Annotated in this window: 62 protein-coding genes, 1 pseudogene and 2 riboswitches (1 of these 65 cut by a window edge); of the genes and pseudogenes, 23 read left to right on the plus strand and 40 right to left on the minus strand. The window is 41.1% G+C overall.

Annotated elements, in window-relative coordinates; genetic code table 11:
• Positions 1-91: 91 nt before the first annotated feature.
• Positions 92-523, minus strand: a complete 432-nt coding sequence (locus HDC33_RS10100) for a YkvA family protein (RefSeq protein ID WP_255457331.1) — start codon at positions 521-523, stop codon at positions 92-94.
• A 450-nt stretch (positions 524-973) separates the two neighbouring features.
• Between HDC33_RS10100 and HDC33_RS16835 the strand changes: the two genes are divergently transcribed.
• Complete coding sequence (locus HDC33_RS16835; RefSeq protein WP_179392313.1) at positions 974-1,585, plus strand: DUF3298 and DUF4163 domain-containing protein; 612 nt, start codon at positions 974-976, stop codon at positions 1,583-1,585.
• Positions 1,586-1,705: 120 nt separating this feature from the next.
• On the opposite strand, the gene HDC33_RS10110 is transcribed toward HDC33_RS16835, so the two are convergent.
• Positions 1,706-2,380, minus strand: coding sequence for an SOS response-associated peptidase (locus HDC33_RS10110; protein WP_179392314.1), 675 nt, complete (start codon positions 2,378-2,380; stop codon positions 1,706-1,708).
• A 111-nt stretch (positions 2,381-2,491) separates the two neighbouring features.
• On the opposite strand from HDC33_RS10110, the gene HDC33_RS10115 reads away from it, so the two are divergent.
• Complete coding sequence (locus HDC33_RS10115; RefSeq protein ID WP_370457433.1) at positions 2,492-2,914, plus strand: protein-tyrosine phosphatase family protein; 423 nt, start codon at positions 2,492-2,494, stop codon at positions 2,912-2,914.
• Between the two features lie 61 nt (positions 2,915-2,975).
• On the opposite strand, the gene HDC33_RS10120 is transcribed toward HDC33_RS10115, so the two are convergent.
• The 5 genes from HDC33_RS10120 to HDC33_RS10140 form a co-directional block, all read right to left on the minus strand.
• Complete coding sequence (locus tag HDC33_RS10120) at positions 2,976-4,577, minus strand: BCCT family transporter (protein ID WP_179392315.1); 1,602 nt, start codon at positions 4,575-4,577, stop codon at positions 2,976-2,978.
• 188 nt (positions 4,578-4,765) lie between these two features.
• Positions 4,766-5,965: an MFS transporter gene (locus tag HDC33_RS10125; protein WP_370457463.1), complete on the minus strand. Its 1,200-nt coding sequence runs from the start codon at positions 5,963-5,965 to the stop codon at positions 4,766-4,768.
• A gap of 19 nt (positions 5,966-5,984) precedes the next feature.
• Positions 5,985-6,380, minus strand: a complete 396-nt coding sequence (locus tag HDC33_RS10130; protein ID WP_179392317.1) for a MarR family winged helix-turn-helix transcriptional regulator — start codon at positions 6,378-6,380, stop codon at positions 5,985-5,987.
• Between the two features lie 133 nt (positions 6,381-6,513).
• A complete protein-coding gene (locus HDC33_RS10135; RefSeq protein WP_179392318.1) occupies positions 6,514-7,677 on the minus strand; it encodes an MFS transporter in 1,164 nt (387 codons plus the stop codon).
• A 130-nt stretch (positions 7,678-7,807) separates the two neighbouring features.
• Complete coding sequence (locus HDC33_RS10140; protein ID WP_179392319.1) at positions 7,808-9,028, minus strand: MFS transporter; 1,221 nt, start codon at positions 9,026-9,028, stop codon at positions 7,808-7,810.
• 303 nt (positions 9,029-9,331) lie between these two features.
• Between HDC33_RS10140 and HDC33_RS10145 the strand changes: the two genes are divergently transcribed.
• The 3 genes from HDC33_RS10145 (at position 9,332) to HDC33_RS10155 (ending at position 11,192) form a co-directional block, all read left to right on the plus strand.
• Entirely contained in the window at positions 9,332-9,664 is a 333-nt protein-coding gene (locus tag HDC33_RS10145; protein ID WP_179392320.1) for a winged helix-turn-helix transcriptional regulator, read from the plus strand.
• 23 nt (positions 9,665-9,687) lie between these two features.
• Complete coding sequence (locus HDC33_RS10150) at positions 9,688-10,605, plus strand: DsbA family protein (RefSeq protein ID WP_179392718.1); 918 nt, start codon at positions 9,688-9,690, stop codon at positions 10,603-10,605.
• Between the two features lie 224 nt (positions 10,606-10,829).
• Complete coding sequence (locus tag HDC33_RS10155) at positions 10,830-11,192, plus strand: hypothetical protein (protein WP_179392321.1); 363 nt, start codon at positions 10,830-10,832, stop codon at positions 11,190-11,192.
• A 526-nt stretch (positions 11,193-11,718) separates the two neighbouring features.
• On the opposite strand, the gene HDC33_RS10160 is transcribed toward HDC33_RS10155, so the two are convergent.
• Entirely contained in the window at positions 11,719-12,330 is a 612-nt protein-coding gene (locus HDC33_RS10160) for a YitT family protein (protein ID WP_179392322.1), read from the minus strand.
• Between the two features lie 570 nt (positions 12,331-12,900).
• On the opposite strand from HDC33_RS10160, the gene HDC33_RS10165 reads away from it, so the two are divergent.
• Complete coding sequence (locus HDC33_RS10165; RefSeq protein WP_370457434.1) at positions 12,901-14,754, plus strand: LTA synthase family protein; 1,854 nt, start codon at positions 12,901-12,903, stop codon at positions 14,752-14,754.
• A 169-nt stretch (positions 14,755-14,923) separates the two neighbouring features.
• Here HDC33_RS10165 and HDC33_RS10170 read toward each other — a convergent pair whose 3' ends face one another.
• The 4 genes from HDC33_RS10170 to HDC33_RS10185 all read right to left on the minus strand — a co-directional run bounded on the left by HDC33_RS10170 (position 14,924) and on the right by HDC33_RS10185 (position 17,628).
• Positions 14,924-16,141 carry a dicarboxylate/amino acid:cation symporter gene (locus tag HDC33_RS10170; RefSeq protein WP_370457464.1) on the minus strand — a complete coding sequence of 406 codons (1,218 nt, stop codon included), beginning with the start codon at positions 16,139-16,141 and terminating at the stop codon, positions 14,924-14,926.
• A gap of 466 nt (positions 16,142-16,607) precedes the next feature.
• Positions 16,608-16,913: a DUF4870 domain-containing protein gene (locus tag HDC33_RS10175; protein ID WP_179392324.1), complete on the minus strand. Its 306-nt coding sequence runs from the start codon at positions 16,911-16,913 to the stop codon at positions 16,608-16,610.
• Between the two features lie 68 nt (positions 16,914-16,981).
• The gene (locus tag HDC33_RS10180) at positions 16,982-17,371 is read right to left on the minus strand and encodes a DnaJ family domain-containing protein (protein WP_179392325.1); all 390 of its coding nucleotides are present in this window, start codon (positions 17,369-17,371) and stop codon (positions 16,982-16,984) included.
• A 23-nt stretch (positions 17,372-17,394) separates the two neighbouring features.
• Positions 17,395-17,628: a hypothetical protein gene (locus HDC33_RS10185; protein ID WP_179392326.1), complete on the minus strand. Its 234-nt coding sequence runs from the start codon at positions 17,626-17,628 to the stop codon at positions 17,395-17,397.
• 116 nt (positions 17,629-17,744) lie between these two features.
• On the opposite strand from HDC33_RS10185, the gene HDC33_RS10190 reads away from it, so the two are divergent.
• Positions 17,745-19,061, plus strand: a complete 1,317-nt coding sequence (locus tag HDC33_RS10190) for an erythromycin esterase family protein (RefSeq protein WP_370457465.1) — start codon at positions 17,745-17,747, stop codon at positions 19,059-19,061.
• Between the two features lie 362 nt (positions 19,062-19,423).
• On the opposite strand, the gene HDC33_RS10195 is transcribed toward HDC33_RS10190, so the two are convergent.
• Both HDC33_RS10195 and HDC33_RS10200 read right to left on the minus strand, forming a co-directional pair.
• A complete protein-coding gene (locus HDC33_RS10195; RefSeq protein ID WP_179392327.1) occupies positions 19,424-19,912 on the minus strand; it encodes a PaaI family thioesterase in 489 nt (162 codons plus the stop codon).
• A 56-nt stretch (positions 19,913-19,968) separates the two neighbouring features.
• Positions 19,969-20,688, minus strand: a complete 720-nt coding sequence (locus tag HDC33_RS10200) for an AAA family ATPase (RefSeq protein WP_179392328.1) — start codon at positions 20,686-20,688, stop codon at positions 19,969-19,971.
• A gap of 123 nt (positions 20,689-20,811) precedes the next feature.
• Between HDC33_RS10200 and HDC33_RS10205 the strand changes: the two genes are divergently transcribed.
• The 3 genes from HDC33_RS10205 to pepF all read left to right on the plus strand — a co-directional run bounded on the left by HDC33_RS10205 (position 20,812) and on the right by pepF (position 23,761).
• Positions 20,812-21,249 (plus strand): hypothetical protein, encoded by a 438-nt coding sequence (locus HDC33_RS10205; RefSeq protein ID WP_179392329.1) that lies wholly within the window; start codon positions 20,812-20,814, stop codon positions 21,247-21,249.
• Between the two features lie 268 nt (positions 21,250-21,517).
• Positions 21,518-21,820: a hypothetical protein gene (locus HDC33_RS10210; protein ID WP_179392330.1), complete on the plus strand. Its 303-nt coding sequence runs from the start codon at positions 21,518-21,520 to the stop codon at positions 21,818-21,820.
• Between the two features lie 120 nt (positions 21,821-21,940).
• The gene (gene pepF, locus HDC33_RS10215; protein WP_370457466.1) at positions 21,941-23,761 is read left to right on the plus strand and encodes an oligoendopeptidase F; all 1,821 of its coding nucleotides are present in this window, start codon (positions 21,941-21,943) and stop codon (positions 23,759-23,761) included.
• Positions 23,762-23,813: 52 nt separating this feature from the next.
• Here pepF and HDC33_RS10220 read toward each other — a convergent pair whose 3' ends face one another.
• Genes HDC33_RS10220 through HDC33_RS10230 form a run of 3 tightly spaced genes read right to left on the minus strand, consistent with a single transcriptional unit; the run spans position 23,814 to position 26,321 of the window.
• A complete protein-coding gene (locus HDC33_RS10220; protein ID WP_179392332.1) occupies positions 23,814-24,629 on the minus strand; it encodes a MetQ/NlpA family ABC transporter substrate-binding protein in 816 nt (271 codons plus the stop codon).
• Between the two features lie 17 nt (positions 24,630-24,646).
• Positions 24,647-25,318, minus strand: a complete 672-nt coding sequence (locus HDC33_RS10225) for a methionine ABC transporter permease (protein ID WP_179392333.1) — start codon at positions 25,316-25,318, stop codon at positions 24,647-24,649.
• Positions 25,308-26,321 carry a methionine ABC transporter ATP-binding protein gene (locus HDC33_RS10230; RefSeq protein ID WP_179392334.1) on the minus strand — a complete coding sequence of 338 codons (1,014 nt, stop codon included), beginning with the start codon at positions 26,319-26,321 and terminating at the stop codon, positions 25,308-25,310. Before HDC33_RS10230 ends, HDC33_RS10225 begins: the two co-directional genes overlap by 11 nt.
• 98 nt (positions 26,322-26,419) lie before the next feature.
• Positions 26,420-26,530, minus strand: a riboswitch (SAM riboswitch).
• A gap of 748 nt (positions 26,531-27,278) precedes the next feature.
• Here HDC33_RS10230 and HDC33_RS10235 point away from each other — a divergent pair.
• A complete protein-coding gene (locus HDC33_RS10235; RefSeq protein WP_179392335.1) occupies positions 27,279-28,445 on the plus strand; it encodes a pyridoxal phosphate-dependent aminotransferase in 1,167 nt (388 codons plus the stop codon).
• A 234-nt stretch (positions 28,446-28,679) separates the two neighbouring features.
• On the opposite strand, the gene HDC33_RS10240 is transcribed toward HDC33_RS10235, so the two are convergent.
• Together HDC33_RS10240 and HDC33_RS10245 are read right to left on the minus strand one after the other, a co-directional pair.
• The gene (locus HDC33_RS10240) at positions 28,680-29,519 is read right to left on the minus strand and encodes an aldo/keto reductase (protein WP_218843191.1); all 840 of its coding nucleotides are present in this window, start codon (positions 29,517-29,519) and stop codon (positions 28,680-28,682) included.
• A gap of 69 nt (positions 29,520-29,588) precedes the next feature.
• On the minus strand, positions 29,589-30,788 hold the full coding sequence (locus tag HDC33_RS10245; RefSeq protein WP_179392336.1) for an MFS transporter: 1,200 nt from the start codon (positions 30,786-30,788) through the stop codon (positions 29,589-29,591).
• 192 nt (positions 30,789-30,980) lie between these two features.
• Here HDC33_RS10245 and HDC33_RS10250 point away from each other — a divergent pair, with 192 nt between their 5' ends.
• On the plus strand, positions 30,981-31,352 hold the full coding sequence (locus tag HDC33_RS10250) for a winged helix-turn-helix transcriptional regulator (RefSeq protein WP_179392337.1): 372 nt from the start codon (positions 30,981-30,983) through the stop codon (positions 31,350-31,352).
• A 119-nt stretch (positions 31,353-31,471) separates the two neighbouring features.
• Here HDC33_RS10250 and HDC33_RS10255 read toward each other — a convergent pair whose 3' ends face one another.
• From HDC33_RS10255 to HDC33_RS10265, 3 genes are all read right to left on the minus strand, one after another.
• Entirely contained in the window at positions 31,472-32,068 is a 597-nt protein-coding gene (locus HDC33_RS10255) for a hypothetical protein (protein WP_179392338.1), read from the minus strand.
• Between the two features lie 50 nt (positions 32,069-32,118).
• Positions 32,119-32,880, minus strand: a complete 762-nt coding sequence (locus HDC33_RS10260; protein ID WP_179392339.1) for a class I SAM-dependent methyltransferase — start codon at positions 32,878-32,880, stop codon at positions 32,119-32,121.
• 187 nt (positions 32,881-33,067) lie between these two features.
• The gene (locus HDC33_RS10265; RefSeq protein WP_179392340.1) at positions 33,068-33,919 is read right to left on the minus strand and encodes a GNAT family N-acetyltransferase; all 852 of its coding nucleotides are present in this window, start codon (positions 33,917-33,919) and stop codon (positions 33,068-33,070) included.
• A 142-nt stretch (positions 33,920-34,061) separates the two neighbouring features.
• Between HDC33_RS10265 and HDC33_RS10270 the strand changes: the two genes are divergently transcribed.
• Positions 34,062-34,649 (plus strand): uracil-DNA glycosylase, encoded by a 588-nt coding sequence (locus tag HDC33_RS10270; protein ID WP_179392341.1) that lies wholly within the window; start codon positions 34,062-34,064, stop codon positions 34,647-34,649.
• Positions 34,650-34,760: 111 nt separating this feature from the next.
• Here HDC33_RS10270 and HDC33_RS10275 read toward each other — a convergent pair whose 3' ends face one another.
• The 12 genes and pseudogenes from HDC33_RS10275 to HDC33_RS10330 all read right to left on the minus strand — a co-directional run bounded on the left by HDC33_RS10275 (position 34,761) and on the right by HDC33_RS10330 (position 45,092).
• On the minus strand, positions 34,761-35,204 hold the full coding sequence (locus HDC33_RS10275; protein WP_179392342.1) for a DUF2269 family protein: 444 nt from the start codon (positions 35,202-35,204) through the stop codon (positions 34,761-34,763).
• 8 nt (positions 35,205-35,212) lie between these two features.
• Positions 35,213-35,560 (minus strand): ASCH domain-containing protein, encoded by a 348-nt coding sequence (locus tag HDC33_RS10280; protein WP_179392343.1) that lies wholly within the window; start codon positions 35,558-35,560, stop codon positions 35,213-35,215.
• 304 nt (positions 35,561-35,864) lie between these two features.
• On the minus strand, positions 35,865-36,599 hold the full coding sequence (locus HDC33_RS10285) for an amino acid ABC transporter ATP-binding protein (protein ID WP_179392344.1): 735 nt from the start codon (positions 36,597-36,599) through the stop codon (positions 35,865-35,867).
• A 35-nt stretch (positions 36,600-36,634) separates the two neighbouring features.
• Entirely contained in the window at positions 36,635-37,336 is a 702-nt protein-coding gene (locus HDC33_RS10290) for an amino acid ABC transporter permease (protein ID WP_179392345.1), read from the minus strand.
• Positions 37,323-38,162 (minus strand): amino acid ABC transporter substrate-binding protein, encoded by an 840-nt coding sequence (locus HDC33_RS10295; protein ID WP_179392346.1) that lies wholly within the window; start codon positions 38,160-38,162, stop codon positions 37,323-37,325. Before HDC33_RS10295 ends, HDC33_RS10290 begins: the two co-directional genes overlap by 14 nt.
• 236 nt (positions 38,163-38,398) lie before the next feature.
• Complete coding sequence (gene ribH, locus HDC33_RS10300; protein WP_179392347.1) at positions 38,399-38,863, minus strand: 6,7-dimethyl-8-ribityllumazine synthase; 465 nt, start codon at positions 38,861-38,863, stop codon at positions 38,399-38,401.
• 13 nt (positions 38,864-38,876) lie between these two features.
• The gene (locus HDC33_RS10305) at positions 38,877-40,070 is read right to left on the minus strand and encodes a bifunctional 3,4-dihydroxy-2-butanone-4-phosphate synthase/GTP cyclohydrolase II (protein WP_179392348.1); all 1,194 of its coding nucleotides are present in this window, start codon (positions 40,068-40,070) and stop codon (positions 38,877-38,879) included.
• A gap of 13 nt (positions 40,071-40,083) precedes the next feature.
• On the minus strand, positions 40,084-40,734 hold the full coding sequence (gene ribE / locus HDC33_RS10310) for a riboflavin synthase (RefSeq protein WP_179392349.1): 651 nt from the start codon (positions 40,732-40,734) through the stop codon (positions 40,084-40,086).
• A 6-nt stretch (positions 40,735-40,740) separates the two neighbouring features.
• Positions 40,741-41,773: pseudogene (gene ribD, locus HDC33_RS10315) on the minus strand (bifunctional diaminohydroxyphosphoribosylaminopyrimidine deaminase/5-amino-6-(5-phosphoribosylamino)uracil reductase RibD).
• 59 nt (positions 41,774-41,832) lie between these two features.
• Positions 41,833-41,980, minus strand: a riboswitch (FMN riboswitch).
• Between the two features lie 97 nt (positions 41,981-42,077).
• Complete coding sequence (locus HDC33_RS10320; protein WP_179392350.1) at positions 42,078-42,992, minus strand: glycine betaine ABC transporter substrate-binding protein; 915 nt, start codon at positions 42,990-42,992, stop codon at positions 42,078-42,080.
• Positions 42,989-43,837, minus strand: a complete 849-nt coding sequence (locus HDC33_RS10325) for an ABC transporter permease (protein ID WP_179392351.1) — start codon at positions 43,835-43,837, stop codon at positions 42,989-42,991. The genes HDC33_RS10320 and HDC33_RS10325 overlap by 4 nt, the downstream gene beginning before the upstream one ends.
• Positions 43,830-45,092: a quaternary amine ABC transporter ATP-binding protein gene (locus HDC33_RS10330; RefSeq protein WP_218843192.1), complete on the minus strand. Its 1,263-nt coding sequence runs from the start codon at positions 45,090-45,092 to the stop codon at positions 43,830-43,832. The genes HDC33_RS10325 and HDC33_RS10330 overlap by 8 nt, the downstream gene beginning before the upstream one ends.
• A gap of 218 nt (positions 45,093-45,310) precedes the next feature.
• On the opposite strand from HDC33_RS10330, the gene HDC33_RS10335 reads away from it, so the two are divergent.
• Positions 45,311-45,874, plus strand: coding sequence for a GbsR/MarR family transcriptional regulator (locus HDC33_RS10335; protein WP_179392352.1), 564 nt, complete (start codon positions 45,311-45,313; stop codon positions 45,872-45,874).
• A gap of 51 nt (positions 45,875-45,925) precedes the next feature.
• Here the strand turns inward: HDC33_RS10335 and HDC33_RS10340 are convergent, their stop codons facing one another.
• The 3 genes from HDC33_RS10340 to HDC33_RS10350 all read right to left on the minus strand — a co-directional run bounded on the left by HDC33_RS10340 (position 45,926) and on the right by HDC33_RS10350 (position 47,641).
• Positions 45,926-46,369 (minus strand): OsmC family protein, encoded by a 444-nt coding sequence (locus HDC33_RS10340; protein WP_179392353.1) that lies wholly within the window; start codon positions 46,367-46,369, stop codon positions 45,926-45,928.
• 150 nt (positions 46,370-46,519) lie between these two features.
• Positions 46,520-46,990 (minus strand): S-ribosylhomocysteine lyase, encoded by a 471-nt coding sequence (locus tag HDC33_RS10345; protein WP_179392354.1) that lies wholly within the window; start codon positions 46,988-46,990, stop codon positions 46,520-46,522.
• A 12-nt stretch (positions 46,991-47,002) separates the two neighbouring features.
• Positions 47,003-47,641 (minus strand): class I SAM-dependent methyltransferase, encoded by a 639-nt coding sequence (locus HDC33_RS10350; protein WP_179392355.1) that lies wholly within the window; start codon positions 47,639-47,641, stop codon positions 47,003-47,005.
• A gap of 233 nt (positions 47,642-47,874) precedes the next feature.
• Here HDC33_RS10350 and HDC33_RS10355 point away from each other — a divergent pair, with 233 nt between their 5' ends.
• Positions 47,875-48,459 carry a manganese efflux pump gene (locus HDC33_RS10355; RefSeq protein ID WP_179392356.1) on the plus strand — a complete coding sequence of 195 codons (585 nt, stop codon included), beginning with the start codon at positions 47,875-47,877 and terminating at the stop codon, positions 48,457-48,459.
• Between the two features lie 58 nt (positions 48,460-48,517).
• On the opposite strand, the gene HDC33_RS10360 is transcribed toward HDC33_RS10355, so the two are convergent.
• Positions 48,518-49,264 carry a FixH family protein gene (locus HDC33_RS10360; protein ID WP_179392357.1) on the minus strand — a complete coding sequence of 249 codons (747 nt, stop codon included), beginning with the start codon at positions 49,262-49,264 and terminating at the stop codon, positions 48,518-48,520.
• 166 nt (positions 49,265-49,430) lie between these two features.
• Between HDC33_RS10360 and HDC33_RS10365 the strand changes: the two genes are divergently transcribed.
• The 3 genes from HDC33_RS10365 to HDC33_RS10375 are packed head-to-tail and all read left to right on the plus strand — an operon-like array spanning position 49,431 to position 52,094.
• On the plus strand, positions 49,431-50,105 hold the full coding sequence (locus HDC33_RS10365) for a response regulator transcription factor (protein ID WP_255457333.1): 675 nt from the start codon (positions 49,431-49,433) through the stop codon (positions 50,103-50,105).
• A 2-nt stretch (positions 50,106-50,107) separates the two neighbouring features.
• On the plus strand, positions 50,108-51,523 hold the full coding sequence (locus HDC33_RS10370; RefSeq protein ID WP_179392358.1) for a sensor histidine kinase: 1,416 nt from the start codon (positions 50,108-50,110) through the stop codon (positions 51,521-51,523).
• A 1-nt stretch (position 51,524) separates the two neighbouring features.
• Entirely contained in the window at positions 51,525-52,094 is a 570-nt protein-coding gene (locus HDC33_RS10375) for an SCO family protein (protein ID WP_179392359.1), read from the plus strand.
• 187 nt (positions 52,095-52,281) lie between these two features.
• Here HDC33_RS10375 and HDC33_RS10380 read toward each other — a convergent pair whose 3' ends face one another.
• Complete coding sequence (locus tag HDC33_RS10380) at positions 52,282-52,926, minus strand: VTT domain-containing protein (RefSeq protein WP_179392360.1); 645 nt, start codon at positions 52,924-52,926, stop codon at positions 52,282-52,284.
• Positions 52,927-53,130: 204 nt separating this feature from the next.
• Between HDC33_RS10380 and HDC33_RS10385 the strand changes: the two genes are divergently transcribed.
• Positions 53,131-53,952, plus strand: coding sequence for a GNAT family N-acetyltransferase (locus HDC33_RS10385; RefSeq protein WP_179392361.1), 822 nt, complete (start codon positions 53,131-53,133; stop codon positions 53,950-53,952).
• Between the two features lie 276 nt (positions 53,953-54,228).
• Here the strand turns inward: HDC33_RS10385 and HDC33_RS10390 are convergent, their stop codons facing one another.
• The gene (locus HDC33_RS10390) at positions 54,229-54,804 is read right to left on the minus strand and encodes a YusW family protein (protein WP_179392362.1); all 576 of its coding nucleotides are present in this window, start codon (positions 54,802-54,804) and stop codon (positions 54,229-54,231) included.
• 138 nt (positions 54,805-54,942) lie between these two features.
• On the opposite strand from HDC33_RS10390, the gene HDC33_RS10395 reads away from it, so the two are divergent.
• The 4 genes from HDC33_RS10395 to HDC33_RS10410 all read left to right on the plus strand — a co-directional run.
• A complete protein-coding gene (locus HDC33_RS10395; RefSeq protein WP_179392363.1) occupies positions 54,943-55,239 on the plus strand; it encodes a hypothetical protein in 297 nt (98 codons plus the stop codon).
• Between the two features lie 81 nt (positions 55,240-55,320).
• Positions 55,321-55,641, plus strand: a complete 321-nt coding sequence (locus tag HDC33_RS10400; protein WP_179392364.1) for a YflT domain-containing protein — start codon at positions 55,321-55,323, stop codon at positions 55,639-55,641.
• Between the two features lie 122 nt (positions 55,642-55,763).
• Positions 55,764-56,129 (plus strand): hypothetical protein, encoded by a 366-nt coding sequence (locus tag HDC33_RS10405; protein WP_179392365.1) that lies wholly within the window; start codon positions 55,764-55,766, stop codon positions 56,127-56,129.
• A gap of 157 nt (positions 56,130-56,286) precedes the next feature.
• Positions 56,287-57,671, plus strand: partial view of a tyrosine phenol-lyase gene (locus HDC33_RS10410; RefSeq protein WP_179392366.1) — the 5' portion only. The gene runs 40 nt beyond the window's last position; 1,385 of the gene's 1,425 nt are visible here — the first part of the coding sequence; its start codon is at positions 56,287-56,289; its stop codon lies off the right edge, out of view.

The raw sequence follows: 57,671 nt of genomic DNA on the forward strand, positions 1-57,671 counted from the left end.
ACGACAACCAAGCCATCCTACACGTTAAATACGGGCAACTAAACGCATATAAAAAAGCTAACGGGGATACGACTCCCCCGTTAGCTTTTTATTATAACAGCCGTTCATCAATATCTTGATCATCGGCTTTCCCGCCCAGAAGCATTTTCGCTTTCATCTTGGCCTGATTTTTAATGTCTTCATCAATATGCTGAATGATTTTATACACCGCAGCCGCTATGACGCTGGCGTCATCTGCAAGTCCTACGGCGGGTATGAAATCGGGTATGAGATCGATTGGGAATATCAGATAACTAAGTGCACCGACAATGATTAATTTCGATGACTTTGGCACTGACGGACTTTTTGCTGCATAGAAAAGTAGCAAACTATAATACACCGTCGTCTTCCCTGCCTGTTTCCCATATTTCATAACTTTGTCCCAGAATTTTTCATCGGAATAATGGATTTCCGTTTCTTGTATGCTGGTCTCCGGATCAAAATTCATTAGTTTGTCTTGATAATCCTTACGTTTTTTCATCATATCAAAACCTCTCCTATACGTGTTGAATGCTTTAATTCTACACGCTGCGACAATAAGTGTCATTCGACAAGAACGGAATGAGAAAACATAATTGTTTTAATGCTCAAATCCGCCGGGCTGTTAATTCAAAACAGGGAATATTTTTATAGGTTCCTACGCCATTCACCAAATAATATAGTCGAAAAAAATGCTCCATTGGATCCGCTACGACGCTAGAGGGATGTTTCCATGGATAAGGGTATAATTTATTTATTGGGCATGCTAAATTCATGCCGCATCCGGTTCGTAGAAGGATTTGTTCATTTGCAGTATATAGTAATTGAAAAAGGGAGTAATTCTACTAACAATAGAATTACGCTCTCTTTATTAATCCAACTCTATTAGTACGACTTTCCATACCATCCTATACATATGATGGACTACTAAAATGAAAAGGAAAGGACGTCCGCTGTGGATTTACCTGTATCAATTGCAACGAAGCGATTACCCCACGCGTCGCCGAAAGTCGAAGTGTATTATCCTGTTGTTACCCATTTGAAAAACACCAATGTTCAAAGTAAAATCAATCATGCCATCGTATCATCGTTAAATAAAATACTGATTGAGCAAAACTTTTACGCCAAAGAACTTGTGGAATTATTAGCTTCTTATGAGTTGAAGAACAACCAACGGAATATACTCAGTTTGAATCTTATCGTCTATTCGTTTACAGGCGGTGCACATGGCATGACTATCATTAAATCTCTTACATTTGATACAACAACGGGCAAAGAGTATACGTTAAAAGAGTTATTCAAAACAGACAGTCATTATGAAGAGAAGCTGTCAGATATTATTCAACAGAGAATTAAAGATTGGAAAATCGATTTGCTTGAACCTTTCAATGAAATTCGCAGTGATCAAGATTTCTATATTGCAGACACTTCTCTCGTCATCTATTTCCAACTTTATGAAATCACCCCCTATTATTGGGGGTTCCCTTATTTCCCCATTCCAATCTTAGATCTCGCGGATATTATCGAGCCCGACAGTCCGCTTGATCGCATGATGGCATTCACCTGAACATCCTTTAACTAGATTACGCCCATTGCCGAAACCGGAAATCTATTTCGACAATGGGTTTTTCCGCTTTTCATTATTCAAAAAGACTCTTCTGATAACAACTGCCGTTCGTCCCTCCACTTAACAAACCTCGACAATTAGCGATTCTTCGTTGTTTTTCGGTGAATTTACGGCTGACGAAACGATATATGCTTCCATTTGATTTTCATCGAACGGTTGCAAAAGATTCGCCAGTGAATCCACATCTTCATTTTCAGGATTGAGCCAAGTCGCCTCATCTTGCTGTCTTAGGATGACGGGCATCCGGGCATGAATTGGTTCCATTAAACTATTCGGCTTTGTTGTGATGGCTGTACACGTATAGATAACAGTACCTTCCCGCGATTTCCATGACTCCCATAAACCGGCGATAGCAAATAGTTCGTCTGATTTCAACTTGATGCGTATCGGGGCCTTTCCGTCTTCCGTTTTTTTCCACTCGTAAAAAGAGTCTGCTGGAATTAAGCATCGTCTTTTTTTAAATGCCTTCCGGAAACTAGGCTTTTCCGCAATCGTTTCCGCTCTTGCATTGATCATCTTATAGCCGATCTTTTCATCTTTTGCCCACGGCGGGATGAGCCCCCACCGCAAATGTCCAAGCCTATTTTTCGTTCCATCATTGATAACTGCAACGACTTGTTGCGAAGGCGCGATATTGTAGCTCGGTATATAATCACTTTCTTCAAATGCCGCCCCAATATCAAAGCGTTCAATTATTTCATAATATGGAGCGAATAACGTAAATCGACCACACATAGAAATTCCCCTTCCATTGGTTACTATCTGATATCCATACTGTACCATTTCTACTGAATCATTCAAAAATGATATACTGTTTACGACTACATAAAGAGGTGTTCATTACTGATGGAAAAAAATTATGGGGAATTGATTCCAAACCGAATTTTCATTGGAGGTGTGGATGCGATTGACAACCTGCTTGCGAAAGAAAAAATTGATATCATTTACGATTTACGTGCGGAGGTGAATAGTGCGCTTCCAAGCGAAAAGAGTATTCATCAGCCGATTGTTGACGATGCCGAGCAACAAGATGATTCTATTCTAGCCGCCGTAAAAAAAGTCATCGACGCGTACAACCAAGGGAAGAATATTTACTTCCATTGCAACACCGGTCGTGGCAGAGCAGGCACAATCGCAACTGCAACGCTTTTGGAATTGAGTCTGGCTAATTCCATTGAGGAAGCGGAAGAGATGGCAAAAGAAGCCCGTTCAAATATCAATATAAAGCCCCAATTCAAAGATGCACTGAAACGGATTTACGGAGAATAAGTTAATCATCAAAAATGCCAACCCCGAAATAATCTGAGCTGGCATTTTTGTTGTTTGTCAATTATTTTTTCTGTTGATTCCTTCTTTTAGATGAAGGCATAATCGGTTTATCTATTCCTGCTTTTTTCTTAACCTCACGTTCAATCCGTTCAAAACTACGTATGTCTGCCGGTCTGACCGTAATCGGTTCCTTTTTCAACAATTTACCCATTCCGAATACAAGTAAGAGAAGGAGGACTGTGAACGGCAATGCAGCCACCAGAGAAGCGGATTGCAATGCATCCAAACCACCAGCATATAACAGCACCGCCGCTATCGCCGACATCAGGAATCCCCATACCATCTTCACAATCAACGGGGGCAATAGACTGCCATTCGTTGTCATACTCGCAAGGATATACGTTGCTGAATCAGCAGATGTGACCAGGAAAGTGAAGATCAATAAGATTGCTAAACCGGACATGAGTCCAGTGAAAGGCATATGTTTAAACGTCTCAAAGATTGCAGAAGTGACGTCCGCGTCAACAGCTTCCGCTATCTTTGTACCGTTGTTCAAGTCACTGTAAACTGCTGTCCCACCCAATGTAGCAATCCACATACATGCAAACACCGGCGGAATGACCATTACTCCGACGATGAACTCCCGAATCGTTCTGCCTTTGGACACACGTGCAACGAATGCCCCGACAAATGGGGACCATGCGATTGTCCATGCCCAATAGAAAATCGTCCAATCTCGGACCCATGTCCCGCCATGATAAGGCTGTAAACGAAGACTGTATTGGATGAAATTTGTTATGTAATCACCGATTGCAAGTGTAAAGCTTTCCAGGATAAAAACCTTTGGCCCCACAATGAAAAAGAACACTAGCATCGCTATCGCCATACCTAAGTTAAAGTTCCCTAAATACCGGATTCCCCTGTTCAGCCCTGATGCTGCCGATAGCATATAACAGATGAAAACTACGATGATAATAATCAACTGTACGCTGAATGTACTTTTAATGTCAAAAACAGACTCCAATCCGCCGCCCATCTGCAAAATACCGAGGCCGAGCGAAGTGGCAATCCCCATTACCGTGGCAATGACCGCAAAAGAATCAATCCCGATTTTCATCTTTTTATTCGATCCGAGCAACGGTTCCAAAGCTGTGGAAATAAGCCCATCCTTTTTCTTTCGGAATTGTAAAAATCCGATAACTAAGCCAACGATTCCAAAGATAGCCCATTGAGAAATTCCCCAGTGGAAAAATGAATAACCCATTGCAGCCCGTGCCGCTTGCTCAGAATGTGACTCTATGCCTCCGATTGGCGATGTGAAATAGTGACTCATTGGTTCTGCCACACCCCAAAAAACGAGACCTACTCCGAAACCAGCCGAGAACAACATACCAATCCATGTGAAAAATGGATAATCCGGCCGTTCTTCATCTCCGCCAATCCTGATTGCCCCGTATTTACTTATTGCAAGACAAGCTAAAAATACCACAATAATGAATACAACAAGCAAGTAGAACCAACCAAAATTCACTGTTGTAAAGTCATATAACATATCCGCTACATTCCCGAACTTAGCCGGTAATGCCGCTCCCGCTACAACAAGAAAAAAGATAACTGTTGCTGAAATTAAGAATACCGGGTTTTTCCAAAACTTCCTATCCAAAGAAAACCGACCCCTATTAAATTATTTAATAACTATATACCCTAAACTACTTCCATTTAAATCGCAAATGAATATATTAAATAAAATTTATTAAAATCAGGACTTATTTACCCAAAACTCTGTGCTTTTCTCCTGAATACATAAAAAACATGAACCCGACTTTATGGATTCATGTTCAATCGAATAATCTATTTTAGTTCATCAATTTGCCGTTTCACTACAAATTTTTTGTGTTTCTTTTTCCATTCAATGACCGTATAGAGAATGAAAACGGCAACTACAAGAGCACCTGATACGAGGTAAACAGATTGGTAGCCATAATGGATTGCAATCAGCCCAAGCATGTAGGACCCGATCGCAAGTCCCAAATCAAAAAAGGTGAAAAATGTCGCAGTCGCATATCCGCTTCTTTCATGTTTTGTCGATTGCACGGCAAGTGCCTGAAAACTCGGCACAAGTGCACCGTAACCAAAACCGACAAGTCCGCCTGCAACCAAAAAGGACAATGCCGAATCCATGTTGGCTAATAGAATTAGACCGATGGCAAAAAATATAAACCCGGGAATTACTACATATTGTGGGCCTTTCTCATCGAAAAGCCTGCCTGTAAATGGACGCGTTACTAACATGACCGCTGCAAACACAAGAAAGAAAGTACTTGCCAATGCCAAAAAACCTTTTTCTTGAGCATAAATGGACAGGTACGATAAAACACTCGCGTACGACAACGCGATCAAACTTGCTAAGATTGCGACCGGCATAGCCCCTTTTTCAAACAGGTCTCCTATTGATAATTTACTTTTCTCGTTATTTTTTTCTAGAACAATCCCGGCCGGCGCCGATAGTGACGACAGTACACCTATTACCATTAAAATACTCATCACGATAAACAACACATCGAATGAATAGGATTGTATGATATACAGCGCGATCAACGGTCCTAGAACAACAGCTAAATTTGTCGACATCGCAAAATAACCTAGACCTGCTCCTCTTCTCGCGGTCGGTACAATATCCGCCGTAATTGAAACACCTGCCGTCGTAATAATACTAAACCATATGCCTTGTACAAAACGCAATACTAAAAGTCCTGTAAACGGCTGGATAAAATAATAGAGAACCGTACATATCAAATAGAGTATAAGACTAATCCATAACATTTTCCGTTTCCCTGCTATATCCAGTAATTTACCTGTAAACGGTCTAACAATGATAGCAGAAATTAAGAAAACCGACATCAGCAAGCCGGCTTCTTCATCTGTCCGATTCAACACGCCAATTGCATAAAGCGGCAATGTGGATACCAGACCATAAAACACGATAAAAACAGCTATATTCGTAAAAAAGAGACTTATGAACGGTTTTGTGAAAATGGGTTCTTTCTTCACCAAATTACATACTTCCTTCCTAGTTCAACTTTTTCAGCAGCGTCATAAGTAACGATTGTTCTTCACTTGACATCCCTTTTAAAGTTTCATTTTCAAACTCAATGATTGAGGCTTCTATTTCCGGAAATTTGTCTTTCGCCTCTACCGAAAGACGGACGACTTTTTCTCTGCGATCCTTTCCTTCATGCGTAATGAGCCACCCCAGTTCCTCCAACCGGCTGACAGTCCGTGTTATCGTCGGAGCTTCCACATTTAAATACCTCCATATCTCCGTCAATGTCATTTCAGTATGTTGATGAATACAAAACAATACAGTCCATTGGGAGGCAAATAAATCATGTTTTTTCAGTGTTTGATTCACCTCTTTATTTAAAAAACGGGTCCTTTGGAAAAGTTCATGAAATAACGGATTCAAGTCTTCAACCCCCTTTAATTACCTAGGTAACTATTTAATCATACTTCGTTATCCGAAACTTGTAAAGAAATGCGTTTTCAAGAAAAACAGGCAACCCGCGTTTATCGGATTGCCTGTCAAATCAACTTAATATTTATTGTGAACCTTTCCACTTCATCGAGATAAACATCGTAATCAGAAGAACTATCAGACCAAGAATGAATGGGTATATAATATGAACGTCAAATAATAATCCCGCAAGAAGCGGTCCTAGTACGTTCCCGATACTCATATAGGCATTGTTCATACCCATCGCAAATCCTTGCTCATTCCCCGCCAACTTGGAAATCAGTGTTGTCAATACAGGTCTCAGTATTGACGTCGAAAGGAAAATAATCATCGTAACACCGAAAAACATAATATAGCTAGGTACAAAAATGGACAGTAAAAACCCGAATGCAGCAAGACCAAGGAATATATTCAACACCACGGCTTCGCCGAATCGACGTACAATCCAATCGACAGCAAACAGCTGAATAACGACAGCCACGATTCCCGTCGATGTCACTAAAATCGCAATGTCTTTCGGGGAAGCTCCGAATACATTATCAACATAAAGACCGAGAACCGATTCATACGCCATTAATCCAAAGCTCATGACTAGTGTGATGATTAACGGGATAAAATAGGGCTTGCTGAATGACTGCGCAATTTCCTTTACCATCGGCTCAGGCTTTTCAGCTGAAACATCGATTTTCGTATCCATGCTTTCCTCCAACAGGAATGCAGAAAAAATAACTGCCGCAAGTCCGACCAAAGCGGATACAAGAAGTGGCATTTTTAATCCGAAGTCTGCTAAAAACCCACCGATTCCTGGTCCGACAACAATTCCAAGCGACATTGCGGCGGAAATGAAACTGTTCCCTTTTGCACGCTGGTCCATCGTCGTAATGTCTGCCACATAAGCAAAAATTGCAGGTATTAATAGTGCCGCCCCCACGCCCCCAATTGCACGGGAGAGATATAGAACGCCTATTGAATCCGAGAAATAGAAAACGAACATCGACAGAGCCAAACCACCAAGCCCATAAATGATCATTAGTCTGCGTCCAAAGCGATCTGTCCATCTGCCTCCTATCGGTGACATGAGGAGCTGTGCGCCTGCAAAAATGGCGATAATCAAGCCCGCCGCCGTTCCGCCTTGTCCAATTGACACAAGATAAGCGGGTAAAATCGGAATAATAATACCGAAACTTCCCACTGCAATAAACATATTAATCATTAAAATCAGCAGTTTCTTTCGTTGATCTTTAGTCACTCTATACAACCTACTTTCAATAGTAAACCGACTCCCCATTATAATCCGGATTGAAAGTAATTACCAACTATTTTTGAATGCTTGACACAAATTATTTCATAACCGTATATGTATCAACTGCACCACTCCCCTATGATGCAGTGTCTGCCGTTATTTTCCGGTCACGTGGCAGTGCTAAACCAACAAGTCCTATTATCGGCAAGAACGAAACGATAATCATTGTCGGATAAATGCCAAGCTGATCCATCAATATTCCGATGACGACGGAACCGATTGCCCCCATACCAAACGCCAGACCAACTGTCAGCCCTGCCATCGTCCCAATTTTGCTCGGTACAAGCTCTTGAGCATAAACGACCGTGACCGAAAAACTGAGCATAATGAAAAATCCGATGATCATAAGTAATAATGCGACAGCCCATAACGGGACATACGGGAGCAGCAGACATAAGGGTATCGGCACAGCAAGCGAAAGCACAATGATGTTTTTTCTGCCAAACCTATCCGCTAGTGGCCCCCCGAAAAATGTCCCCACCGCTCCAAGTGCAAGAAACAGGAATATGTATAATAGTCCGGCTTTGTCTATTAAATCGTACTTATCCATTAAATGAAAGATGAAAAAGCTGGTGATATTCGTAACGTAAAATGAACGGGCAAAAATGATAACAAGTAGTAAAACGAGTGCTATTCCTACTTGTTTTTTCGTCAACTTTCCTATGGATGATAGCAGTACTTTCTTGCGATTGTTCAACTTTTCCTGTTCCAACTGTTTTTTATACCAAGCAGATATTTTTAGTAATATGAAAATGCCAAGTGCTGCGACAAGCATAAATAACGCCGCCCCTATTTGTCCAAGCGGCACTAGTATAAATGCACTAATCAAAGGAGCAAGTGCCTGCCCCGAATTCCCCCCCACTTGGTAAATGGATTGGGACAGTCCACGCTTCGACCCTGCAGCCATAAAAGATACCCGTGACCCTTCCGGATGAAAAATAGCGGAACCGAATCCTAGAAACATGACAGAGACGACAATCAACCAGTAGTCCGGGGCAAAAGCAAGCCCTCCTATCCCCATAAACGAGAACATCATCCCGATTGGCAGTGCAAACGGTTTCGGTTTTCGGTCACTGAAATACCCTACTACCGGCTGTAATACGGATGCAACCATGTTCAAAGCGAAAAAAATGAATCCTAGTTGTGTGAAGGTTAGTCCTCTCTCTTTTTCAAGAACTGGAAACATCGCAGGTACTACAGATTGCAGCGTATCGTTCAGCAAATGGACCCCACCAATTGCAAACATGATTGGATAAACAGGATTTCCCAGTGGACTTGATTCCTTTATTTTTGTCATTTAATTCTCGCACCCTTTCTCTGCTGATGAAAACTCAGTAGACCAAGTATATAGTATCTTCCGAGTATTTTGATGTTTTGAAGTGCAAAAAAATGATTATGGCCTCTTATGCCGATTTACTTATGTAGTAGAGACTAATTATTGTTAGAAAGAGGCGACTCATTTGAACATACATGAAACAATCAGAACGAACGTGCTCATCAAATTTACTTTGATGAGCACGGTTTATTTAGTATAAAATCTATACTTGATATACTTTGTATATCAAGTGTAGTGAAATTATCGAAGGAAGAGGTGATACTAATGAAGGTTTGTCCTTATTTGGAATCGTGCTTTGAAATTTTAGGCAGACGTTGGAATGGTCTCATCGTCCATTACTTATCGAATTGCCCAAACTCTACCGCACACTTTTCTGATATGAAACGCGATTTGAACGATATTACCCCTCGGTCCTTATCATTGAAACTAACTGAACTCGTCGAGCATGACTTGGTTGTGAAAGAAGTTACAGAAGGTACACCCGTCACTATTTCTTATCACCTGTCTGAAAAAGGACAGAAATTAGCAATCGCCCTCCAACCAGTTCATAAGTGGGCACAAGAAAATATAGAGCTGGAACTGACTAATACAAAATAAAGAAATGAGGCATCAAAATGGAAATGAAAAACAATATGATGTGTGACTTAGAAACCGGTGTTTGCGGACCCGGTGGAGATACTGAAATGAAATTCATCGATCTCTCTGCACCTACAAAAAAGGTTGACTTATATTATGTTACGGATCCGATTTGTTCCCATTGCTGGGCATTGGAACCGGTTCTTCGCAAATTCGAATCGCAATACGGTCAATATTTCAATATGCATACATTGATGGGTGGATTGTTGGAGAAATGGGACGGCTTTGCCGATTCTGCAAACGGCATCAATGGACCGGCAGATGTTGCTGGTCATTGGAGAGAAGTTGGCGAACATTCCCGTATGCCGATTGATGGAACACTTTGGTATGATAATCCGATCGAATCTTCCTTCATTCCTTCCCGTGTATTCAAAGTGATTCAAAAGAAAAATCCAGAACTTGCTAATGTATTTTTACGACGTGCACGGGAAGCACTTTTCGCTTTTAATAAAAACATTGCACAGGATGATATGTTAATCGATCTTGTCGATAGAATCGGTCTTAATGGGGAGGAAATAATCAGACAATCAAAGCTGCCAGAAGCTGATACTTCTTTACATGAGGACTTTCAACTTGTTCGACAACTAGGCGTCCGCGGTTTCCCGACAATCGTCATGTTGAATGAAGAGAAAAAAGGTGTCAAAATTGTAGGTGCCCGTGCGCTTGAACAATATCTTGCTGCTCTCCAACAGATGCTTCCAGGGGATACTTTGCAACCGAAGCAACTATCAAGTTTACTGTCCCTTATCCAAAAGGAGAAACTGTTATTCTCACGTGAAATCGAGGAGTTTTATGCAATTGAGGAAAAAGATTTCCAGACGTTCGTAAGTAAACAATTGGCCAATGCCGATTTTAAGACGAAGGAAGTTCTTGGAGAAAAATATATTTCGATCATCGGTTAATGCTACACGATGGCAAGCTAGACATATTTTGTCCAGCATGCCATCGTTTTTTATAACACGTGAAGGCGCATGAGGTCCCAACCCCGATTCTGGAAGCAATTCACTTATACTCATATCAATCATTTTAGATGGTTTAAAAAAGTTTCCTTTTGACTTATTTTTCATCGTCAATTTGGCAAGACTTTGGGGTATACATAACAGAACGGAAGGGGTTGAATACTTTCATGTTTGCTTTGAATGGGGATACTATGCTTTATTACTTTCCTTTCTTATTAATTTTAGTTACGTTTGAATTGTCTTTGTCCGCTTATAAATCCAGTGGTTCAGAATGGACAACTAGGATTGCACTCGGAAATTTTATTGTCAATCTACTATGGACTGCGCTTCTTTTATCCATTGTATTTAATCCGAATTTGTTCACTCCTGAATTTGTACCGTATATGGTGGAACTCTACGACAGCACTAAAGAGAAAATCACCTTCACAATCAACCTAAGTAAGACAGCTATCGTAGTAGCTGTTATCGTGACAAATTCAATTGATGTTTACAACGGGTTCAATAATATCGGAGTGAAAGAAGAAACATAACCGAATTATTTTAGTTAAATGTGCTGAGTATGAATGTCATTCCATTCCCGACACTGGAAACCGTTTATACAATCTGAATGTTTAATAAAAGTAACAATGAAAGAAACTATACCGAGTAGATGCACACTCTGTGTTGTTTCTTTCGTTGTTTTCACTATGCATTAATATGAATTCTGTATACTCGCTATCCACTTATTGGATTTTTCAGTACTCGTATGCAATACCTTCATAATGTATTTAAAACCCACAACCGTTACATGCTGTTCTTCAGAAGTTGCGTAAATATTTTCGTAGCTCTATGATAATGTCTGCATGATTCTTTTCTTTTCCAGTTCAGAGAAGTGCCTGTCCCACACCATTATCTGTTTTAACATGCGTTTTACCCCTCTAGTATTATGAGTGTTTTAGCACATCTACTTGTTTGTTTAAACTTTTAATGAGAAATAAATAAATTCGATTAGTGGCTGCTAACAGTTCGACTAATCCTTTTCTATTTGCCAATAAATCGAGTGTGATTTCAATTTTTTCAATTCAGCTGCGCAATTATCTCTTTAACCTTTCTAGTTTTAGATACAATCAGACTCGCTGTAATACCGGCAGAGAGTACTGTCGCAAATGATAATACCAAGTGAATAGAAGGTATCAACAGACTGCCTGTAGTAACAATTAGAACATCCACACAAAATATCACAAAACCCGCATTAACGTTCAGTTTCTTTGCAATCATTTGTGCCAGTAAATCAGTCCCCCCAATACTTATGTCTAAACGAAGCATGATGCCTATTCCCGTACCGATTACTATTCCACCACATATGGCGCTTACTAGCGGAATAGTCACTATTTCCCTTCCAATTATATGCAGTGGATACAACAAATCTATAATCAAAGATGAAAATAACATGCCATGGATTCCATGATAAAAAAATGAACGATAGTACTTCCATGCCAAAAGGAATATTGGAATGCTAACTATAAGAAACGTGAGACCCACTTTGACATCCATTGCATAATGAAAAATCAGACTAATTCCAAGCCCACCTCCATCTAACAACTCGAACGGAACAAGAAACACATTCACACCTATCGCGACTAACAAACTTCCGATAAATATCATCAACGCCTTTTTCAGAAAATACACAAGGGTCCCCACCTATTTCATTTACTTTATAGATGTATATGATTGTTTTGTGCATTTCTTCACTCCTTTACGGCAATTCGTTACAGAAAAACATTAAACGGAAGTAATTCATTTGAAATAGTGCAGAGTAAGGATGAGATACCCGATTATGATGAATCGGCCGTTGTGTTGCTATACAAACGTTTCGTCACATAAAAGAGCAGGTACCTGATAAGCTGTGAAAAAAGGGTCATGAAGCCGATCCATATTAAAAAACAGCCCACTTCAATGGATTAATTCCATTAGAGTGAGCTCTTTTATTACCGATACTAATATAGGTTTCTGTAAATATTACATTGACTTTGTACCGGCGCTAGGGTATGTTACTTTCTTAATTTACCAAACAGTCCAGGAAAACTAAATTGTCATTACACTTCGTCATTTCTTATAAATAGTTCCATTTTCATCATTCTCGTTTAAAATTCCCTTTTATTATACAATAAGGGATACTCTTTCCACTGTTTCAATTCACAGCAAAATTTATTTTTGGTACACTGAATTTATAGTGTTTTTCCTCGGAGGTGTTTTTAGGTGAAGAAGTTCAGCAAAAAAGTGAAACCGATTTTTACTCATCCCTATACAATTATTTTAACATTACTCTTCATCAAAATAATCGGTTTCCGACTGGTCGTATTTCATAATAAATCCATCTTACATATCGCATTTATTGAATTTCCACTATGGGCATTTTTCCTGTCTCTTATCATTTTTTTAGCAAGAAAAAGAATGTGGACGGGAATCATTTTATTCAATACTGTATTATCCGTCTTATTCATAGCTATTATCTACTACACACGTTACTTTTCAACGATTCCATCCTATTATGATTTACAGCAAATTTACCAGTCGAATTCCGTTGGAGGAACTGTCGGACTTCTTAGCAAGCCATATGATTTCCTGTTCTTCCTAGATATTGCGCTGTTACTTCTTATCGCTTATTACTGTACTAACAAAAAAATTAAACCTTCACTCAAAATCAGCAGACGTTTAACAATCCTATTCGGAAGCATCAGCATCATTACAACATTATTGGCATTCCGGCAACCACTCATCGATGTTTCTTACTTTGCGAAAGAGAATGGTTATTTGCAATCACAGGCCGTCCAAGTTTTCACGCGCGGTTTCGGAATTGCGTTGGCTTCCGATGTTAATTTGTCCGAACAAGACGTTGAAAAATTAAAAGGAAATGATTTTGTTCCCCCGGATGAGCATGCCTCGTATGGTATTGCCAAGGATCGACATGTTTTCGTCATTCAAGTTGAATCACTGCAAGGCTTTGTAATCGATAAACAAGTGAATGGGCAAGAAATTACACCGAATTTAAACGCCTTATTGAAAGACAGCGCTTATTTTGACAATGTCTACCAGCAAATCGGTGCCGGTAACACTTCCGACGCCGAATGGCTCATGCATACGTCCATATACCCTGAAGGGATGGATCCTACGGTCAATGTTATAAACGGAGACCCTGTTCCCTCTCTACTACATACTTTACAGGACCACGGTTATGGCACGGCCACTTACCATGCGGATGATGTCACCTATTGGAGTCGCAATAAACTATACGCTGCACTTGGTTTTGACTATGTCTATACAGATGTAGAAATTCCGGCGGAACAAGAAATAGGCTTCGGGCCGGCGGATGAAGTTTTATTTGATTTCGTTTCACAACAACTGCCTTCACAATTAAAGATGAATGCAAAAATGTATTCCAACATTATTACGTTGACAAGCCATACTCCATTTGAAATGCCTGAAAACCTTCAGAATCTTACACTTTCGGAAAGCTATGATAATACGTATATCGGTAACTATCTTCAATCCATCCGATATACAGATGAACAAATCGGAAATTTCATCGCTACACTGAAAGAGAAGAATCTATACGATAATTCGCTGATTCTGATTTACGGAGATCATTCAGGAATTCATGGAGCTCCCGTTACAGAAAACGACGAGTCAATACTATTGGAACTGCTCGGTCATCCATACAACTTGCAAGACCGTTTTGTCATCCCGGTCATCTTTAATGGAGGAGGACTTTTCAAAGGAGAAACGATTAATCACTTGGGCGGGCAAGTTGACTTGATGCCTACCTTGTTGAATTTGCTCGGTATCGAATATCATGGACAGATGATGGGTCATAATTTGTTTCACTATGAAAACAATTTACTCGGTATGAGGTATCATTTGCCTGGCAGTTCGTTCATAAACGATGACACGCTATATGTCGCACCAAGCGCTAAATTCCCCGCAATTCTATACAATTTGGAAAATATGAAAGAAAAGGAACGGTCGAATAAAACTCAGCAATCTATTGATAATGCCCTACAAATCATGCAGCAATCCGACCAAATCTTAAAAACGTACAGTAGCCGAAAATAAATAAGCGAAGCGCTGCCCTATGACTAGAAAAATGTGCTATTCATAGGGTACTTTTATGCGGGTATCACTTCCCAATCTACTATATTGAAGTAACTCTTTAGTACAACTTGAAAAGCACGCAAAAAACGCCTCACACTATTTCAGTGCTGGAGGCGTTTATACTGTCATTTCAATCAGTCGGAACTACCTCAATCCGATCTTTTTCGGTACCCGCCACGACGACCGCTGCCGATGCATCCCCTACGATATTCACAGTAGTACGCATCATATCCAAAATCCGGTCAATACCTGCGATAAGCGCAATTCCTTCGAGCGGCATATTAACGGAGGTCAACACCATCGCTAACATAATCATACCGGCCCCCGGAACACCCGCCGTTCCAATTGAAGCCAAGATAGTAATTAAAACAACTGTTAAAAGTTGAGTGAATGACAAGTTCAGGTTGTAAAATTGTGCAATGAAGATAACAGCAACACCTTGATAAATGGCCGTGCCATCCATATTTACCGTTGCACCAAGTGGAAGGACGAAACTTGATATTCTATTCGGCACACCAAGGTTTTCATTCGTGTTTTTAATGGTGACCGGTAATGTTCCCGCACTGCTCGCAGTACTGAAAGCGACAAGCGCAGCCGGCGAAATTCCTTTGAAAAACGTAATGGGACTCATTTTTCCCCATACTTTTACGGCGGAAGAGTAAACAATCGCAGCATGGAGAATGCAGGCGATATAGACAGCCACTATCACTTTAACCAGCGGCAAGAGAACGGATAATCCATACTGACCGACAACTGGAGCGAGTAAACCGAGAATCCCGAGTGGTGCCACTTTCATGACGATGCCGGTTATTTTATACATCACCTCTGCAAATCCTTCAAAGAATCGATACACCGGCCGAGCTTTTTCGCCTACAAAAGTAATGGCTAATCCGATGAACAATGCAAAGAAAATAATTTGCAGTATATTCCCCGCAGCTAAAGCCGTAAACGGGTTTTCTGGAATAATATTCAAAATTGTTGTAATGGCGCTCTGCGGTTCCTGAGTAGCCGCTTCCGGAATAGTCAATCCATCCGTCGATATCGTAATTCCTTTACCTGGGGAAACCGCAAATGCAACAGCAAGACCGATGATGATTGCAATCGCTGTCGTACCCAAATAGTAAACAATCGTTTTAACTCCCATTTTGCCAAGCTGTTTCGGATCAGACGTTCCAGCTACACCCACAACTAGTGTCGATAAGATAAGCGGGGCTATGATGAATTTAATTAGCCGCAGAAACAAATCACCGAACGGTTTTAGAAAATCTATGGAACTGCCAAAAATACTTCCCAAAATTATTGCCAAGACAAATGCGATAAAAATTTGAGTGACAAGATTGAACTTAATTTTCATCTCCCTCTCCTTTCCTCTTTTTTTCTTACTTCATCTTATACATGCCGTACCTCCAATATGAATGAAAAAGGCGCATCCCGTATGAATTAACTACGAAACGCACCTTTATAGTATTAATTTATTATTAAGGTTGAAATCCAATGAATCCGCTACGAGAAATCTTTGGTCAAGTCTATAATAGCAAGCTTTTATAGCTTTTCCAATATAACCAGAAAAAAAACAGCGCAGGCGCCTTTCAGGTGGTAGCCGGAGCGATAAGACTGGCAGCGATCTTCTGCCCGGCTTACCGCGGGAGGCATCCACAAAGCGCCGATGCGCTTATGAGAGAGAATCCTTATTCCAGTTCTATAATAATAGACAATCTCAGTGGCCTCAATATACTCTGGAAATACCAGCGCGGGCTCCTTTCAGGTGGCAGCTGAGCTAAAAGGAAATCTCCACTTCAACATATACATTCTTATTAAATCCATCTACCGACAATCGGATAATTATACATTTCATCATTCAATGCTTTGACGATTGCTATGATTGGTACAATCAACCACATTAAACCGAAACCAATTACCATTGGGATACCGACAATTACAATAATAAGAAGCGTTGAAACAAAAATCAGCGCCCCCATGACAAGTTGGAATAATACTGCTTGTATCGCCATCCTTTTGACTTCCAAATCATCAATAAGTAGATAAATGACGAACGGCACCAAAAATGGCATGAAAAAAGCACTAGCATGAACCAACACCTTTAAACCTTTATTCTCCATAAAACTAACCTCCCTATCTTTTTCTAGTACTATATTATACGAATGAAAAAGAAGGAAGTTTCATTTCATCATTTCCACCGTTCAACCGCTGAATGTACCGTTGATAATAACAACGGTCCTTTCTGCATAGGAGGTGGGCATGTTTTATTATATTCGAATATCTTAGCGTTTAATTTCGCCAGCCGCATTTCCAAGCCAGTTGTCGCACCATCTTTATGATTCCCCGCAATTGCAATCGCTTCATCACGGATTTCATGCTGCAGCTTCAACCAATATGGTAGATAGCCTGCATCCTTGGCGATTCGCTGGAAGTGTTGAAATGTATCACCGGAAAAATACTCTGGCGGTAATGGCTTACCATGTCCTTGCAAATTATCCATGCCGCCTTTTTTCGTATATTCTTTTAATATATCCCCTATCAAATCATTGTATGGCGGATTTACATTACCTTCTTTCATTCGATGTCACACGCCCATCCCTTTCAGATTTTAACAATATCATTTTTTCCAGACGTATAGTCCAATTTCATCTGCTCCAATTCAATTTTCATTTTTTCTGTCTCAATAATGTAGTTTTGCTGTTTCAGTTTTTCCAATTCGATTTCTTCGCGCACAAATTCTCCTTTAATCTTCACGATTCTTCGCTGATGGTCTGTAATGATGGCAATGATCGGTACACACATTACAATCCCGACTATAATGATTCCTTCAAACATAATAATCGCTCCTTATCCATTTTGTTAATTCAATTGTACATTATTTCAATTGCCAGTCATATACAATTTATCCGCTTACTTCAATTTTCGAAAGGGTACGATAAAAATAGTTGGGCATACTTTTATCATACGATGAAGGAAATGAGGTTATTCAATTGGATTTCACGCTTGAGGAAGCTGTTGTTAACTATGCACTGCCAATCAGTTCGGATGATGACTTTGCATCTCTACTCGAAGCCATCGGTGACGCCAAAATTGTCCTCTTAGGGGAAGCCAGCCACGGAACATCTGAGTTCTACACAGTACGTGCCAAGCTATCAAAAATGCTTATTGAACAAAAAGGTTTTTCAGCCATCGCGGTAGAAGGAGATTGGCCTTCAGCCCAACATGTCAACCGATTTATTAAAGGACATGGACATCAGAAAGAAACGGGTCGCGAAGTATTGAAAGCCTTTGAAAGATGGCCGACGTGGATGTGGGCTAATGAAGAAATAGCCGTGTTCATCGACTGGCTGAAAAAATATAACGACTATAAAGACTCGGATCAAAAAGTCGGCTTTTACGGCATTGATATGTATAGTTTGTGGGAATCGATGGAAGAAATTATCCGTTACTTAACGGAGTCTAATCCGGAGGGTGCCGACCTTAAACTGGCGAAAAAAGCTTTTTCCTGCTTCGAGCCTTTCAATGGAATGCCGGATCATTATGCGATGTCCACCGCGCATTTTTCACAAGTATGCATTGATGAAGTGAGCAATTTGTTATCATCCATCTGCTCTCACAAAAAGCATTATGAAGATGAACAGGAAAGCAATCTAAATTTAAAAGTGAATGCACTCATCGCTAAAAATGCAGAAGAATATTATCGCACAATGCTCCAAGACAATGCACTTTCTTGGAATATCCGTGATGAACATATGGTCGAGGCGCTTAAAGAAGTGAAAGCCCATTACGGAGAAGATGCGAAGATTATCGTCTGGGAGCACAATACCCATATCGGAGACGCACGTGCAACGACGATGAAGGACGATGGAATGACGAATGTTGGTCAACTGCTCCGTGAACAGTATAAAAAAGACGAGGTCTATGCAGTAGGTTTTGGCACACACCAAGGCACTGTAATAGCAGCCGGAGAATGGGGAGCCCCTTTCGAAGTAATAAATGTTCCCCCTGCCCGTCAACACTCGTGGGAAGATTTATTACACTCAACAGGTGCATTCGATAAACTGTTCATCTTCAATGACGAAAGCCGAAAGTATTTCACGAGCTGGATTGGTCATCGTGCAATCGGCGTCGTCTTTAATCCTGAATATGAAGCATTCGGAAACTATGTACCGTCCCAAATGGGAAACCGATATGACGCATTTATTTATATAGATCAAACTAAAGCATTGACTCCATTAAAGTTGAAAGAAAAGACAATAGATAGTTGAATTAGGTAATTGGGAAAAGGACAAGCAAGCTTGTCCTTCTCTCGTTGGATACGCAATGCTTACAGCTTTTGCAAACGCACTTTCTATCTATTCTCTATTGTGATCAAGTCACTCTCACGCTTCCCTCCCATAACGACCATTAGGACAGTTGCGACGATTTGGACTATCGTTTTCATCTTCTTTTCCCTCCTTGCCCCATAATCCTGTACCAATTAATTGTAAGGAGCTCAAATCAGTCTACCCATCTATTCAGGTGTCATTCACTTTTTATTTTCGTAGCATCATATTAGCATTGTTTAGGAAAATGAAAAAAGCTGACTGCCCATGGCAATCAACTTTTTCTCCATACTATTATCCCCTGATCATTGCGCGAATGTTGCTGGCATAACAGCAGCAACGACTTCCCCTGTTGCAACCATAACTTCGTCTGCAAATACTTCCACAGACACTTTAAATTTCTTCGGGTGTATTTCTTCCACTTTACCTACTGCTTTCAACAAAGTTCCTTGCTTAGTCGGTTTCAAATAATTGACGTTCAATGACGCTGTTACGAATCGCGGCGGTTCCTCTCCGCTTCCCGGTTCATGTCCATTTTTCCGATGCAGCGCAAGTGCGGCTGAGCCCGTTCCGTGACAATCAACGAGTGATGCAATTAGCCCGCCGTAGACGAATCCTGGAATCGCAATATGCTTCGATGACGGTTCATAATACGTTACCGTCTCCTCCTCTTGCCATCCAGTACGAAAATGGTAACCGTCCTCATTTAAACGACCACAACCAAAACACCAAGCGAAATCATTCGGATAATCATCTTGAATTGCTTGTACTACCTTTTTCTGTGTTTCCAACATTTCGATTTCCCCCACTCCATGATCTGACGTAATCATTATAACATTCCGACAATAGGTTAGTCCTCCAAAATATCTTTCAGAAACTTTTCCCGGTGATCCAAAAAATATTTCGTGATCTGATAATGCTCCGTCATTTCATATTGCGTTTCCTTTATTTTCCCGCCATCGAAACTTAAAATGGTCGCATCAGGATAGCCTAATATAATTGGTGAATGGGTAGCTATGATGAACTGACAATTCTCTTCACGGACCAGATCATGCATAATACGCAAAAAAGTCAATTGACGTTGCGGCGATAATGCAGCTTCCGGCTCATCTAACAGATAAATGGCCTTTCCATTAAAGCGATTTAAGAATAATGACAGGAAGGACTCGCCGTGAGATTGTTCATGTAATGATTTACCACCATAGCTTTCAAGTACGGCCGGCCCTAAATTATCAATATGGGAAGCAAAATGATAAAAAGATTCCGCTCGCAAAAAGAATCCATTCGTCACTTTCGGCATCCATGATAATCGTAGATGTTCACTTAATACACTCTCGGACGCTTCTACATCATATGTATTATTCCGACCGCCCCCTGCCGAATTAAATCCGCACAAATCTGCGATCCCCTCAAGCAATGTAGACTTTCCCGAGCCATTTTCCCCGACAAAAAATGTAACACTCTTCGTAATGTCCAATTCCGACATGGATTGAATGGAAGGAATTGAAAATGGATACAACTCTTTTGTTTTGTCCTCTTCATGAAGAAGCGTAATTTTTTTCAAAAACAAATGACCATTCCCCTCTCGACAAATTTCCCCTAGTGAATAAGCATATATTTAATAGTCGTAATACTATTCCAAACACCATCCGTCTGCGTATACTACAGAAACGAGTTTCAGGAGGAATTGAAGATGAAAATAAGGGCACTTCTATTAGTAGCTATTATGATTGGCGGCGCATACGCGATGATTCACTCATTCCACGATTACGATGACACGGAGTTTACTGTACTTCTTGACTCTATAAAAAATCCGTTCACTTCCCTTATCATAACAAAATCATCCCCTCTCGATTTCAAACTTGAAACGTGGCAAACGGAGGATAAAGAAAAAATTGAAAACGTAATCGATTTCCTTCAGAATTATCACGTGCGAAAATTAAAACCTGAAGAAATAAATACTGAAGACAACATCAATGAGTTTAGCATTATATTAACAGATGTAGAAGGCAACGAGGTGATAATCAAGATAAATGAAAACCTGATTATCCAAAACTCCTCGCTCTATTACGAATTTGTTGATGGGCCGATCGATGCGAACTGGCTTGTTCAGTTTTTTCTAAACCTTTGACACTATGAGGACAGGAAATTGATTCTATTCTTGTCCTTTATCCCATAAAATTTACTCCAATTGAAAAGATTTCCACCGCCCACCTCTTTCCTCGCCGATTGTATTTCCATTCCATCCCCCTGAATAAAGAGAAGGCAATGAAGATATAAAAAACGCTTCACAAGTCGGACATACCTCTTTAATCTCTATTAGTAATGTTTATTGCACTGAGAAGTTTCAACTATCGTATATACTTATCAAAAGAGTACATAAAAGGAGTTCATATAACATGGAATTTAAAAACATAGATGAACAAATTATTCAAAAATATCAAGAAGATGAACAGCTGATGATTCGATTGTTTGTACAATGGTGTTCCAATAATGAGCTGAATCCACATGCGTTATACGGCCGCGCATATCCCGATCAGCAAGAGAACGAGACCATGAAGAAGATAATTGAAGAAGCAAAATTTGAAGACCAAATCGACATTGATAATGAAACGATGCTCGATGTCCTACAGCTGTTCGGCAATGACGATCTTGCGTTTATCCTATCGGACGAAATCGAACGCCTTCCAAAAAAGCAATAATACTATATCTGAATATTTCCAAAAGTACGATTTGCTCTTTTACTTTTAACTAGTTCTACTATATACTATTATTTAGTTCGACATCCGTAATAAAAGGGAGAGATTGGATTGGTTAAAAGTATGCCGCTGCGTTCAGAAGTAAATACAGAAGAAACGTGGAATTTACAAGATCTTTTCAAAACTGAAGAAGAATACAATACAGCAATAATCGATCTTGAAAAAGAAGTCGATACGTTTGCTGAAAAGTTCAGCGGAAACATTACAGATGCCACCTCCGTGAATGCTGCATTGAAAAGCTATGCGTCGATATATGAAAATATGGTCCCCATCGGTACTTACACTAGCTTGTCATCTAGTACAGACCAAACAGATGATGAAGCACAAATGCGTTCAAGTAAATTTGGATCCACTGCCGCGAAACTTACTAGTAAACTTTCCTTTCTTAACAGTGACCTGTCTGAATTGCCTGTGGAAACTTTAGAAGAGGCGATGCAGCAGTCCAATGAATTCAAAAATTATTTAGAAAAACTGATTCGTAAAAAGAAGTACCAACTGCATCCTGAAGTTGAGAAAACATTGGCTGCTTATTCATCGACATTCAACGCTCCTTACAGCTTGTATAACACGACGAAAATGGTTGATATGTCATTTGAAGATTTTGCAGTGGATGGGAAAAATTATCCTTTAAGCTACGTATCGTTCGAAGGCAATTGGGAATCAGAAGCAGACACGGTCAAGCGCCGCACTGCATTTGACGCATTTTCCGCAAAATTAAAAGAATATCAGCATACGACAGCAAAAACATATGATATGCATCTGCAAACAGAAAAAACAACATCCGATCTACGCGGTTATGATACGATTTTCGACTACTTATTATTTAGCCAGGAAGTTGATAAATCCATGTATGACCGCCAAATTGACCTGATCACGAAAGAACTTGCGCCTCATATGCGTAAATATGCAAACCTTATACAAAGAGTCCATGGACTTGACAAAATGACATTTGCTGATTTGAAAGTTCAGCTTGATCCGACTTACGAACCGAAAATCACTGTCAATGAATCAAAAAAATATATTGATGATGCACTTGCGATCATGGGCGAGGATTACGTGAACATGGTGAATCGTTCTTACAAAGAGCGCTGGATAGATTTCGCACAGAACAAAGGAAAATCAACGGGTGCATTCTGCTCAAGCCCATACGGCATCCATCCGTATATTCTCATATCGTGGACCGGCAGCATGGAAGATGTATTTGTGCTTGCCCATGAACTTGGACATGCAGGTCATTTCTACAACGCAAACCGAGAGCAGAATGTATTCAATGCACGTCCATCCATGTACTTCATTGAAGCCCCTTCAACGATGAATGAAATGCTGGTCGCCAACCACTTGTTGAAAAACTCGGATGATCCCAAATTCAAACGTTGGGTCATTTCATCCATTGTTGCACGCACGTACTACCATAATTTCGTAACTCATTTACTCGAAGCCGCATACCAGCGGAAAGTATACGAGTGTATCGATGAAGGTGGAAGTGTCAACGCCGGTATATTAAACAACTTGAAACGCGGTGTCCTTGAGGAGTTCTGGGGGAATGATGTAGAGATCAATGAAGGCGCTGAACTGACATGGATGCGTCAGCCGCACTATTACATGGGCTTGTATCCATACACGTATAGTGCCGGACTTACTATTTCCACACAAGTGTCAAAACGTATTTTGGAAAAAGGTCAACCTGCTGTCGATGAATGGCTGGATGTCCTAAAAGCGGGCGGTACAAAATCACCTGCTGAACTTTCTAAAATGGCTGGTGTTGATATTACAACTGAACAACCATTGCGTGACACAATTACTTACATCGGCGATCTGATCGATGAACTCATCGTTTTGACGGAAGAAATTGAAGCAAATGAAACCACGAAGATCTCACAATAAGTTCACAACAAAAAGCTGACGAAACCGTAAAGGTATCGCCAGCTTTTTGCTCTTATTTTTTCATCCACTCGGGTTTCCCAAAACCTTCAAAGTCTGAATCAATCACTTTTTCAAATTCTGCGGATTCTACGATTTCGATAATATCTTTAGCAAATTGTTTATCGGCATTTTCCGTTTTTACTGCAACTACGTTTCTGTAAATATCAAGCATATCCTCAAGCACTAGCGCATCTAATAAATTCATGCTTGCAGCAAGTGCAAAGTTTCCAGGAACAGCAGCTAAATCAGTTCCTTCAACGGAGCGAGGCAGCTGGCCGGCTTCGATAGGCTGAAATACCAAGTTCTTCTTATTCATTGTAATATCCTTCTCGGATACTTTTAATACTTCCGCATTTGGATCGAATTCTATCAGACCCACGTCTTGCAACACTAAAAGTGCACGAGCCCCATTGACCGGATCGTTTGGAATGGCAATCTTTGCGCCATCCTCAATTTCTTCAATTGTCTTGAACTTATTTGAAAAAATCCCCATTGGAGCTGTTGGAACGATAATAAGTGGTGACAATTCCGCTTTCGTTTCTTTCACGACATTCTCCAAGTAAGTCGTGTTTTGGAACAAGTTTGCATCAATATCGCCACTTGACAGTGAATTGTTCGGCTGAATATAATCACTGAATTCTACCAAATCCACCTTGTATCCCTTTTTTTCTAATTCAGGAATAATCGCCTTTTTCAACATATCACTGTACGGTCCTGCAGTCGCACCGATTTTTAAAGATTTATCACCAGATGCTTTCTCTTTTCCGCCACAAGCGGCTAGTGCTGTTCCAAGAATAAGAACTGCTATAACAAATAGAAATTTTTTCATAGTTTTTTCTCTCCCTATCATCTTTTATCCACTACTTTTGAAATACGATCTCCTACAAATTGAATGACTTGTACAAAAATAATTAATATCACGACAGTGACAATCATAATCGTATTGTCATAACGATAATAGCCGAATCGGATTGCTAAATCTCCGATTCCTCCACCGCCGACAACGCCCGCCATCGCTGAATAGGCGACTAAACTAATGACTGTCAGTGTCACGCCTTGAATAATGCTTGTCTTCGCTTCCGGCAGTAGCACATCTTTGATAATCATCCACGGCGTTGCACCAACCGCGATTGCAGCTTCAATGACACCTTTATCAATTTCACGCAGCGAAGTCTCTACGATTCTTGCAAAAAACGGTATTGCGGCAGCGGATAACGATACACTCGCTGCACCAGGACCAATCGGGGTTCCTACTATTAATATAGTCAACGGAATTAACGCGACAAGTAAAATTATGAACGGAATAGATCGGACCATATTGACGATAAAACCGAGAACTGAATTCAATGCCCTGTTTTCTAAAAACAACCCTTTATCCGTTATGAACAACAGAATACCTAATGGTAGTCCGATAAGTAGTGCGATAGCGAGCGAAATACTAATCATGTAAAGCGTCTCCCCGAACGCTTTCGTTATATCGGGCATTAATTCCATAACGTGTGGAATATCAATTCCCATAATCAATCACCTCCACTTGAGCTGCCCGCGATGACATATAGGCAATCGCCTTTTCTATTTCGTCATCTTCCCCTTTAAGTTCCATCAAGAAAGTACCAAGCGGCATTTCTTGAATATATTCAATCGAACCATGAAGGAAATTACCTTGAATAGTGAATTGCTGAACAGTGTCTGAGATAATTCCCTCGCCGGCAATATCCCCTTTAAACATAACCTTGACGAGTCGGCCCGTACACTTATTCAAGATTGTGGATGGAACTTCAAACGAGACGACACTGCTGATAAATTCCTTGGTCAATTTTTCTTGAGGATTTGAAAAAATATCATATACTTGCCCCTCTTCAATCACTTTCCCATTTTGCATAATCGCCATTCGATCACAAATTTCTTTCACTACATTCATCTCATGCGTAATTAGAACAATCGTAATCCGTAATTCCTTATTGATTTTTTTTAACAGCCGTAAAATCGAGAGCGTTGTATTCGGATCTAGTGCGGACGTTGCTTCATCACAGAGCAAGACGGATGGATTATTCGCAAGCGCCCGGGCAATGCCTACCCTCTGCTTTTGGCCACCACTTAACTGGGCAGGGTATACATCCCTTTTATCCGAAAGGCCGACCATTTCAAGCAGCTCTGTCACCCGATCATTTATTTTAGTTGGAGAAGTTTTTGCAGCTCGTAAAGCAAATGCGATATTTTCAAATACAGTCTTTTGGCTGATTAAATAAAAGTGCTGAAAAATCATTCCAATTTTCAAACGTGCCAGACGAAGTGAATTTCCTTTTAGGCTCATCAAATTTAAGCCGTCTACTAAAATCGTTCCGCTAGTCGGTTTTTCCAACAAGTTTAGGCATCTGATAAGGGAGCTTTTCCCCGCACCCGAGTAACCGACGATTCCGAAAATTTCTCCGGTGTTTATGTCGAACGATACATTATCAACGCCAGTAACAACTCTTTCTTTTGTTTTATATATTTTCGACACATTTTGAATTTGAATCATGCAAATCTCCTCTTTCTAATGGAAGTATGATACCTCTGGATGCCTGACCATATAAAAATGCTTCTTTCATATATGAAAGAAGCACCGAAAAAGGTTTCAGCTCATCTTTCAGAATGAATTTCACTCTGTAGGAGTTAGCACCTTCCTCACTTTACGCAAGGGGTTGCTGGACGTCATCGGGCCTATCCCTCAGTCTCTCTTGATAAGTACCATTATGTAATTATTTTGATGATACAATGTATACTAATCTATTCTAATTTATTTGTCAACCTATCGACCAGCTACCATTGAGTCAAGTTTTTATGGGTACTACTTAAGGATAGGGAGTATTTTTTATGTAATTAATGGCTTGCAAACATAATCGGTTTTACAATGAAGAATAGGCCATGTTGATTTCCGCTCCAGGCGCACGCTTTCCGTGAGGCGGGCGGTGAGCCTCCTCGGTCGCTACACTCCACTGAGGGGTCTCATCTGTCCCGCTAATCCCACAGGAGTCGGCGCCTTTCTCTCCAATCAACAGTGACGCCTTGTATATTTATATGATGATTAAACATATATAACTGATAATTATTTTCAATTAAAAACCTTGCAGTCCTTTGTAGGCACGATTCACTATACTAGAAGAGAGCCCTTTTTTCATGCCTACATCTACTAGCTACTTACATGATTCCTTGTGCATTCCAATTGATTGGAGTGGAAATCGGCGACTCCAGCGGGAACAGCGCGAGCTGAAGACCCTGGACTGAGCGTAGCGAGGGAAGCGGCTGAAGCCGTGCCCGCGGAAAGCGTCCGATTGGAACGGAAATCAATGGTGTTAAAGATGTTTTCTATTTATCCCCCACAAGCATTTTACTCATACTCCAGCTACCATTCTTGGAAGATTGTCATTTTAGTAACATTCCATGTATACTAACTTTAAAATAATAGTTTAGACTATATAGAAAACGAGGTTATTATATGGCAATATCAAATCGATTAAAAAACTTACCGCCGCACTTTTTCGCATCACTTGTACGAAATGTTGAAGAAGCTCTATCTGAAGGACGGGATGTTATTAACTTGGGGCGTGGAAACCCCGATCAGCCCACTCCCCCTCACATTGTAAAGGCACTTCAAGAAGCGGTTGAAGATCCGGCAACACATGGCTACTCCCCTTTCAGAGGGACACCCGAATTAAAACAGGCTGTTGCTGAATTTTACGAGCGAGAATACGATGTTCAAATTGATCCGAAAACAGAAGTTGCAGTTCTATTTGGTACAAAACCCGGATTGGTCGAGTTACCACTTGCCATAATGAACGAAGGTGAATTACTTTTGCTTCCGGATCCGGGATATCCTGATTATTTATCAAGTGTAAGCTTGGCAAATATTAAATATGATTTAATGCCACTACTAGCTAAAAATGATTTTTTACCCGATTACAAAGCCTTAAGCGAAGAACAAAAAAAGCAAGCGAAATTAATGTATTTGAACTATCCGAACAACCCGACCAGCGCATCTGCCAACATACCATTCTTCGACGAAACAGTTGCTTTGGCAAAAGCCAATGATATTGCAATCCTCCATGACTTTGCTTACGGCGGAATCGGTTTTGACGGCGTTAAGCCCGTCAGTTTCCTGCAAGCGGAAGGTGCGAAAGACGTTGGCATTGAAATGTATACGTTGTCGAAAACATATAATATGGCCGGCTGGCGTGTCGGCTTTGCTGTCGGAAATGCGGAAATCATCGAAGCGATCAGCTTATTGCAAGATCATCTATTCATAGACATATTTCCGGCTGTGCAGCGCGCAGCGGCAGCCGCGTTAACAGGAAGACAGAATTGTGTGTATGAGCTCGTATCCCTTTACGAAAGCCGCCGGAATGTCTTAATTGCCGAATGTAGACGAATCGGTTGGGATGTAGTTGCCCCGACAGCTTCTTTCTTCGCTTGGCTGCCTGTTCCAAAAGGTTATACGAGTGAGTCTTTCACCAATGTCCTATTGGAAAAAGCGGACATTGCCGTTGCCCCCGGGCACGCCTTCGGAGAACATGGTGAAGGTTATGTACGCGTTGGCTTATTAGTAGAAGAAGATCGTATAGTTGAAGCGATTGCAAGGATTGAAAAACTCGGTCTTTTTTCTTAATGATTATGGTGTATGTTAAAGTATAGTATTCTTTTAAATACGCTTCGGCGCTAGGGGATGCCTCCCGCCATAAGCCAAACAACTTCGTCGTCAGTCTTATGACTCCGGCTACCCCTGTAAGGCGCCTACGCTCAGTTTATATACGATATTCACTACCTCCGCTCATCTAGTTACCAAAGTAAGGGATCAAAACTTATATGGTTTTGATCCCTTACTTTGGTATGTTAATTCATATTAAAAGTCAATGTTATCCGGGTCTGGACCAACTCGATGATTCTTATTCAAACTGTCGATACGTGCCATATCTTCTGGTGTTAACTCGAAATCAAACACGGTTGCGTTTTCGGCGATGCGATGTTCTTTCGTCGATTTCGGAATTGTGATAACGCCATTTTGCAAGTCCCAGCGTAAAATGACTTGGGCTACGGACTTACCATATTTATCGGCAATTTCTTGAAGTTCTGTATTATCGAGCAACTCCCCCTGCATCAGTGGAGACCATGCTTCCAATTGGATATCATGTCGTAGGCAAAATGCATGCAGTTCTTTTTGTGTTAAACGTGGATGATATTCCACTTGGTTCAGCATCGGTTTAATTTCCGCATCCTTCATCAAATCCTCTAGGTGATGAATTTGGAAGTTACTAACACCGATTGCTTTAACCCGACCTTCCTTATAAAGGGTCTCCAATGCGCGCCACGCATCTTTATATTTACCGGCTACCGGCCAATGAATGAGGTATAAATCCAAATAGTCTATATCTAGTTTAGTTAGGCTTTCTTCGTAAGCCGCGATTGTCGTTTCGTAGCCCAGCTCTGAATTCCAGACTTTTGATGTGATGAATAGATCTTCTCTTGCAACTCCTGTTTCCGCCATCGCTTGACGAACACCTTGTCCCACGCCGACTTCATTGCCGTAAATAGCAGCTGTATCGATACTGCGATAGCCATGTGTAATCGCAGTTTTCACTGCATTCACCAGTTCTTGTCCTTCTTCAACTTTGAATACCCCAAGACCTAACCAAGGCATTTTCACACCATTTTGCAATGTTGTTGTAGACTGTAAGTTCTCCATAATTCAATTCCCTCCAATTTTGTAAGTAACACTGTGTTGCAATCATTTTTGTCAAAATTGTTTCCTCAATCAGGAAGTGCCTAGTCGCCGTTGATCTTTCCTTTCCAGCGACCGGCTGACTCCTGTTATTAGCGCGGCAGTCAGTACCATCGTTCCTCCGATCCAAGATGTATGAATGAGCCCAATCGAATCCGTTACTACTCCGCCCGTATACGCTCCTATTGCAATTCCCGCATTAAATGCAGCTATGTTCATTGCTGAAGCGACGTCTACCGCACTTGGTACAAAACGTTCGGCTAACATGACGACATACACTTGAAGTCCCGAAACGTTCATAAATGCAAACAACCCCATGAAAACTATTGTGATGAGACCCACGACCTTAAATGGTACAGTAAATGTCAAAACAAATAGCACAATTGCCTGGGCGATAAACATATAGAACAGCGAGCCGATCGGGTTCTTATTTGATAGTTTTCCACCAATCATATTACCGATTGCAATCGCGATTCCATAAATAAGTAAAATCATCACGATTGTTCCTTGTTTAAATCCTGTTACCGTTTGAAGCATAGGAGATAAGTACGTGAATACGACAAACGTTCCTCCATACCCTAATGCCGTAATCGTCAATACCAACAATATCCGACTATTTGTCACAAGCTTGACTTGGTCCCGGATAGTTGTGGGTTTGCTTTGACGTAAATCGGATGGTACGAGAATACTATTCGCGATTAACCCTATTATCCCAATAATTACGATTGCTACAAAGGCAAAGCGCCAACCAAACTGTTGCCCTACAAATGTACCGAATGGAACCCCTGTAATCGTAGCGACAGTGAGTCCTGTAAACATGATTGAAATCGCGCTTGCTCTGCGGTTTTCAGGAACGACATCAGCGGCGATCGTCGATCCGATTGACATAAATACACCATGTGAAAATGCGGAAATGACGCGGGCAACCAGTAAGACGGTAACGCTTGAAGCACTTGCTGCGATGCCGTTTCCTATAATAAAGACTACCATAATCCACAGCAGTAATGATTTCCGCGGCATTCTTGAAGTAAGCGACGTTAAAATCGGCGCTCCTATCATGACACCTAGTGCATATAGCGAAACAGTCAGCCCGGCCGTTGTAACCGATATATCCAAATCTTGAGAAATCAGCGGCAATAGCCCCACACTGATAAACTCCGTTGTTCCAATTGCAAATGCACTGACAGCTAATGCAAGCAGTGCAAACATACTTCTCTTTTTATCTAAAGTCATTCTTTCCCTTCCCTTTCTTTCCTGGTGTTGTATGATGAATCGACGAAGAGTAAAATTAAAAACATATCGTGTAACCCACCGCTTATGTTAGTATGAATCACAAGGGTTATAAAGAAAAGTACGCACTTTAAAGTGCTGTAGGCACCAAAAAGTAATATAGGTACTTAAAAGTTCCTATAGTGGAGGAATTCGATGACAAAAAAGAAGTATAATATATCTGTCGAAGCGACATTAGAAGTAATTGGTGGAAAATGGAAATGTGTAATTCTATGCCATTTAACACATGGCAAAAAAAGGACTAGTGAATTGAAACGACTCATGCCTGATATTACGCAAAAAATGTTAACGCAACAATTGCGTGAGCTGGAAGCAGATGGCGTTATAAACCGGATTGCATACAACCAAGTTCCGCCGAAAGTAGAATATGAGCTAAGTGAATATGGGTTAAGTTTAGGGAGCATATTGGATGCGTTATGCGCATGGGGGGAAGTTCATATTACGAAAGTATATGGAGATAAATTTTCCGTCCTAGGTGATAGCGTTTTGAACGATAAGCTGAGATAACTGACTGCGTAAAAAGAGATTCCATTCATACGGAATCTCTTTTCACACTTTAAAGGAAGGTTATTTTCGACTGCATTATTGTTCTTTATCGTGACACCGCTCCCCTTCTTCGAAAAGCGTTAAAAATCACCCTTTATGATTTTTTCAAAATCGCCATAGTCCCGATTATAGCGAATCTTTCCTATTTTACCCTCCTCGGGACAAATGGCAAGACCCGTTATCTTGGCCTTCTTTTTGTTACTACCCTCTTTTTTATAAGTTATATATACAGTAAAGTCGTAATCCCTAGGCCGATCTTCGCTTTGTTCCACGGCAATCTTGTCAACAGTTATTTGATAGCCCGAGTCATCAGCTGCTACTTGGAAATTCAAAGGGTAGATCATGATGTGACTGTCATATCCGAATTCAGTGAAATGCGGTCCGTATAACTTTTCCAGATAGTTAGTGAACTGTGTATCATCCGGCGGTGTGCCCGGATTGTTGCTCTGTTGGTTTATCAAATCATTAAAAATTTTCATGAATTCTTTGTCGGGAGCAGTAAATTCATGTTCAAGAACAGTTTGAATGGCAACCTTATTTTTATCTACCGGCTCCGTTTCTGAACACGCTGCAACCAGCAATGAAAGAAGAGCAAGAGACAGCAACACTCCTACATTCCAATGTACGCTTCTCTTTTTAGTGGTAGATGGATCCCTCCTAAAAATTTTACGATACATAAAGTCAGCTCCCCAGATTTAATGGTCAATTTATTCCTTAAAGGTAGTATCTACTCTTTATTAGCCACAGCTTCAAACGTTATTGTCTGTTTTGGGTTCACCGGATATTCCCCGAAATTATAGTCCGAAGAAATTGTAATGTTATTAAACCCTACATCTTCTAGGATTAACTTGAATTCTTCTACGCCAAACCAGCGTAAAGGAAATCGTTCAAGTTCTGTTTGTAAAAGCGAACCGTTACGCCATTTCTCATATCGCCCATGTGCTATTGAGTACTGATGAATATAGTCAATCTCCACAGTTTTATTTTCCAATGTGATACTATCACCGTTCGAACATTCCCAAGTCCTAGTCGAAATTTTGCCTATCGAGACTTCAGTTTGCAAAAACAAATCAACGATTAACCTTCCGCCGTCTGCAAGATGCCGATAAAAGTTTTTCAACGCCTTGATAGAATCCTCTCTTTTATGCAGTAACAAAAATGTACCCGCAGGGATGATTATGGCATCATATTTCATATCCAATGAAAATGACGCCATTTCCCCTTCGAAAAGGGTAGGAGTTAGACCTCTTTCTTCACAGTTGGTACGGCAGATAGTTAACATATCAGCCGAACTGTCAAATCCATCAACCTTAAATCCTTTTTCCAAAAGTGGTATCAAGATTCGGCCTGTACCGGTTGCAGGTTCGAGAATACGCCCTGTGCAAGAATCTAATCTATCTAAATAATATTCCACATCCCCGAATGAATGCCCGACAGGTTTGTCTAAATCATAGACTTCAGAAGATAACCTACTATAATAACTTAACAATTTACTTCCCCTTTCAACCTTCACACTCATTTACTCTTAAATATATATTCTGTAAATCACGCCATCTATCAATACGTCCAGTTATTGGAATGGTTTATTTAATTTAGTATCGATTGCCTTTAGCACATTAAATTGCTAATTTTTAATTCAGTACAGCACTACCCTACAGCAGTGCTGTGTTGCACATTTATTTCGCTATAAAACCAAACTGTACAGAATTTGCAATTTGTTGATAACCGATTTCTTGGTAGATTTTGTTCGAAGTCCGATTCATTAGATCTGTATACAGAACGCAAAATTTATATTCTTTCAGAAGTTCTTTTGTTCCAGCTGTAACTAGCGTACGAGCATAGCCTTTTTTCCGTTCTTCCCTCGGTGTAAATACAAAAGAAACTGTAACGCCATGATTTGACGGGCGCGCTTTTTTCATCATTGAAACTACTTTCCCATTATGCTCCCACATAAACACTTCCTGTTGTTCCACAAATGATGCAACCCGTTTTTCTACATCTTCTTTAGCTGTAGATGGCAGTCCTGCATCCTCTTCAAACAAGCTGTACCACTTTTCAATTAGCGGGCAATCATCTTTATCTGCAAAACGCCAAGAACCCGGGCTGTCCTTTAATGACTCATTTACGTTATCCAGTCGGTATATTCCCTGATCCATCAACAATTTATGAGTCATACCTGTTTTCGCTTCCCATTTCTCTGCAAAAAGGAATGCCCAAGGTTTCAAGCTAATAATAGAACTAATTTCGATTTCAATTTCCACTATTTTCCTTATTAACAAGTCCATACATTCTTCCAACCTATCTATATCGGTAAAAATAAGGTTTAAAGGATGCGGAGGTGTCATTTGAAATAGTGCTAGCACTTCCCCACCCACTTCAATTGTTGCCATAAAGGGATTTTCATACCGTCCTGCTTTGATGGCATGCAACACCCCCAGAAAAAGACTGTGTACATCTTCCCTTGTAGATAAAATCGGTTCCGCTCTCAACGCGAATTCATGCACGTCTTCAAATTGCTTCAATTCCATCCCCGCCAACCCCATTCCTAGTAATTAGCAACTTCAAAATGTTAAGATAATTTTACCATAAACGACCAGTACACTACAGCGAAGTTTGAAATCAATCGATTAGAGGAAAGCTTTAATTATTGAGCATTAACAGTAAAGGGAGATGAAAACCATTTCTGAATTTTGTCCAAAAACATTGACGGAGGAACCAACCCCTGATCACCTTGTAGATTGTAAGGATTGCGGTTTATATGATCACGGGACGCGGATGGTCTGGGGCGAAGGCAATCCGGAAGCCCCCATTATGATTATTTTGGATAATCCAGGAGCACGTGAGAATCGCGGAGGTGAGTCATTTCTTTGTGGAACGCGGCAAACCCTGCAAGAAGTTGCAAGTGATGCCGGCTTAAAAATAGATGATCTGTACGTCACTTTTATCTTGAAAAGAAAACCCGTGCGTGCATATGAAAAGGAGGTAACGCGTCAAATCTGTATGCAACATTTAAATCAGCAGCTTACAGAAAAGAAGCCCAGACTACTTCTATGCTTAGGAAACGTGGCGGTCCAATCCTTTTTCCAGGACCCTGAAGCCGAGGTGAAGTCATTACGGGGCAGTTGGCATGATATACAAGGATTTCAAACTGCTGTCGCTTATCATCCGCTTGCGGTTAGGCGTCGTCCTAACCTACGATCATTATTCCTCGAAGACTTGAGATTCGTTGCAGAAAGGTATAGTGATTTGACTGGGTGACAGTCACCCAGTTAAATTAGACACTATTCAGACAATTATCCCTAAAAAAAAGACACGCACCGGTTAGATGCATGTCTTTTTCTATGTATAACAAGTAGTTATCATTCATATTCACCAAAGCATCGGTTTTTGCACCATGAGCCAAAGCATAATTAGCATAAGACCAATATATATCCATGAAGTTGCATTCAAACGATTAAGTATCTTATTTTTATCAGCATCCGGATTTTTAAACTTCCTTAGCACAATTGTAAATCCTTTGGCCAGAAAAACTCCAGAAAGAAGCATAACAGCAAGCGTCATAATCACCCATGACGTATACCATGGCCAAGGTCCAAATATTAATAAGAGGACGCCCGTGTAGACGAGAACATGTCCTGCATGCATGACGAGGCGGATGATGACGTTGATTACAGTCAAATATACTTCCTCTTTAACTGTTTCAACGCCACGCAATCGCTTAATGATCGGCATTAATATAAATAATGGACCTATGGCGAGAACAGCACTGATAACGTGCAAAAAGACAATCGCACCATAGATTTCCAAGTTCATTCAGAAAATCATTTCTCTATTGGGCTATATTCATGCACCCACACGCTCATTGACGGTATCCATGGCATCTTGGCATGCATCGCAAGAATGGATTGTTTATATTCTTCCATAGTTGTGTAGCCTTCTTGCCGTGCATGTTCGTCCGTCATATCACCAAGCGTCTGTGAATAAATTGCATCTACTTTAAACTCTTTACCTTCAAGTACCATTATTTCACCAAGATCTGCATAAACGCCATTGCGTCGTGTAGCCGTCTTTTCACCATTCAGCACTTTTTGAACATCTTTTGGAATCGTTACAAGCCTCTCAATCGAACATGTTTTTTCTGGTAGTACTACGTTTGATTCTTCACTCATGTAAATCGCCTCATTTCATAAAATAACATCTCCCCCTATCATAACTATTTCCAACGGATTTAGCGAGACTTCTGGTCATTGATTTCAAAAATGGTAACCAAGCTTATCGTAACGGAATCTTTTAAGTGGAGCAAAAGTTAAAAAACGTTAACAATAACACTAATTCAACGAACGAAATAGCACTCCATTGTCTCAAGAATGAAAAGATCTAGCTCAAACTGTTGCACTATTTAACAATGGAATTGACTCTACCCCAACAAAAGGTGGCCTATCCGCAATTGCGAATAGACCACCTTTTTGTTGGCTATGAAATCAAGTTCAAAAACTGTCGAGTTCGTTCTTCTTTTGGATTAATAAATAGCTCACTCGGTTTATTCCGTTCAATTACTTTGCCATTATCCATAAAAATAACTTCGTCGGCCGCGTCTTGTGCAAAACGCATTTCGTGCGTAACGACGACCATTGTCATTCCTTCATTGGCAAGGTCTTTCATAACCTGCAGTACTTCGCCAACAAGCTCGGGATCTAGCGCGGACGTCGGTTCGTCAAACAGCATTACTTTCGGCTCCAATGCCAAAGCCCTCGCAATTCCGACCCGTTGCTGCTGACCTCCTGATAGTTGAAAAGGATAGAAGTCGAACTTGTCACCTAATCCAACCTTGTTTAACAAATTCTCTGCTTTTTTCCGTGCGACATCTTTAGCTTCTTTTTTTACGATGACCGGCCCTTCCATCACGTTTTCAAGAGCGGTCTTATGAGGAAATAAATTATAATTTTGAAACACCATACCTGTTTCACTTCTAAAATAGTCAATTTCCTTTTTCGCTACACGTTTAGAAAAGTCCGCCATATGACCATCAAGAGTTATGCTTCCGGCGGTCGGGACTTCCAGTATATTTAAACACCTAAGCAGTGTCGTTTTACCGGAGCCCGAGGGACCTATGACAACAACGACTTCTCCTTTATTCACTTCCAGATCGATTCCCTTCAACACTTCAAGTTCGCCGAATTTTTTACGCAAGCCCTTTATTGAAATCATATTGTACTCCTTCTATCCGTTGTTTTTCCTTTTCATCACTTTGCAACATATCGATCCAATCGATGCTCGATTCTATCTTGAATTAAGGAAAGGATGAAACAGATAATCCAATAGATGATTGCTGCCTCGATATAGAGTAGTAAATACTCATAGTTTGCAGATGCAATCTCTTGAGCTCTTCTAAACATCTCTGTCACTAAAATGAGTGACGCCAATGAAGTATCTTTCACAAGACTAATAAATGTATTCGATAATGGTGGAATAGATACCCTGGTTGCCTGTGGTAAAATGATCCGCCTTAACGTTTGGTAATAATTCATGCCTATCGTATGTGCGGCTTCCCATTGCCCCTTCGGAATCGACAGGATCGATGCACGAATAACTTCAGAAGCGTATGCCCCTACATTTAATGAAAATCCGAAAACTGCGGCTGGAAATGGATCTATTACAATACCAATCGTCGGCAACCCGAAAAATAGGATAAATAGTTGGACAAGTAATGGTGTACCACGTATTGCGGACACATAAATTCTTGCAATGATTTGTAACGGCTTACTTGTAGATATTCTTGCCAATGCAGTTAGTACTGCAAGAATAATACCAAAGAAAAAAGAAATGAACGTCAATGGAATCGTATAGTAAAGAGCTCCCTCCAGCAACGGCCAGAGAGAACTTTGAGCAATTTCAATTAGTCTTTGAGCTTTCTCTGGGTCTGCAAAAATATTAGTTGAGGACATCTTCACCAAACCATTTCTCGGAGATTTTTAAATATGTTCCGTCTTCAATCATCTCATTCAATGCTTTATTTACCGCGTTAACAAGTGTTTCATTACCTTTTCTAAACATTAAACCGCTTTGGGCAACATCATCTGCTGTCGCTACAATTTGTACAGGCGCATCCGGTTTATGCTTTTTAAAGTCTAAGAAAGACAATTTATCATTTATCGTTACATCGACACGTTTAGAATTGATCAGCTCAATAGCTTGGTTGAATCCTTCAACACCAACAATTTCTGCCTCGTAAGACTTTGCCGTTTCTGCATAGTTGCTTGTTAATGACTGTGCAGATTTTAACCCTTTAATATCTTCAAATGCTGTAACTTCCTTATTAGCAATGTTCGTTATAAGTACAGCTGAAGATGTAATATAGTGCTCGGAAAAGTCGTACTTCGCTACACGATCCTCGTTTATTCCTACCTGGTTTGCAATCATATCGAAACGCTTAGAGTCCAATCCCGCAAAAATAGCATCCCATTGTGTTTCAAAAAATACAGGCTCTACGCCAAGGCGTTTTGCTATTTCTTTTGCAATTTCAACATCAAAACCTGTAAGTTCTCCTTTGTCATCATGAAAACTAAATGGAGGATATGTTCCTTCTGTTCCGATTGCTAACTCTCCTTCATCTTGCACCTTTGCTAGTAAGTCTTCGGTTTTCTCCCCTGGTTCACTGTTTTCTTTAGCCACTTCACTGCCACCCTTATTACCTTTATCAGCAGTTCCACATGCCACAAGTAAAACGAGTACGCTAAATAGCAAAACTAGTCGTAAACTAATTTTCTTCATAACCCAATCCCCCTAATACATATTAATTAACTTGGTTTTAAGTATCATACAACATATTATGCTAGTCGTCAAAAAAGAGATTCCTCAATTAATCTTCATTCAACCTTTTCAGCAAAATAAACATCTAACTATTCAGTTTATTATACCATTCTAATGACTACGCGTCTGCATACAACAAGCAAAGAATGAAAAAAGACTCAGTTTCCGATTAACCGGAAACTGAGTCTCTTTAGTAATTATATTTGTTTCAATAAATTAGCCATTTCGATGGCTACATTCCCTGCATCCCATCCTTTATTGCCGGCTTTCGTTCCTGCCCGTTCAATCGCTTGTTCGATCGTATCGGTCGTCAAGACACCGAAGATGACCGGAATGCCTTCCTGCAGATTGATAGCGGCGACTCCTTTTGCCACTTCATTACAAACAAAATCGAAATGCGGTGTTGCTCCGCGGATGACTGTGCCAAGTGTGATAACAGCATCGTACTTACCGGAAGCAGCCATTTTTTTCGCAATGAGCGGTATTTCATATGCACCCGGCACCCACGCAACCGAAATATCACTTTCAGCCACTCCGTGACGACGCAATGCATCTTCCGCCCCGCCCAATAATTTTCCAGTGATGAAATCATTGAATCTCGCCACGACGATACCGACTTTAAGCCCTGTCCCTACTAAATGTCCTTCAAAAATTGTTCCCATCAGTATTTCCCCCTCAACTATTCAATAAATGTCCCATTTTACTTTTCTTTGTTGCCATATAAACTTTATTAGTAGCTTTTACAGGCATTTCAATTTGAATGCGCTCCGTTATTTCCAACCCATGTCCCGCAAGACCCGCTATTTTACGAGGGTTGTTTGTCAAAAGATGAATCGACGTTAACCCGAGATTTCGGAGGATTTGCGCGCCGATTCCGTAATCACGAAGGTCATCCGGGAATCCTAGTTTCTCATTGGCCTCTACCGTGTCGTATCCTTCTTCTTGCAGCTTGTATGCCTTCATTTTATTGACGAGACCGATACCCCGCCCTTCCTGACGCATATATAACAGGACACCTCTTCCGGCTTGTTCAATTTGTGCAAGTGCTGCCTGAAGCTGGGGACCGCAATCACATCGGCATGAACCAAATACATCACCTGTCAAACATTCCGAATGAACGCGGACTAGCACATTTTCAGCATGTTCAATATCACCTTTAATCAAAGCGATATGTTCATGCCCGGTTTCTATTTCTTGGAACGCAACAGCTTTGAAATCCCCATAATCCGTCGGCAAGTGAATATCCACGATACGCTCGACAAGTTCTTCGGTAGTTCGGCGATAAGCAATCAGATCCTGAATCGTTAAAATTACCAGGTCATACTTTTCCGCGATTTCCTTCAGCTGTGGCCCTCTAGCCATCGTTCCATCGACATTCATAATTTCACATATAACGCCCACCGGTTCTGACCCGGCAAGCTTCGCAAGGTCGACCGCGGCTTCTGTATGACCTGCCCTCTTTAAGACGCCGCCAGCCTTGGCAATCAACGGGAAAATATGTCCCGGTCTTCTGAAGTCAGTCGGTGCAGCTTCGTTCCCCAGCATCTTCAATACGGTTTCCGACCGTTCAAATGCAGAAATTCCAGTATGACAATCCGCGTGATCAATGCTAATCGTGAAAGCTGTTCCGTTCACATCCGTATTATTGTCCGTCATAAGTCCAAGGTCAAGCTGCTGCGATTTCTCTTCATCTATCGGCACGCAAATCAAACCGCGGCCTTCTGTCGCCATGAAATTAATCATTTCCGGCGTTGCGAATTCACCGAGTGCAACAAAGTCCCCTTCGTTTTCCCGATCCTCATCGTCAACTACAATGATCGCTTTTCCTTTTTTCAGTTCTTCGACTGCTTCTTCTACTGTAGTGTACATCTATTTTTCCCCCTTAACTGAGGAATCCACTTGCGACAAGCGTATCCATTGTTAAACCGCCAGTTGAATTCTCTTTGTTAGTAGTCATTAGCCGTTCGATATATTTTGCCAGCATGTCGCATTCCACGTTCACTTTATCCCCGGCCCGCTTTCGGCCTATGATTGAATCATCTTGAGTGACCGGAATTAGTGAGATGATAAAACTTTTATCTGTTACACCAAAGACGGTAAGTGAAGTCCCGTCCACAGTTACTGAACCTTTCGGGATAAAGTATTTCAATAACCCTGCTTCGATACTGATTTCTATATAAATTGCATTTTCTTTTTGTCTAACCGACACAACTTCGCCGGTGCCATCAACGTGCCCACTGACTATATGCCCGCCGAAACGGCCCTCTGCCGACATCGCACGCTCCAAATTGACGGGACTTCCCGTCCGCAATGCATGAAGCGTTGTCGCTTTGACAGTCTCGGGCATGACGTCCGCTGTAAATTGATTGCTAGAAAAGTCTGACACCGTCAAACAAACACCGTTCACTGCCAGGCTGTCGCCTTTTTTAACATCGCTCAGCACTTTGGTGCAACGAATCGATAGTTGCGATGAATTCGATCCTGGCCTGACCGCTGTAACTGTTCCTATTTCTTCGATAATTCCAGTAAACAACTGCCGTCAATCCTCCTTCAAGAACTTGGCGTGTATTCGGATGTCTAACCCGATCTGCCGCACATCTAAAAAACGGAGTGATTCACCTACCGCCATCACGTTCCGCATGTCGTCCATGAATAAAGAAGCACTGTTGCCGATCAGTCGCGGAGCCCTATACAAATAAAGTTCATACGCAAGACCTTCCTTGAAAAAACTGGAATGAATACGGCTGCCGCCTTCGACAAACAACGTCATGATTCCTTTTTCCGCTAGACGTTTTAATACTTCGTTCAAAAAAAGCGGTTCCCGACTCTGGTGAATCGAGTGTGAAAATAATTGTTTCCGCAGCGACGTCAATAACGACATTCGCTGTTTTTGGCGTCCTGAGATGCCGGTCTAAAATAATTCGAATTGGATTCTTTCCACCATGGGGCAAACGGGTGGTGAGGAAAGGGTTATCGTGAAGTACGGTTTGTACACCGACCAAAAAAGCATCATGGATATTGCGGAGGTGATGGACGTCGGTTCGTGATGCAGCCGAAGTAATCCATTTGCTGTCCCCATTCTGCGTTGAAAGTCTACCGTCTAGAGTTGCGGCGGCTTTCAAGGTGGCGTATGGTGTCCCGTATTTAATGAAATGAAAAAATGCTTGGTTTAACTGCTCTGCCTCTTCCTGTAATATGCCAGTGAAAACTTCAATTCTGGCAGCTTTAAGAAGCTGGATTCCGCTTCCATTGACAGAAGACTTCGGATTGATGGACGCAATAAAAACACGTTGAATTCCAGACGATATGATGAGATCCGTACACGAGGGCGTCATCCCAGTATGGGCACACGGTTCCAGTGTCATGTATAGATCTGCACCTATGGAATTCGCACCTGCCATCGTCAGTGCATGCACTTCAGCATGAGGTGTCCCAGCTTTTAAGTGTGCACCGGTTCCGATAATCTGACGGTCTTTTACACAAACAGAACCAACTAGTGGATTTGGTGAAGTTTGTCCTTGTGCAGTACGCGCCAGTTCAAGAGCAATTCTCATATAATGTTGAGGATCCATTTGCATTCCCCCTTTCAATTTGTGAAAGGGCAGAGCCTGCAAGCATAGCACATACAACCAAAAAACTTCTCCCATCCAGACTGTAACTGTCGGTGCCGGAATTACACCAGCTCCACCGCCTTCCAAACGAGGAAGGACGGGTCACGGACTGACGAGCTATGCTCGATCACCGCCGGTAAGGAATTTCACCTTGCCCCGAAGAGTTTGTTTATATGTGCTACTTTAAAGTTATCATACTACTCCCGGTAAATCAAAAAAGACTCAGCCCGATTTAACGGTACTGAGTCTAATAAATGAATTTAACTTATTCTTTCAAGTCTTCAATTGAAGAGATATCCATATATTCCGGTACCACCAGACCGACTTTGACACCTTCCATATTGACGCCAAGCTCTTCAAACTTACCTTCGAATTTCTCAGCATATGTTTTGTGTGTTAATGGCATCCAAGCTGCAAGCGATGCATCCGCACTGCCGTCAGACACCGCTGTCCATAAAGGACCTGCTTCAACTTGTGTCAATGTCACTTTATAACCCATATCTTCCAAAACAATTTTCATGACGTTATGGCTCGCGATTTCACTGTCCCATGCGACATAAGCAAGTTTGATTTCATCGCCGTCCACTTTTTCTACGCCTTCTGTCCATGCAGCTACTTTTTCTTCGTTTGCATCAACCCAGTTTTGCGCTGCTACAACTTCTTTTTCGCCCTCTTGAATCGCTACCATTATTTCGCCCATTTCAGCCTCAGTCCAGTTGAACTGCGATAAGATTTGATGCGCTTCGGGCAGGTCTTCCGCCAAACCGAGTCTTCCGATAGTACGTATTTGCTCTTCCCCGCCGTATACGCCTTTTGGATCTTCAAGATATTTCAAATCATACTTTGCAAACATCCAGTGCGGTGTCCAGCCCGTTATGATGATCGGCCGCTCTTTGTCATACGCTTTTTTCAGTGAAGCTGTCATCGCAGCACCTGAACCCGTTGTTAGCGTCCAATCTGTAAGGTCATATTCTTCCAACACTTTTTCAGTCGCTTGCATGATACCTGCACCTGGATCGATACCCGTAATCTTATAGTCAACTGATTCACCTACTGATTTCGTTGTATCCCCGCCTGATTCTGTTTTGTCTGTGTCATTGTCATTGCCACATGCAGCAAGTCCTACTGCTAGCAATGCGACCGCCCCTAGTCCTAATACTTTTTTAGTTAGTTTCATCATGTAGTTCCCCCTTGTTTTTTCTTTCCTGCGTGCTGCGTGATGCGATCTAAAATGATTGCTACGATTACGATGGACAATCCGGTCTCAAAACCGACGCCCGTTTTCAATTGTGTTACAGCCCGGTACACTTCTTCACCAAGCCCTGGTGCACCAACCATTGATGCGATAACAACCATAGATAGGGAAAGCATGATGCTTTGATTTACTCCCGCCATGATTGTCGGTTTTGCAAGTGGAATTTGTACTTTCCCCAACCTCTGCCATGTTGTCGAACCGAAAGCTTCCGTCGCCTCGATTAAATCCTTTGGAACTTGCTCAATACCGAGCATCGTCAAACGGATTGTCGGCGGCATCGAAAAGATGACAGATGCTACAACGCCTGGAACAACCCCGATGTTGAAGAAGAAAATGGCAGGTAACAAATATACGAATGCCGGCATCGTCTGCATAAGATCCAATATCGGGTTGATGATTTTCCTTGCTGTCGCTTGTTGGGAACCCCAAATACCGATCGGGATACCAATCACCAGCGCAAAGAACACAGAGGTGAGGACGAGCGCAAGCATTTGCAGCATCGGATACCAATAGCCCAAGTAATCTATGAACAACAAGCCGATCAATGTGAATAAAGCAATGCGCCGGGTGGAAATGAACCACGCGAGCAAGGCGAATAGCACGGCTAGTAAAATGGATGGCACCATATCTAACCACTCCACTGACCCTTCAACAATGCCCTTGAGAAAGTTTGAAATCCCATCAAACAATGTGCCGAACGTCACTACTAGCCAATCTACTCCATCATCGATCCAATCTGCAAATGGAAGACGCGGTAAAAGGTTATTCATTCGCCTTCACCTCCGTATCCACTTTTTCATCGGAACCGATAGTTCCGTTATTATTAATAAACTGATTGTCGCCTGATAACGCACCAATCAGTGCACCACGAATAATAATTCCTTGAAGCTTTTCATTTTCATCTACGACTGCAACCGGTACAACGGCTGTCGATACGACATCGAATAAATCGTTCAGTACGGTTTCCGGAAGAATCATCGGAAGGTCAGAAATCATGATTGCTTCAAGTGATTTTCCTGCTTCAATGGCTAAACCTGCTTCTTGGGCCGTGACGGCACCTAAAAGACGGTTCGCTTTATCAACAACGTAAATCGAAGAAATCCCCAATCGCTTCATCATTCGAAGTGCTACCCTAGGACCACGGTCTACCTGAACCGTATCCGCTTTTTTCATGATATGTCCCGCTGTTAATACTTTGGCAAGGTCCACATCTTCTACAAATCGTTCTACATATTCATTCGACGGACTCATCAATATTTCTTCAGGCGTGCCGACTTGAACGATTTCCCCGTCTTTCATCAATGCGATGCGATCTCCGATACGAAGTGCCTCATCAAGGTCATGAGTGATGAAAATGATTGTTTTCCCCATATCATTATGAAGCTGCAACAATTCGTCTTGCATATCTTTTCGGATCAATGGATCTAGTGCACTGAATGCTTCGTCCATCAGTAATACATCCGGTCCGTTGGCAAGTGCTCTTGCCAAACCGACACGTTGCTGCATGCCTCCGCTCAACTGACTTGGGTACTGGTCTTCATACCCTGCAAGTCCGACCAACCCCAAGGATTCTTTTGCTTTGGCTTGACGTTCCGCCTTCGCAACTCCTTGGATTTCCAATCCGTATTCCGTATTTTCAAGAATCGTCTTATGGGGAAAAAGAGCAAAATTCTGAAATACCATTCCAATTTTCTTGCGCCTTACATTCCGAAGTTGCTCTTTATTCATCTTGACGATATCCTCACCGTCCAGCAGAATATTGCCCATTGTCGGATCAATCAACCTGTTCAGCAATCTGACGAGCGTTGATTTCCCGCTGCCTGACAATCCCATAATGACGAATATTTCACCTTCATACACGTCGAACGAGGCATTCTTCACACCGACTGTTGCGCCGGTCGCCTTCAAAATTTCTTTCTTCGTTTTTCCTTCACTCAGCAGCTGCGAAGCCCGCTTTGCGTTTTTGCCGAAAATCTTCGTTGTGTTTATGACTTCGATTTTCTTACAGGCAATTTCTTCACTCATACTTACACTCCTTACGATTTCAAAACTTGCGAATGTCTACTAGTATAGGCATAACAAAAATGTAATACAACCGTATTTACAAATTAAATTGTTTGTACAGAAAAAACCGTTCAAACTATACTAACTCTAAATTGCTTTTTCCTTTGGGATATAATACGCTATAAGAAAATAGCCGAATCGGTTCTGGTATGCCGATAACAAGTGGAGGGATGACGTTTATGGACGGTACAAAAAAACTTGAAAAAGCCCGTGAGCGTATCATTGAGACAATCGCACAAAATATACATCTTTACGGTCTTACGCCTTCTGCTGGGAGACAGTATGGGACGATGTTCTTTCATAATGAACCCCTAACTTTGGATGACATGACAGAAGAACTTGGGATGAGCAAAACAAGTATGAGTACATCTGTCAGAGCATTATCCGATTTGAAGTTAGTGGAACGAGCGTGGAAAAGAGGGGTTCGTAAAGACCTTTATCAAGTATCTGAAGATTGGTATCAAAGCTTTATCGACTTATTTTCGATTAAGTGGCGAAAATCGGTTTCTCAACATTCAGGCGCCATTAGAAAATCCTTGGCTGAACTGGATGAATTGATGAATGATCCCGCAATTAGTGAAGAGTTGAAATCAGAAGTAATGATTGATATAGATAAATTGCAGTATATGCGCGCCTATTATGAATGGTTAGACCGGCTAATCGATGCATTTGAAGACCACGATATTTTTGACCTTGTGCCAATTAGAAATCTGCAAAAAGATTCATCCGATAAGTCAAAATAAGAAAAGACGGCGTTCACATACCTGTGAGCACCGTCTTTTCATTTTATCTTTCTATTTTGTTACAATTGCGTCCAGCTCAATTTCCACATTCCCTTTGATCGCTCGGCTGATCATGCAGGATATTTCCGCTTTTTCCGCAAGCTTATGAGCTAGTTCTTGATCCTTTTCAGTCGCATCCGATTTCAGGACGATTTGAGGTTTGTGGATAATCTTTTTGTAGGTAATGACACCATTCGTTACGTCAACAATACCGACGGACCCCATTGTCAAAGCTTCCTTCTCAAGCTTACTGCGTTCCATCATGGCGGCAAGCGTGATGATATAACATGTCGCCGCAGCACCTAACAGCATTTCATCCGGATTTGTACCGATACCTGGTCCATCCATTTCAGGTGGAATGGACACTTCTGTCTTTAAATTACCTGCGTCAATTGTTCCTATATCATTTCGTAAACCAGGCCAGTCCGCTTTTAAATGGAAGTGATGTTCTGCCATCTTGATCGCCCCTTTGATTAAGTGATTACTTCATTATACATGTTGGCAGCCACCGTTTCAGTTCATGAAAAAAAGCTATTCATGGTGAATATGAATAGCTTCCCATTTTGTTTCAGTAACGCTTCTGCGAAGAATTCAAGTAAACACGCCTTATACTTCCCCTGCGTATACATGTCGCCATTCATCTTTTTTAGCAAGCATATTTCCTGCCAACTCTTTGGCGCCTTCCAAGCTGTGATTGGCGGCCCATCCACACTGTACCTCGTTGCACGCTGGGACTTCCGTTGCGACAAGTACATCCCGTAATGTTTTTTCTAAAATGACAAGTATATCCTCATAATCATCGTGATTGATGACTGACAAGTAAAAGCCGGTTTGGCAACCCATCGGACTAAGATCGACAACATTATCCGAATGATTTCGAATGTTCTCCGCCATTAAATGCTCGATTGAATGAAGTGCATCCATTTTCATAATTTGCTTGTTCGGTTGCGTGAAACGCAAATCATATTTATACACTTCATCCCCATAAGTGCCTTGTTTTTTCCCTGCTAAACGCACATACGGCGCAGCAACTTTCGTATGATCCAAGTTAAAGCTTTCCACTTTCAGTTTTCTCATCATGGTATCTCCTTATCGTTTAGTTGCATCCATTAGCCAGACAAAATCGTTTAATTGCGTAAACGTTACTTCGAATCCGGCATGTGTAAACAGATTCAGTAAAACAGGCAGGGTTGTATAATATTCACGTTCCAAATCGTCTGCAACGTCATGAAAATTTCTCGCCCGCTCTTTATCAATTTGCGCAAGCTTTGCCTCCTCTGATAGAAAAGCGGTATCCGCAAAAACAATTTTCCCCTTTGGCGACAATAGTTGAGCATACTTATTCAGTGCAATTCCTTTTTCTTTATCCGTTAAATGATGAAACACATATGAGCTTGCAATGGAATCGATTGATGGTCTACCGATTTCAAAATCTACTAAATCTCCGTCTTTGACCTCAATTGAAGGGAATCGTTCTGCCGTTATTCGCCGCATCGCTGTATTGGGCTCAATGCCAATCACTTCATGACCGGCATCAATTAATTTTGCCGTCAGGTTTCCTGTCCCTGTACCGAACTCAAGTACAACTCCACCAACTTTGCTTGCGACAGCATTTAAAATCTCCTCATACCCCTTGAATACATCGCGATATTGCGGGTCTTCCCCAGCGACTGATGCGTCATATGAATGAATCCAATCATCAAAAATATCGATGAATTCGCGTCCCATAATAAAACCCCTTTTGAATATACCTTATTCAAGGTCGTTTACTATGATTTGGGCGTATTATCAATATTCAACGTAAATCCAATAGAAAAAAAAGCCTCCCTGACGTTCACGACCGGAAAACCCTATTCAAATTCTTTTCTCCCTGCATCATTTTTTAAAGCAAGCCCGCGCGCAACTTCCTATTTGCTCATATAGTATAGATGATGAACGAACAGTTGCAGGGGGAAACTAACATGCAAGGGCTAACTATATTATTAATAGGTGTTGCAGCTAATATCGATAATTTAGTAATAAGTGTATCCTATGGTCTGAGATTAAATAAAATTCCTTTCCTATACAATTTAATCATTTCCCTTATCTCAATTATTTTTGCATATATTTCAATAACCGCTGGCAGTTATTTATCTACTTACTTATCACAAGCAATGGCCAGCTATATCGGAGGATTCCTAATAATGGGTCTTGGTATATGGTTTATCATAACTTCGCCTGTATTTAGAAAAAACAAGTCAATCCAATTAGGCGAGTCCCACGCCGTAATCCCTAGTTTAAATAAAGCGAAGCAAATCACTTTGAAAGAATCTGTTTTTCTAGGATTTGTGCTAGCCTTAAACTGCTTAACAATTGGTTTTGCCGCCGGTATTACTGGCCTCTCACCGCTTTTCACTTCCATCTCGATCGGTTTATTTTCGGTGATTTCAATTTTTCTTGGCGTTATGCTCGGCAATAAAGTCTGCAATACACTATTCGGCAAATATTCAAATAGCATAGCCGGACTCTTGCTTATCGTGATTGGCATTTATGAAATGTTTTTCTAATCCTGAAACTAAAAATGGAACCTCACGCTTTGTTAGGCGAGCAGGTTCCATTTTCATTTTATTTAACTTCCACTGTATATTCTTCATGTTCATGTAAGTCTTTATCGTCTTTTACATGGATTTGAATGTTGTACGATTCTGCCTGTGCAAATGTGTAGGGAGCTGTATATTCACCGGCGGCCAATTCTTCAGCATCAATCCAATCGTGTTTGTCCGGAGTTGATACATTCCAGATTTCGTAGCGCACTTGCGCTTTTTCAAACGATTGACCATCCACTTTAAGCTTGACGACAAGTTCTAATGATTCGCCAGCCTCCGCGTTTTCAGGTTTCAAAAAGTCCATCGAAAATCCATCAGCATGCGCGTGTTCCTGTTCCTCCTCAACAGCCTCTTCATAATTCCCGCCCTCACCGACTGTCACTTCTTTTTTCGGCATCGTATGCAAGCTTCTTGCAGTTACATGCACTTGTATGTGGAACAATCCATCATGATCAAACGTTGTTTCAGCTGTATACAATCCGTCTTTTTCATTTATCGATGCAACCTTGATGCTGTCGTCTTTTTTACCTTCTTCCCAAATTTCAAATTCCACTTCATCCGCATCTTCAATCTTTTCTTCGCCTTGCGTAACGACCGCGGCCATTTCCACCTTGCCGCCCACTTCTACTTGTTCCGGAACCGTCAGTTCAACATCGAGCGGCAGTGGTACTTCACCAATGTTTTCTTTCGCCGGTTGCTCTTTACCGCATGCCGCCAACATTGTTAACACTAGTATCATAAAAAATAATCCACTTTTTCTTTTCATTTCTATTCCTCCATTGTCTTTTCACTTAACGTAGTTCGGTATGTTCGATATGATTATAAGAGATAAATTAGAAATAAATGTGAAGTCCTCCATTTCACATGTTTTTCACAATTATTGGAGATGATTAATAAAATGAGCTATCTTTCTAATGAAATGAGGTTTTAAATTGAATTCATCCACCATTATGATTATAGACGATGAACCGCAAATGAGGAAACTGATAAGGATGTTCCTGGAAAAAGAAGGCTACTCTGTCATCGAAGCAACGGACGGTGTCCATGCGCTTTCATTGTTGGACGAGACACCCCCCCAGTTGCTGATCGTCGATGTAATGATGCCCTTCATGGATGGCTTCACCTTTGCCAAGGAAATAAAGCGCACATCGACGATTCCTCTTATTTTTTTATCAGCAAAAGGGGAGGAATGGGATAAGATACAAGGCCTAAAACTCGGCGGTGACGATTATATAGTTAAACCGTTCTTGCCAGGTGAGCTTCTTGCTCGAGTAGAGTCGGTTCTGAGACGTTCCTATCAAAATAAACCGATCCCTGATACTTTGAAAGTCGGTCCGCTTGTTATCGATACCAGCGCACATACAGCGATCCTAAACGAAATCCCGTTGTCATTGACAGTAAAAGAGTTTGGTATCCTCCATTTACTCGCTAAGAATAAAGGACGGGTCTATTCAAGGGAACAACTGTTACATATTGTCTGGGGCGAGGAGCATCAAAGCAGCGAGCGCACGGTTGATACTCATATCAAAACACTTCGGCTCAAAATGGGGACTGACGGGGAGCTGATTGAAACAGTTTGGGGAATCGGTTACAAATTCGGGGTGTGAAGATGAAGAAACTTACATTGAGCAAAAAAATATTAGTCGTTCTAATCTTCAGTATCGGATTTACAATCCTTTTTTCCTTTTTCTTTATCCATTACCTCTATTCCGAATTGTATTTAACAAGTATTGAAAAATCCATTGTCTATCAAGGGAAAAGAACGGCATCCCACTATCATTACGGAGAATTAAGTGACGAAATCATCGAGAAGATCCAATGGTATAACATCGTTTCAGAATATGAAATTATCGTCGTTGATAATTTGGAAGATCTCACTTCCTATTTCCCTTACAAAATCAATTATGAAACCTTGGTTGATGCAAGTGACCGCGCGGAGTTAGAAAGAGGTTCCCATGTTTTAAAGGAAGGATTCGTAGAGGAACTTAATCGTGAAATTCTGGGGGCTATATTCCCCATTAAAGGCGAGAATGGACTCATCGGTTTCATCTATATCTATGTCCCGCTTGCAGCAGTCCAGGACGTTTTCCAAGATAGCATTCCAATTTTGCTGATTGTCGGCTCATCGTTTTTCATCATCCTTTTTTTAGTCGTCAATCGGGCCTGGCGATCCTTATTCAGACCGCTCCAAGATCTTCAGCAACTTTCCTATGAGGTATCTAAAGGAAACTATTCAAACCGGATTCAAAGCGATCGGGATGATGAAATCGGTCAAGTAACAAAAGCTTTCAATCTGATGAGCAAGTCATTGGAGCAACAGGAAGAGCGCAAAAAGGAATTCACTTCAAATATCGTACATGAACTTCGTACACCGCTAACTTATATCAGCGGTTACACGCATGTTCTCAAAGAGAAAATATATTCATCGCCGGAAGAGGCACAAAGCTACTTGACGACGATTGAAAAAGAAACGGATCGATTGACGAAATTGATCACCGACCTGGTCGAATTGAATCATCTGCAAGAAGATTTGTATTCAATAGACCTGCAGCCAATTGCCGTTGCTCAATTGGTAGTCGAAACAATCGACTTGTTCGCCATTCATATCGCAGAAAAACAACTGAATCTCAAACTGAACATTGAAGAGGAGCTTATATTCACAGGAGATTCAAAAAGAATCCAACAAGTCTTTTACAATACGATAGATAACGCCGTAAAATATTCTGTCATGAATGGAATCTTATCGATTGAAGTAACTAAAAAAGATGGTTTGTTGCAATTTCAAGTTACGAACGACGGAATTTTAATTGACGATGATGATCTCACGCGAATTGGCGACCGTTTCTTCCGGACGGATAAAGCCCGGAATCGGACAACCGGCGGAACAGGTCTGGGGCTTCCTATCGTAAAGGAGATCATCCGATTACATAACGGAACTTTTTCGATAACCAGCGACGCCGTTTCGGGAACAACAGTCATTATCCAATTACCAGGTCTATCATCTGACATAAAGGAAGAGGTGTGACATGAAGAAAACACGCTATATACTTATTTCCTTTGTTTTTGTAGCCCTTCTCTCCGCTTGCGGTTCTGTGCCTCAAACCGGAAAGGAAATTGCGCCCTTTTCCTATACCGACCAGGATGGACAGTCTTTCGGCACAGTAGAGTTGGAAGGAAAGGTTTGGATTGCTGATTTCATTTTCACGAATTGTAATACCGTCTGCCCTACGATGTCGGCGGAAATGGCTACCTTACAAAAAAAATTCAATGAGGAAGGCATACAGGTTGAATTCGTGTCATTCACAGTCGATCCAAAAGTAGATTCACCTGACGTTCTCAAAAATTATATCCAGCGGTTTTCAGATGATGAAACAAACTGGCACATGCTGACCGGCTATTCACAAAACGAAATCGAAGTTTTTGCGAGAGAACAATTTCAAACAATTATTCAAAAACCTGAATCGTCCCATCAGGTCATCCATGGAACAAACTTCTATCTAGTCGACGAACAAGGTGTCAGTGTGAATGAATTTAATTATGTCGATTCCTCGTATATAGAGGACATGAAGAAGGTCATCGAGAAAATACAAAGGTAATAAACGAAAACAGCTCCTGGTTTTGTTGAGGCCATTAAAAAAAAGAATGAATAGGAAAGGCGACATTTCGTTCATTACCGAACGAAATGTCGCCTTTTTAAATTCAAATTTACTGGAACGGTATTTATACGTAATTTTTTCAGTCGCCACGTTTTGTCCAATAGGTGTTTCTTCGTTAAAAATATGCTTATTTTTTCTGCGAACGATTCCGTATAATACCGATAACCGCAGGTAACACGGACGCAAAGATAATTAATAAAAGAACAGTAGAAAAGTTATCTTTGACGATAGGTATATTCCCGAAGTAATACCCTGCAATCGTACAGATTCCCACCCATAGTACAGCACCTACAATGTTGTAAAATAAGAAGTAACTGTAGTTCATACGACTTGCCCCTGCTACAAAAGGCGCAAACGTACGGATGAAAGGCATAAAACGGGCAATTACTATCGTTTTACCTCCATGCCTATTAAAAAAGTTTTCTGCGATTCGCATTTTTTCTTGATTGATAAATTTGCCGATCAGACTATTCGGCGAGATTGCAGTACCAACTTTTTTACCAATATGATAATTTACCGTATCGCCAATGACAGCTGCGGTGAAAAACACAATAAGCAGAAGAACAATGTTAAATGCACCCATTGCGGCAAGTGCCCCACTTGCAAATAGTAAGGAGTCGCCCGGTAAAAAAGGGAAAATGACAAGACCGGTTTCAACAAATACGATTAAAAATACAATTACATATGACAATGATCCGAAGTTTTGGATGATCTCAACCAAATGCTCATCAATATGTAATATGAAACTTATTATGTTTTGAATGATAGTCATGCATATACTCACTTTCAATATTATTTGTCAGATATTCTGACGAAAACAACCTCATTCATCATACTTCAATCCATGAAAGTTGTCACGAGAGAGAAATGGATAATTCGTAGGCGACACAATCTATAGATTATTTTCAATAATCTATTTCCCCTCCCTTACCTGTTTGTATATAGTAGTCTTAGGTTATGAAATGGAGAGTGAAATATGCTAACAAAAGAACAAACCCAAGCGATTGAATTACTTCAACATGAATGTGAGAAAACCGATGATATCAAATTAAAGTTAAATTGGGAGATGTTGCGCCGGAGAGATGACGAGCGGATGGATTTCTTTCATGAAGAAAACGGAGAGCTCGTCGCTTTTTTAGCATTATACAGCTTCGGATCTACTGTAGAGGTTTGTGGAGTGGTTAAGCCTGGTGAAAGAAGAAAACGCCTCTTTTCTAACCTTTGGCAAGAAGCACTATCCACTATTAAAGAAAAGGGATTCAAAAAGATATTATTGAATGCCCCCTCCTCTTCGTTATCCGCTAAAGAATGGTTGGTGACCCAGCCGTGCGAGTATGTCTTTTCCGAGTTCCAAATGCACTGGAAGGAACAACTTCTCGAGAAAAGTGATGATATCCATTTGCGGAAATCAGAGCCCGAGGATTCGGATTTCGAGGTACAACTTGATGTTCTCGCATTCGACGTGACTGAATCTGATGCACGCCTTCACAATGATCGTGTTAAAAACAGACCTGATGAATACCATTTCATCATTGAAGTGGCGAAGGAAGCAATCGGCAAAATACGCGTCAGCAGAATGGAAAAAGAAGCGTATATTTATGGATTTGCTGTGTTGCCGGAATTTCAAGGGAAAGGCTATGGCAGTAAAGCACTTCGAAACGTTGTTAAAAAAGAGCATGAAGCGGGTTGCACCATTCAACTGGAAGTGGAGACAAAAAACGATAACGCTCTTCGCCTATATGAATCCATTGGCTTCGTGTCAGTATCAGGCCAAGATTATTATTTGTGGAATGAATGATGATTAACAAAAACAGCACGCCTTGCCTCGTTACTACCGAGGTAAAGCCCGCCTGTCATTTGTATACACTATATCTACGAATTAGGTGTCTTCAATATACTTGGAAAACTAGCGTTGGCGCCTTTTATGTGGTAGCCGAAGCGATAAGACTGGCATCGGTTTTCTGCCTGGCTTATCGGTGGAGGCATCCACAAAGCGCCGTAGCGTTTAGTATGAACAATCCTATGTCAACTTTTTAATAGCAGACTTTTTCAGGAGCCACTCAAATCCGCAATTTTACTTTCTATCTTCAAATTCTATTTTCGTTCCATCATTAAATCTGATTTCCATCTCAAACTCCGTATAATCATTCGGTAAATCAAATGTGCTCATCACTTCTTGAATTGCGTCTGCCTTACTCGTCTGTTGAGTAATTGTTAACTGCTTCACCATTGGGTAAAGTTCATCGAACGCTTCCGTTCCCTTTTTCTTAACTTTATTAAGTGAATCCTCTATTTCCGCCTTTATTGAATTGTCACTGTTCTTTTCAAGTTCTGCTTCATATTCCTTATGATGATTCGCATAGTCAACCGATAATTCGAAGTCAACATACTCTAGATCATCCATCTTTTTTTGCATATCTTCCTGATTTGCTGCATTCATGTTTTTTTCAGTGTTTGCACTTTCGCTCCCCTGTGTCTCGTCTGTTGCAATTGTATCATTCGGTACAGTTGCACCATTTGTTTCCCCTTTATTAGTCTCATCTGTAACAGGTTCGTCCACTGCCTTACCGTTATCCTTCTCAGCATTCCCGCATGCAACCAACACAAATGAAAATGCCATAGTCAAGATGAAAACAGAAATTTTCTTCATCATATCAACCTCCTTATACAGTTCATTCCCCTTCGCTGAACTTTTACACATATAAATCATTTCTCTTAGGATTATCGCTAAATACCTGTTAGGATGGGAATGATATCAAGTACTATTTTCAGTAACGGAGGAATCCCGATGAATGAATCGAACAAGCAAACAGTTGCTACACTTGCCTATATTTCGGTTGAACGAATTATGGGTTGGTATGATCAAAAAACGAAGCGAACTGTACATAACATCCATTTATATACTGACTCAATTTCAACTTCAAAAAATGATTTTGGATTGGAACATGTTCATGATATGTCCTACAAACCTTTCTCCAGCGGGAGCGGTTTCTTTTATTTACATACAAGCCAAGGAGTCTTCACATATGAAGTCGATACAGATCCGGCTAAGTTCATTCATGCCTATAAAAATCTGCGCGGATAATCAATGCTCTCGATATTTTTGTTTAGTCTTCGCTTTTTGGAGGTACAGAAAGAAAGAGAAGATAAAATGGAGGGATTTTTAATGACTGTTAAAAAAACTGTTGAAAATGCCGTTCAGGCAAAGAAGGAAATCGAGGAATTGGTAACACAAGGTTATACTCATGATGATATCTACGTTTTTGCACATGACAAAAAAAGGGGCGACCACATTACGGATGCCCTCGATACAGAAAAGGCGGGTATGAAAGAACAAGGTATCCTGGATAGCATGAAAAACATGTTTTCTTCCCGCGGTGATGAACTCCGAAGTAAAATGGAAGGTGCAGGCCTTTCCAAAGAAGAAGCCGCTGCTGCTGAAGAAGAACTTGACCAAGGTAAACTTGTTCTAATCGCAAAAAAATAAGTTACGAAAGCACAAAATCCGACTCCCCCTTAAGGGGGTCGGATGTTTTTTTGTAATGCTTTCATTGGCATAACCACCCCCTTTTTCGATATGATGTATATCGAAAGTAGGTGGGTATTATGTTGAATAAGTTATGGAAGATTGGTTTTTTTACTGGACTTACTAGTTTCGTTCTTCTTATACTAGGTGTGCGTACAATTCTTGGTCAGACCCTTATCTTTAAAAACTATTTAACGTTCGGTGTTTTTGGCTTGATCATTGGGATTTTCTCTTTCCTGTTGTTATTTTATAATATGAAAATTGCATTCCGGGTATTCATTGTTGCAGTTGTTATCGGTTACGCAGAGTTTTTCCGCAGCATATTGATGGATTCGGGTGGGATGGGTGATATTCTTGGGATTCTATCCTTATTCATCATTTCCTCCTTTGGATTGGGACTGGCATTTATCGTACAGTTCATTGTTATTTTAATAAGAAAAAACAAGTGATAAAGATGCGGATAAATCCTTTCCAAAGGGATTTGTCCGCATTTTACTATTCCATTGCATCTCCGTTTTTTTAATCATTCACAATTTGAAAGTCGTAACTTCCATTCTTCAACGATATATTTATGATAATGGTAACTTACGAAAAGGGGATGTTGGAATGAAAAGGAGAATTGCGGAGCCCTTCAAAATTAAAAGTGTGGAGACGTTATCAATGCTATCTTTTGAGGAAAGGAAGAAGTCTCTCAGCCGTGCAGGATACAACACGTTTCTAATCGATTCGGAAGACGTCTATATCGATTTATTGACGGACAGCGGGACAACAGCGATGAGTGATGCACAATGGGGAGCGCTTATGACTGGCGATGAAGCTTATGCAGGAAGCAAGAGTTGGAAGAAGTTAGAAAAGGCTGTGCGCGACGTATATGGCTTTAAATTCGTATTACCAACACACCAGGGTCGCGGAGCCGAAAATATATTATCCCAATTAAAAATTAAAAAAGGCGATTATGTACCTGGAAACATGTACTTCACAACGACACGGGCCCACCAGGAGATGAACGGCGCCACATTTGTCGATATTATTATCAATGAAGCACATGATCCGGCAATCGATCTACCGTTCAAAGGGAATGTAGATTTGGCAAAACTGCAAAGGTTAATCGATGAAGTAGGCGCCGACAAAATTCCATACGTCTGTCTTGCAGTAACGGTGAACCTTGCCGGCGGACAGCCCGTCAGCATGCAAAATATGAAAGACGTTTACGAATTATGCAGCTCATACGACATTGATGTCATACTGGATGCGACGCGCTGTGTCGAAAACGCATATTTTATAAAAGAACAAGAGGCAGGACATGCGAATCGGTCGATAGCAACTATTTTGATGGAAATGATGTCCTATTCTGACGGCTGTACAATGAGTGGAAAAAAAGACTGCCTTGTCAATATCGGGGGGTTCATGGCAATGAATGACGAGGACTTGTATATACGGTCACGTGAGCTCGTCGTTGTCTACGAAGGGATGCCTTCTTATGGCGGGATGTCGGGACGTGATATGGAAGCGATGGCAATTGGGATTCATGAAGCAATCGATGATCATTACATCGAGCACAGGGTCGGCCAAGTCCGCCACCTCGGCCAACAGCTGATTGATGCGGGGATCCCAGTTGTCAAACCGATTGGAGGTCATGCAGTATTCCTGGATGCACGTGCATTCCTTCCCCATTTAAGCCAAGAAGAATTTCCCGCACAAGCTCTTGCGGCTGCCCTTTACCTCGATTCGGGGGTACGCAGCATGGAGCGGGGAATCGTTTCAGCTGGACGGGACAATACGACGGGGAAAAACAATACACCGAACCTTGAACTTGTCCGGCTGACCATCCCACGCCGTGTGTATACGAATAATCATATGGACGTCGTTGTCGATTCGATTTTGTCTCTATACGAAAAAAGGGACGCTATTTGCGGATTACAAATGGATTATGAACCACCTACACTGCGCTTCTTCAATGCACGGTTCTCCCCTCTTTCAGTAAATGGGGA

This window comes from Sporosarcina sp. JAI121 (assembly GCF_013408665.1).
Taxonomy (GTDB): Bacteria; Bacillota; Bacilli; order Bacillales_A; family Planococcaceae; genus Sporosarcina.

Coding starts and splice junctions, on each gene's coding strand:
- HDC33_RS10400 (WP_179392364.1), top strand. CDS start 55,321: ATGACTGTTAAAAAAACTGTTGAAAATGCCGTTCAGGCAAAGAAGGAA.
- HDC33_RS10145 (WP_179392320.1), top strand. CDS start 9,332: ATGAAGGTTTGTCCTTATTTGGAATCGTGCTTTGAAATTTTAGGCAGA.
- HDC33_RS10210 (WP_179392330.1), top strand. CDS start 21,518: ATGGAATTTAAAAACATAGATGAACAAATTATTCAAAAATATCAAGAA.
- HDC33_RS10360 (WP_179392357.1), bottom strand. CDS start 49,264: ATGAAAAGAAAAAGTGGATTATTTTTTATGATACTAGTGTTAACAATG.
- HDC33_RS10370 (WP_179392358.1), top strand. CDS start 50,108: ATGAAGAAACTTACATTGAGCAAAAAAATATTAGTCGTTCTAATCTTC.
- HDC33_RS10180 (WP_179392325.1), bottom strand. CDS start 17,371: ATGAAAGAAGGTAATGTAAATCCGCCATACAATGATTTGATAGGGGAT.
- HDC33_RS10325 (WP_179392351.1), bottom strand. CDS start 43,837: ATGAATAACCTTTTACCGCGTCTTCCATTTGCAGATTGGATCGATGAT.
- HDC33_RS10245 (WP_179392336.1), bottom strand. CDS start 30,788: ATGACTTTAGATAAAAAGAGAAGTATGTTTGCACTGCTTGCATTAGCT.
- HDC33_RS10220 (WP_179392332.1), bottom strand. CDS start 24,629: ATGAAAAAATTTCTATTTGTTATAGCAGTTCTTATTCTTGGAACAGCA.
- HDC33_RS10185 (WP_179392326.1), bottom strand. CDS start 17,628: ATGTTTGAAGGAATCATTATAGTCGGGATTGTAATGTGTGTACCGATC.
- HDC33_RS10235 (WP_179392335.1), top strand. CDS start 27,279: ATGGCAATATCAAATCGATTAAAAAACTTACCGCCGCACTTTTTCGCA.
- HDC33_RS10395 (WP_179392363.1), top strand. CDS start 54,943: ATGAATGAATCGAACAAGCAAACAGTTGCTACACTTGCCTATATTTCG.
- HDC33_RS10195 (WP_179392327.1), bottom strand. CDS start 19,912: ATGTTGGAAACACAGAAAAAGGTAGTACAAGCAATTCAAGATGATTAT.
- ribH (WP_179392347.1), bottom strand. CDS start 38,863: ATGGGAACAATTTTTGAAGGACATTTAGTAGGGACAGGGCTTAAAGTC.
- HDC33_RS10240 (WP_218843191.1), bottom strand. CDS start 29,519: ATGGAGAACTTACAGTCTACAACAACATTGCAAAATGGTGTGAAAATG.
- HDC33_RS10380 (WP_179392360.1), bottom strand. CDS start 52,926: ATGACTATCATTCAAAACATAATAAGTTTCATATTACATATTGATGAG.
- HDC33_RS10305 (WP_179392348.1), bottom strand. CDS start 40,070: ATGTACACTACAGTAGAAGAAGCAGTCGAAGAACTGAAAAAAGGAAAA.
- HDC33_RS10350 (WP_179392355.1), bottom strand. CDS start 47,641: ATGGGACGCGAATTCATCGATATTTTTGATGATTGGATTCATTCATAT.
- HDC33_RS10355 (WP_179392356.1), top strand. CDS start 47,875: ATGCAAGGGCTAACTATATTATTAATAGGTGTTGCAGCTAATATCGAT.
- HDC33_RS10265 (WP_179392340.1), bottom strand. CDS start 33,919: ATGGAATTGAAGCAATTTGAAGACGTGCATGAATTCGCGTTGAGAGCG.
- HDC33_RS10280 (WP_179392343.1), bottom strand. CDS start 35,560: ATGAGTGAAGAATCAAACGTAGTACTACCAGAAAAAACATGTTCGATT.
- HDC33_RS10270 (WP_179392341.1), top strand. CDS start 34,062: ATGAAAACCATTTCTGAATTTTGTCCAAAAACATTGACGGAGGAACCA.
- HDC33_RS10230 (WP_179392334.1), bottom strand. CDS start 26,321: ATGATTCAAATTCAAAATGTGTCGAAAATATATAAAACAAAAGAAAGA.
- HDC33_RS10100 (WP_255457331.1), bottom strand. CDS start 523: ATGATGAAAAAACGTAAGGATTATCAAGACAAACTAATGAATTTTGAT.
- HDC33_RS10140 (WP_179392319.1), bottom strand. CDS start 9,028: ATGACAAAAATAAAGGAATCAAGTCCACTGGGAAATCCTGTTTATCCA.
- HDC33_RS10340 (WP_179392353.1), bottom strand. CDS start 46,369: ATGGCAGAACATCACTTCCATTTAAAAGCGGACTGGCCTGGTTTACGA.
- HDC33_RS10345 (WP_179392354.1), bottom strand. CDS start 46,990: ATGAGAAAACTGAAAGTGGAAAGCTTTAACTTGGATCATACGAAAGTT.
- HDC33_RS10390 (WP_179392362.1), bottom strand. CDS start 54,804: ATGAAGAAAATTTCTGTTTTCATCTTGACTATGGCATTTTCATTTGTG.
- HDC33_RS10255 (WP_179392338.1), bottom strand. CDS start 32,068: ATGTATCGTAAAATTTTTAGGAGGGATCCATCTACCACTAAAAAGAGA.
- HDC33_RS10385 (WP_179392361.1), top strand. CDS start 53,131: ATGCTAACAAAAGAACAAACCCAAGCGATTGAATTACTTCAACATGAA.
- HDC33_RS10295 (WP_179392346.1), bottom strand. CDS start 38,162: ATGAAGAAAATTAGTTTACGACTAGTTTTGCTATTTAGCGTACTCGTT.
- HDC33_RS10330 (WP_218843192.1), bottom strand. CDS start 45,092: ATGAGTGAAGAAATTGCCTGTAAGAAAATCGAAGTCATAAACACAACG.
- HDC33_RS10110 (WP_179392314.1), bottom strand. CDS start 2,380: ATGTGTGGTCGATTTACGTTATTCGCTCCATATTATGAAATAATTGAA.
- HDC33_RS10320 (WP_179392350.1), bottom strand. CDS start 42,992: ATGATGAAACTAACTAAAAAAGTATTAGGACTAGGGGCGGTCGCATTG.
- HDC33_RS10150 (WP_179392718.1), top strand. CDS start 9,688: ATGAAAAACAATATGATGTGTGACTTAGAAACCGGTGTTTGCGGACCC.
- HDC33_RS10375 (WP_179392359.1), top strand. CDS start 51,525: ATGAAGAAAACACGCTATATACTTATTTCCTTTGTTTTTGTAGCCCTT.
- HDC33_RS10335 (WP_179392352.1), top strand. CDS start 45,311: ATGGACGGTACAAAAAAACTTGAAAAAGCCCGTGAGCGTATCATTGAG.
- HDC33_RS10175 (WP_179392324.1), bottom strand. CDS start 16,913: ATGGAGAATAAAGGTTTAAAGGTGTTGGTTCATGCTAGTGCTTTTTTC.
- HDC33_RS10285 (WP_179392344.1), bottom strand. CDS start 36,599: ATGATTTCAATAAAGGGCTTGCGTAAAAAATTCGGCGAACTTGAAGTG.
- HDC33_RS10225 (WP_179392333.1), bottom strand. CDS start 25,318: ATGGGAATTGATATTCCACACGTTATGGAATTAATGCCCGATATAACG.
- HDC33_RS10205 (WP_179392329.1), top strand. CDS start 20,812: ATGAAAATAAGGGCACTTCTATTAGTAGCTATTATGATTGGCGGCGCA.
- HDC33_RS10115 (WP_370457433.1), top strand. CDS start 2,492: ATGGAAAAAAATTATGGGGAATTGATTCCAAACCGAATTTTCATTGGA.
- HDC33_RS10250 (WP_179392337.1), top strand. CDS start 30,981: ATGACAAAAAAGAAGTATAATATATCTGTCGAAGCGACATTAGAAGTA.
- HDC33_RS10290 (WP_179392345.1), bottom strand. CDS start 37,336: ATGTCCTCAACTAATATTTTTGCAGACCCAGAGAAAGCTCAAAGACTA.
- HDC33_RS10275 (WP_179392342.1), bottom strand. CDS start 35,204: ATGAACTTGGAAATCTATGGTGCGATTGTCTTTTTGCACGTTATCAGT.
- pepF (WP_370457466.1), top strand. CDS start 21,941: ATGCCGCTGCGTTCAGAAGTAAATACAGAAGAAACGTGGAATTTACAA.
- HDC33_RS10155 (WP_179392321.1), top strand. CDS start 10,830: ATGTTTGCTTTGAATGGGGATACTATGCTTTATTACTTTCCTTTCTTA.